The sequence below is a fragment of the Mesorhizobium sp. P2_F5 genome (genome assembly GCF_056403715.1).
In genome coordinates this window covers 1-44,145 of record NZ_JBFUEY010000033.1, presented here as the reverse complement: position 1 = coordinate 44,145, position 44,145 = coordinate 1, and the positions used below count along the sequence as shown (strand labels likewise).

38 protein-coding genes are annotated in these 44,145 nt (G+C 63.3%); 27 read left to right on the top strand and 11 right to left on the bottom strand.

Features of this window, described 5'->3' with window-relative positions:
• Positions 1-166 precede the first annotated feature (166 nt).
• The 3 genes from AC1DYO_RS29610 to AC1DYO_RS29600 all read left to right on the top strand — a co-directional run bounded on the left by AC1DYO_RS29610 (position 167) and on the right by AC1DYO_RS29600 (position 3,725).
• Positions 167-3,046: a type ISP restriction/modification enzyme gene (locus AC1DYO_RS29610; RefSeq protein WP_477267920.1), complete on the top strand. Its 2,880-nt coding sequence runs from the start codon at positions 167-169 to the stop codon at positions 3,044-3,046.
• Positions 3,047-3,134: 88 nt separating this feature from the next.
• Positions 3,135-3,434 carry a hypothetical protein gene (locus AC1DYO_RS29605; protein ID WP_477267919.1) on the top strand — a complete coding sequence of 100 codons (300 nt, stop codon included), beginning with the start codon at positions 3,135-3,137 and terminating at the stop codon, positions 3,432-3,434.
• A 102-nt stretch (positions 3,435-3,536) separates the two neighbouring features.
• Positions 3,537-3,725: a hypothetical protein gene (locus tag AC1DYO_RS29600; protein ID WP_477267918.1), complete on the top strand. Its 189-nt coding sequence runs from the start codon at positions 3,537-3,539 to the stop codon at positions 3,723-3,725.
• 245 nt (positions 3,726-3,970) lie between these two features.
• Here AC1DYO_RS29600 and AC1DYO_RS29595 read toward each other — a convergent pair whose 3' ends face one another.
• Together AC1DYO_RS29595 and AC1DYO_RS29590 are read right to left on the bottom strand one after the other, a co-directional pair.
• Positions 3,971-4,474: a hypothetical protein gene (locus AC1DYO_RS29595; RefSeq protein WP_477267917.1), complete on the bottom strand. Its 504-nt coding sequence runs from the start codon at positions 4,472-4,474 to the stop codon at positions 3,971-3,973.
• Between the two features lie 456 nt (positions 4,475-4,930).
• Positions 4,931-5,203, bottom strand: a complete 273-nt coding sequence (locus AC1DYO_RS29590) for a DUF4242 domain-containing protein (RefSeq protein WP_142866399.1) — start codon at positions 5,201-5,203, stop codon at positions 4,931-4,933.
• Between the two features lie 240 nt (positions 5,204-5,443).
• Here AC1DYO_RS29590 and AC1DYO_RS29585 point away from each other — a divergent pair, with 240 nt between their 5' ends.
• Positions 5,444-8,032, top strand: a complete 2,589-nt coding sequence (locus tag AC1DYO_RS29585; RefSeq protein WP_477267916.1) for a helix-turn-helix transcriptional regulator — start codon at positions 5,444-5,446, stop codon at positions 8,030-8,032.
• A gap of 226 nt (positions 8,033-8,258) precedes the next feature.
• On the opposite strand, the gene secA is transcribed toward AC1DYO_RS29585, so the two are convergent.
• Entirely contained in the window at positions 8,259-10,991 is a 2,733-nt protein-coding gene (secA, locus tag AC1DYO_RS29580) for a preprotein translocase subunit SecA (protein ID WP_477267915.1), read from the bottom strand.
• 243 nt (positions 10,992-11,234) lie between these two features.
• On the opposite strand from secA, the gene AC1DYO_RS29575 reads away from it, so the two are divergent.
• Positions 11,235-12,152 carry a peptidylprolyl isomerase gene (locus AC1DYO_RS29575; RefSeq protein ID WP_477267914.1) on the top strand — a complete coding sequence of 306 codons (918 nt, stop codon included), beginning with the start codon at positions 11,235-11,237 and terminating at the stop codon, positions 12,150-12,152.
• 45 nt (positions 12,153-12,197) lie between these two features.
• Here the strand turns inward: AC1DYO_RS29575 and AC1DYO_RS29570 are convergent, their stop codons facing one another.
• Together AC1DYO_RS29570 and AC1DYO_RS29565 are read right to left on the bottom strand one after the other, a co-directional pair.
• Positions 12,198-12,785, bottom strand: coding sequence for a TetR/AcrR family transcriptional regulator (locus tag AC1DYO_RS29570; RefSeq protein ID WP_477267923.1), 588 nt, complete (start codon positions 12,783-12,785; stop codon positions 12,198-12,200).
• A 158-nt stretch (positions 12,786-12,943) separates the two neighbouring features.
• The gene (locus tag AC1DYO_RS29565) at positions 12,944-14,170 is read right to left on the bottom strand and encodes a caspase family protein (RefSeq protein WP_477267913.1); all 1,227 of its coding nucleotides are present in this window, start codon (positions 14,168-14,170) and stop codon (positions 12,944-12,946) included.
• 166 nt (positions 14,171-14,336) lie between these two features.
• Between AC1DYO_RS29565 and argJ the strand changes: the two genes are divergently transcribed.
• From argJ to AC1DYO_RS29540, 5 genes are all read left to right on the top strand, one after another.
• Complete coding sequence (gene argJ / locus AC1DYO_RS29560; RefSeq protein ID WP_477267912.1) at positions 14,337-15,578, top strand: bifunctional glutamate N-acetyltransferase/amino-acid acetyltransferase ArgJ; 1,242 nt, start codon at positions 14,337-14,339, stop codon at positions 15,576-15,578.
• Positions 15,579-15,607: 29 nt separating this feature from the next.
• Entirely contained in the window at positions 15,608-16,357 is a 750-nt protein-coding gene (locus tag AC1DYO_RS29555) for a GNAT family N-acetyltransferase (protein ID WP_181061974.1), read from the top strand.
• Positions 16,354-16,773 carry an 8-oxo-dGTP diphosphatase MutT gene (gene mutT, locus AC1DYO_RS29550; RefSeq protein WP_181061950.1) on the top strand — a complete coding sequence of 140 codons (420 nt, stop codon included), beginning with the start codon at positions 16,354-16,356 and terminating at the stop codon, positions 16,771-16,773. Before AC1DYO_RS29555 ends, mutT begins: the two co-directional genes overlap by 4 nt.
• Positions 16,774-16,870: 97 nt before the next feature.
• Positions 16,871-17,185, top strand: a complete 315-nt coding sequence (locus AC1DYO_RS29545; protein WP_477267911.1) for a hypothetical protein — start codon at positions 16,871-16,873, stop codon at positions 17,183-17,185.
• Positions 17,186-17,312: 127 nt separating this feature from the next.
• Positions 17,313-17,495 carry a Flp family type IVb pilin gene (locus tag AC1DYO_RS29540; RefSeq protein ID WP_477267910.1) on the top strand — a complete coding sequence of 61 codons (183 nt, stop codon included), beginning with the start codon at positions 17,313-17,315 and terminating at the stop codon, positions 17,493-17,495.
• A 12-nt stretch (positions 17,496-17,507) separates the two neighbouring features.
• Here AC1DYO_RS29540 and AC1DYO_RS29535 read toward each other — a convergent pair whose 3' ends face one another.
• Positions 17,508-18,377 carry a methyltransferase domain-containing protein gene (locus AC1DYO_RS29535; protein ID WP_477267909.1) on the bottom strand — a complete coding sequence of 290 codons (870 nt, stop codon included), beginning with the start codon at positions 18,375-18,377 and terminating at the stop codon, positions 17,508-17,510.
• 69 nt (positions 18,378-18,446) lie between these two features.
• Here AC1DYO_RS29535 and AC1DYO_RS29530 point away from each other — a divergent pair, with 69 nt between their 5' ends.
• From AC1DYO_RS29530 to AC1DYO_RS29515, 4 genes are read left to right on the top strand one after another with little or no spacing between them, the layout of a single operon-like run.
• Positions 18,447-19,232, top strand: a complete 786-nt coding sequence (locus AC1DYO_RS29530) for a ComF family protein (protein ID WP_477267922.1) — start codon at positions 18,447-18,449, stop codon at positions 19,230-19,232.
• Between the two features lie 28 nt (positions 19,233-19,260).
• On the top strand, positions 19,261-19,539 hold the full coding sequence (gene grxC / locus AC1DYO_RS29525) for a glutaredoxin 3 (protein ID WP_477267908.1): 279 nt from the start codon (positions 19,261-19,263) through the stop codon (positions 19,537-19,539).
• A gap of 2 nt (positions 19,540-19,541) precedes the next feature.
• Positions 19,542-20,408, top strand: a complete 867-nt coding sequence (locus tag AC1DYO_RS29520) for a carbon-nitrogen hydrolase family protein (RefSeq protein WP_477267921.1) — start codon at positions 19,542-19,544, stop codon at positions 20,406-20,408.
• Complete coding sequence (locus AC1DYO_RS29515) at positions 20,405-20,830, top strand: DUF1178 family protein (protein WP_181061955.1); 426 nt, start codon at positions 20,405-20,407, stop codon at positions 20,828-20,830. Before AC1DYO_RS29520 ends, AC1DYO_RS29515 begins: the two co-directional genes overlap by 4 nt.
• Before the next feature lie 4 nt (positions 20,831-20,834).
• Here AC1DYO_RS29515 and AC1DYO_RS29510 read toward each other — a convergent pair whose 3' ends face one another.
• Positions 20,835-21,320 carry a MarR family winged helix-turn-helix transcriptional regulator gene (locus tag AC1DYO_RS29510; protein ID WP_477267907.1) on the bottom strand — a complete coding sequence of 162 codons (486 nt, stop codon included), beginning with the start codon at positions 21,318-21,320 and terminating at the stop codon, positions 20,835-20,837.
• Positions 21,321-21,453: 133 nt separating this feature from the next.
• On the opposite strand from AC1DYO_RS29510, the gene AC1DYO_RS29505 reads away from it, so the two are divergent.
• Positions 21,454-22,377: a DMT family transporter gene (locus tag AC1DYO_RS29505; protein ID WP_477267906.1), complete on the top strand. Its 924-nt coding sequence runs from the start codon at positions 21,454-21,456 to the stop codon at positions 22,375-22,377.
• 4 nt (positions 22,378-22,381) lie between these two features.
• On the opposite strand, the gene ubiG is transcribed toward AC1DYO_RS29505, so the two are convergent.
• The gene (ubiG, locus tag AC1DYO_RS29500; protein ID WP_477267905.1) at positions 22,382-23,131 is read right to left on the bottom strand and encodes a bifunctional 2-polyprenyl-6-hydroxyphenol methylase/3-demethylubiquinol 3-O-methyltransferase UbiG; all 750 of its coding nucleotides are present in this window, start codon (positions 23,129-23,131) and stop codon (positions 22,382-22,384) included.
• Positions 23,132-23,443: 312 nt separating this feature from the next.
• Here ubiG and AC1DYO_RS29495 point away from each other — a divergent pair, with 312 nt between their 5' ends.
• From AC1DYO_RS29495 to AC1DYO_RS29485, 3 genes are read left to right on the top strand one after another with little or no spacing between them, the layout of a single operon-like run.
• The gene (locus tag AC1DYO_RS29495; RefSeq protein WP_477267904.1) at positions 23,444-23,887 is read left to right on the top strand and encodes a YybH family protein; all 444 of its coding nucleotides are present in this window, start codon (positions 23,444-23,446) and stop codon (positions 23,885-23,887) included.
• 3 nt (positions 23,888-23,890) lie between these two features.
• Positions 23,891-24,121: an RNA-binding protein gene (locus AC1DYO_RS29490; RefSeq protein WP_477267903.1), complete on the top strand. Its 231-nt coding sequence runs from the start codon at positions 23,891-23,893 to the stop codon at positions 24,119-24,121.
• 4 nt (positions 24,122-24,125) lie between these two features.
• Entirely contained in the window at positions 24,126-25,235 is a 1,110-nt protein-coding gene (locus tag AC1DYO_RS29485) for a diguanylate cyclase (protein WP_477267902.1), read from the top strand.
• A gap of 25 nt (positions 25,236-25,260) precedes the next feature.
• Here AC1DYO_RS29485 and AC1DYO_RS29480 read toward each other — a convergent pair whose 3' ends face one another.
• Complete coding sequence (locus AC1DYO_RS29480) at positions 25,261-27,099, bottom strand: CHASE3 domain-containing protein (protein ID WP_477267901.1); 1,839 nt, start codon at positions 27,097-27,099, stop codon at positions 25,261-25,263.
• A 247-nt stretch (positions 27,100-27,346) separates the two neighbouring features.
• Between AC1DYO_RS29480 and AC1DYO_RS29475 the strand changes: the two genes are divergently transcribed.
• From AC1DYO_RS29475 to AC1DYO_RS29440, 8 genes are all read left to right on the top strand, one after another.
• Entirely contained in the window at positions 27,347-28,600 is a 1,254-nt protein-coding gene (locus tag AC1DYO_RS29475; protein WP_477267900.1) for an aspartate kinase, read from the top strand.
• Between the two features lie 83 nt (positions 28,601-28,683).
• Complete coding sequence (ptsP, locus tag AC1DYO_RS29470; RefSeq protein WP_181061960.1) at positions 28,684-30,954, top strand: phosphoenolpyruvate--protein phosphotransferase; 2,271 nt, start codon at positions 28,684-28,686, stop codon at positions 30,952-30,954.
• Positions 30,955-31,093: 139 nt separating this feature from the next.
• A complete protein-coding gene (gene prfA, locus AC1DYO_RS29465) occupies positions 31,094-32,173 on the top strand; it encodes a peptide chain release factor 1 (RefSeq protein ID WP_477267899.1) in 1,080 nt (359 codons plus the stop codon).
• Positions 32,166-33,044, top strand: a complete 879-nt coding sequence (prmC, locus tag AC1DYO_RS29460; protein ID WP_477267898.1) for a peptide chain release factor N(5)-glutamine methyltransferase — start codon at positions 32,166-32,168, stop codon at positions 33,042-33,044. Before prfA ends, prmC begins: the two co-directional genes overlap by 8 nt.
• 303 nt (positions 33,045-33,347) lie before the next feature.
• Positions 33,348-34,322 (top strand): DUF4167 domain-containing protein, encoded by a 975-nt coding sequence (locus tag AC1DYO_RS29455; protein WP_477267897.1) that lies wholly within the window; start codon positions 33,348-33,350, stop codon positions 34,320-34,322.
• Positions 34,323-34,534: 212 nt separating this feature from the next.
• Entirely contained in the window at positions 34,535-37,141 is a 2,607-nt protein-coding gene (gene clpB, locus AC1DYO_RS29450) for an ATP-dependent chaperone ClpB (RefSeq protein WP_477267896.1), read from the top strand.
• Between the two features lie 62 nt (positions 37,142-37,203).
• Positions 37,204-37,560, top strand: a complete 357-nt coding sequence (locus tag AC1DYO_RS29445; RefSeq protein ID WP_477267895.1) for an MmcQ/YjbR family DNA-binding protein — start codon at positions 37,204-37,206, stop codon at positions 37,558-37,560.
• Between the two features lie 190 nt (positions 37,561-37,750).
• Positions 37,751-39,259 carry a L,D-transpeptidase family protein gene (locus AC1DYO_RS29440; protein WP_477267894.1) on the top strand — a complete coding sequence of 503 codons (1,509 nt, stop codon included), beginning with the start codon at positions 37,751-37,753 and terminating at the stop codon, positions 39,257-39,259.
• Here AC1DYO_RS29440 and AC1DYO_RS29435 read toward each other — a convergent pair.
• A complete protein-coding gene (locus AC1DYO_RS29435; RefSeq protein WP_477267893.1) occupies positions 39,233-39,865 on the bottom strand; it encodes a TMEM175 family protein in 633 nt (210 codons plus the stop codon). The genes AC1DYO_RS29440 and AC1DYO_RS29435 overlap by 27 nt on opposite strands.
• A gap of 169 nt (positions 39,866-40,034) precedes the next feature.
• Between AC1DYO_RS29435 and AC1DYO_RS29430 the strand changes: the two genes are divergently transcribed.
• Positions 40,035-41,594, top strand: coding sequence for an MFS transporter (locus tag AC1DYO_RS29430; RefSeq protein WP_477267892.1), 1,560 nt, complete (start codon positions 40,035-40,037; stop codon positions 41,592-41,594).
• Between the two features lie 66 nt (positions 41,595-41,660).
• Here the strand turns inward: AC1DYO_RS29430 and AC1DYO_RS29425 are convergent, their stop codons facing one another.
• Positions 41,661-43,631 carry a M23 family metallopeptidase gene (locus AC1DYO_RS29425; protein WP_477267891.1) on the bottom strand — a complete coding sequence of 657 codons (1,971 nt, stop codon included), beginning with the start codon at positions 43,629-43,631 and terminating at the stop codon, positions 41,661-41,663.
• Positions 43,632-44,145: the final 514 nt, after the last annotated feature.

Sequence of the window (44,145 nt, the reverse complement as noted above, 5' to 3'; positions counted from 1 at the left end):
GAGCACAAAGATCGATGACACCGGCCTGATCATTGTGACACAACCGCGGCTCGATCGGACGCACTCTGTCATCCACGCCAGAATCCCTGCCGACCCAGATCGCCTCGGCGGGTCCCATTACAGAGTCAGGCTCCTAGAGGGTGACGTTGTCTCTTCGGGTGCCAAATTGTCGGCGCCCGACAGTCTTCTTCCGCTCATCAATAACTTTCTGACCTGGGCGCCCATAGCGCCGCCGAATGCGCGGCGGCTCGCGGAAGTCTCCGCGCGGCTTTGCCGGCTTTTGCGCGATGAGGTCGTCGAGCAGATGAGCCGTGGTAGCGAGGGATTGACCGCGTTGGCCAAAGACTGGCGCAAGCTTCTGTTTCCTGAAGCCGATGACGCGCAATTCGCTGATGGCTATGCGCAAGCGGTAACCTTCGGACTTCTTGTTGCACGAGCCCTAGACATTCCGCTCGCCGCCGGCATCCACCAAGCGGCTTACGAGTTGAGAAAGACCAATTCTCTGATCGGAACGGCGCTCGGACTGCTGACTGATGACGAAGCCAACCAGGAGGCCTTGAAGACATCGCTGCAAACGCTGGCTCGCGTCCTCAATGAGGTGAACTGGCACACGATCAGCAAAGACAAACCGGAAGCTTGGCTGTATTTCTACGAGGATTTCCTAGAGGTCTACGACAACACGCTGCGCAAGAAGACCGGCTCCTATTATACGCCGCCTGAAGTGGTCGGCGCGATGGTGCGGCTAGTCGATGAGACCTTGCGTGGTCCGCTGTTCGAGCGTCACGCCGGACTGGCGTCCACCGATGTTACGCTGGCTGACCCGGCCGTCGGCACCGGCACATTTCTTCTCGGCGTGTTGCGCCATATCGCTTCGACGGTGGCCAACGATCAGGGTGAAGGCGCTGTGCGTGGCGCCATTGAGGCGGCGGCACAAAGGCTCATCGGCTTTGAACTTCAATTCGGTCCGTTCGCTGTAGCGCAGCTACGGCTGATCGCTGAAATGCAGGCACTGATAAAGCCCAAGGCCGGCGAGCCGTCGCATTTGCCGGAGATGAAGCTGTTTATTACCGACACGCTCGGTAATCCTTTCATCGAGGAAGAGCCACTGATGCAGGTCGGTGCCATCGCGAAATCGCGGCGCGACGCTAACACGATCAAGAAAACTCGAGACATCACTGTTGTTATTGGCAATCCGCCCTACAAGGAAAAGGCTAAGGGGCGCGGCGGTTGGATTGAAGCGGGCTCCGGCGGTAAGCTGTTCGCACCCATGGACTGGTGGACGCCGCCACCGGTATGGGGTGTGGGCGCGCACAGCAAGCATTTGAAGAACCTCTACATCTATTTCTGGCGCTGGGCGACGTGGAAAGTTTTCGGAACCGGGCGCCTTGCTGCAACAGGTTTTCCCGACAAGGACGAGGAAGGCATAGTCTGCTTCATCAGCGTAGCTGGGTTTCTCAACGGTCCCGGTTTCGAGAAGATGCGCGATGATCTCCGGCGCACCTGCTCTGAAATCTGGGTAGTGGATTGCTCGCCGGAAGGGCATCAGCCAAATGTACCGACGCGCATTTTTCAGGGAGTACAGCAGCCAGTATGTATCGTCCTAGCCGCGAAGCAACTCGGCAAGGACAAGAGCAAGCCGGCGCGAGTTCGCTTTCACGCCTTGCCAAATGGCGGCCGCGAAGAAAAGTTCGAGGCGCTCAAAAAGCTCTCGTTCGATGGCACGGATTGGGAGGATTGTCTCTCTGGTTGGCGCGACCCGTTCTCTCCGGCAGCGACGGGGGCATGGTCGACTTTTCCGCATCTCAGTGAATTCTTTACATATAACGGCTCTGGTGTTCAGCCAGGTAGAACGTGGATCATAGCACCGGATTCGCTTTCGCTCGGTAGTAGGTGGGAAAGTTTAACGTCAGAGACTGATCCGGGTCGAAAAGAGCAGAAATTCCACCCTCATCTTCGTGACGGTGTACCGGGCGACAAGCATATTCGCAAAGTTGTGAAGGATGCCATCAGAGGCCATGAACATCGAATAGAACCGATTATCTCCGACCAGGATTCTGTAGTAAATCCAATCCGCTATGGCTATAGGACATTGGATCGTCAGTGGATTATTCCAGACGTTCGAGTGGTAAATCAATTAAACCCGACGCTGTGGAACGCGCATTCGAACAATCAAGTTTATCTTATGGGCTTATACCGGGCATCACCAAAGTCAGGACCGGCAATTACATTCACGGGTTATGTCCCAGACTACGATCACTACAAGGGTTCCTTTGGCGGGCGTGTGCATCCACTCTGGCACGACGCAGCTGCGAAACAGCCGAATATTCCGAAAAAACTACTCGGACTCCTCGCGGACACCTTCGGTCATCCGGTGTCAGCGGAAGATGTACTAGCCTATCTGGCAGCGGTGATGGCACATCCGGCCTTCACAAAACATTTCCTGTCCGATCTCGCCCAGCCAGGTCTTCGTGTTCCGCTGACGGCGGACCCTGCGTTGTTCACAGAAGCTGTGGCGGTGGGCCGTGAGGTGATTTGGTTGTACACGTATGGCGAGCGGTTTTCCGATTCTTCAGTCGGCCGACCGAAGGCGCCACCCAGATTGGCCAAGAACTCCGCCCCTACAGTTCCTGCTGGCGGCGCGATCCCCGGAGCACCGGAGCCGCTACCCGATATAATGGAGTACGATCCAGTGAAGCGCCGACTTCATATCGGCAAAGGCTTCATCGACAATGTCTCGCCGGAGATGTGGAATTATGAAGTCTCCGGTAAGCGGGTGGTGTGGCACTGGTTCAGCTACCGCAAGCGCGACCGCTCGCGACCACAGATCGGCGATAAGCGACCGCCATCTCCACTCGATTTTGTCCAGCCGGAACACTGGCTCGCAGAATATACGTCGGACCTAATTGATCTGCTCAATGTGCTCGGCCGGTTGGTCGCATTGGAGCCAAAACAGGCTGATCTCATGGAGTGCATCCTGAGTGCGGAACTCATCAAAGTTACCCATCTGCAGTCAGCACTCGCCAGCGGCTCTGAGACTGTCAACTGACAGGCTGCGTCAGGAATACGGGGATAAGCCCATATCGAATGGTCGCTTCAGAAAACGGGATGAGGCATAGTCCGAGTCAGGCAGAACCTTGCGTCTCGTGGATATGGCAAGAAATCAACTCGACCTTTTTGGCGCCGAAGAACAGTCCGAGCTGTTCGACGAAGATGCGCCGACCGTTTATTATCACGGCGACCCGGACCGGGTACGCGCGCGATTGCACAAGCTTATCGCCGAGGCGCGCAGTGCCGAGACGCTTCCTTGGGATCAGGACAGTACCCGACTCTACCGAAAGATCGTGCCCCAGATGGTGCTCTGGCTGCCGGAGGAGGAAGCCGCACAGCTGAAGTTTGAGTTCGAAGCCGAAATGGTGCGGCTGAAGGCGGCGTAGTCATTCAATCCAAACAGCACGCTTGCTCTGGAACGAAGCCGGAACATTTGCTAGCGTTACGGTAAGGTCTGCGATTCGCAGGCCAACACGTTGGAGATGGCAATGGGAAAGAATACGGGTGATGGATTTCGCCGCGGCGCTGTAAGGGAGCGTACGCAATTCGAGCGGCCGGATGGACTTTGGCAAAAACGCGACGAAACGACAGGCCAGTTGATGGAAGTGAAGCAAACCGAGGGTCCGTTCAAAGGCATTGCTAAAGAACCTGACGGCCGAGATACGGAAAATTCCTAAGGCCCCTTCACTTCCCCCCCGCTTACTGGCCATGCCCCCGAAGGTGAGAGATCGGTACTCGCCAACGCTGGCGCTGCCCCTCATCCGCCCTTCGGGCACCTTCTCCCCGTGAAACGGGGAGAAGGCACAAAAAAGGCGAGCGAACGCCGGGGAAGACTGGGGAGCCGGTCGACGTTGCGCTCGCCCCTCCCCCCGCCAAGGGGGAAGGCCAGGCACCGGGTGCCAGAGGTGTCACATGGGGAAGGTCACATCCCCTTCATCGCGTCGCACGACACGTGCGGGTTCATGTCGGCGAAGGCGCCGGTCGGGTTCTGTTTCCAGGCCCAGACATGCAGTTCGTAGAACGGGCCGAGGCCATAACGGTTGGGGGCGCTGTTGAAGTTGAACAGCTGGCCTTCGAGCGAGGCCGGTCCCTTCGAGGTGATGTATTCGACCGCTATCAGCTTCAGGCTGCCGTCGGCCATCGGCTCGTACATCACCGCCTCGGGCTTGGCGAGATCGACGGCATCGTCCTTGAGATAGGCGCCGTTGACATAGTGGATGCCCATGGCGCCGCCGGTGATGCCGCTGGCGCAAGGGATCGGCGCATAGCCTTCGGCTGTGGCGGCTGCCACATTTTCGAAGCGGCTGTTGGCGGCGCGCACCTTTTCGGCCAGCGGATTGGCGTCGTGTGCCTGGGCGGCTGCGCCGGCCGCGATCGAGATGGCGGCGAGGGCCGCGAAGCGTGTCGTCCAAAGAGTTATGGTCATGGTCTTCCGTCCGTTTGTTGACGCTCGGGGCGACGGCGACCGATCGGGCCTGCCGAAACGCCAGCGGCGTTGGTTTAGGGATTGGGGGAACGAGCTTGTCCGTTCCGGTTCCATGCGATGGTCATGCGGCTCCGGTTGTCGAGCTTCCGGTTGCCGCTAAAAGTCGAGCAAAATCAACGATCCCAAAAGTAATACTGCCAATATTCCTGCGGGACCTCGCACTCCGAGAGCCCGATATCGCGCCTCAGATAGTCGCCTTCCGGGGGCAGGCGCCGCCTTTCAGACAGATATGAAGGCAGCTTCGCCGCGAACCGCCGTAGACGGCCGAGCACGGAGGTTGGCCGTCCGGCCTCTCCCACGACAGTTGCGGCTTCACCGTCCGGCAGCCCGTCAGACAGTTTACCATTGCCGAGAGAGGCAGCTTGATGCTCATCGCCGTTCCAGCCGTTTGCGTGATCAGAGGTAAAAGTAAGGGTCAAGAACCCGCACCTCCGTGATCTTGTCGACCGGCAGCGAGTTTTTCTGGGCCGTGCTGCGGATCGCTTCGGGCGAGGGTGCTTCGTAAATGCAGAAGCTGCGCTTCTTGTCGGGTGTGACGAAGGACTGGATCCAGGTGACGCCCTTTTCGGCATTGCGCATGACGACGCCGCCCACCGCGGTGGCACCGATGTCGGTCATCGGTATGTTGAGGCCGTCCGGAAATGTGCGTTCAATCAGATAGCGAGGCATGGAAGGCTTCCTTTTCCATTGGTTCACGCTCGATCGGAGCGCTGCTGGACGTTGACCACGCCGGCCCGGGCCGCGCATCGGAACGATTCCCCATATTGGGCGGGACGATTCCCTATGTTGGCATCGTTCGTTGTGGAAAGAGGCACGGCAATGTGTGCAAAGTCACATTGCGGCGCTTTCTTCACGGGCTATCGTGAGCGGCCCGCCATGGTGGGAAAACTCCGATCATACGAGACGATGATGATGCTTCTGGAACGGCAGACGCAGCTGCAGCAGCTGGAGACCTTGCTTGGCGATGCAATCGGCGGCCATGGCCGCGTCGCGGTGCTGGCGGGGGAGGCAGGCGCCGGCAAAACGGCGCTCGTCGAGGCGTTCGCGGCCCGTGTCGGGCAGAGCGCGGCGACGTTGCGCAGCGCTTGCGAGGACCTGTCGATCCCCGACCCGTTGGGCCCGCTCTACGATCTGGCCCGTGAGGCGCAATGGGCGCTGCCGCGCGCGATCGACGCTCGGCATGGGCAGAGGTTGCCGCTGTTCTCCGATGCGCTCGACGCCTTCGCGGCGAAAGGACCGAGCCTGCTCGTGATCGAAGACCTGCATTGGGCCGACGATGCGACGCTCGATTTCGTGCGCTTCCTCGGCCGGCGTATCGTCAACACCCAGATTCTGCTGTTGCTCACGGCGCGCACCGACCGCAGCGAAGGACAGATGCGCGTGCGCCGCGCACTGGGCGAAATCCCGGCAGGCAGCGTGGCGCGTATCGAGGTGCCGCTGCTCAGCGAGGCGGCCGTGCTGTCGCTTGCCGATGCGGCCGGCCGTGACGGCGATGCCATCTACCGGGCGACCGCCGGCAATGCCTTCTTCGTCACCGAATTGCTGTCGGCCGAAAACGAAATGGCGCTGCCGGCAAGCGTGCGTGACGCGGTGCTGGCGCGGGCCGAGCGGTTGTCATCCGGCGCGCGGGCAATGCTCGACGCGGTGTCGGTGTTTCCGCGCCGCGCCGACGCCTGGGCCCTGCAAGGCCTGTGCGGCGTCGCCAGCGCCGGCCAGCTGGCCGAATGCGTCGCCAATGGCCTGCTCGACGACCTCGGCGACGGCTATGCCTTTCGCCATGACATAGCGCGGCGCGCCATCGAAATGATGCTGACGACCTCACACAGGCGGCAATTCAACCAGCGCGCCTTGGCTGCGCTGCTCGAAAATGGCGACGTCTCCACCGGCCGCCTGGTGCATCATGCGGTTGAGGCCCACAATCTGGCGGCGGTGCGTGAACTTGCGCCGATCGCCGCGCGCGAGGCGTCGCGCGTCGGCGCCCATCGCGATGCCGCCGGCTACTATGAAATCGCCTTGCGGCAGGCTGACAGCCTGCCGGTCTTGGAGCGCGCCGCGCTCTACGAAAGCTATGCCTTCGAGTGCCATCTCATCGGCAAGATCGACGATGCGCTGGCAGCGCAGGGAGAGGCACGCAGGTTGCATCGGGCTGACGGCAACAGGCTGAAGGAGGGTGACAGCCTGAGATGGCTTTCCCGCCTGAGCGAAATGGGCGATGACCGCGCGGCCGCCGCCGCCTTCGGCGCCGAGGCGGTGGCGATGCTGGAAGCGGCTCCTGCCGGGCCGGAACTCGCCATGGCTTATTCGAACCTGTCGCACCTGGCGATGCTGTCGGAGAGGGTGGAGGACACGCTGTTCTATGGCGAGAAGGCGGCGGCGCTGGCCGAGCGGATGAACCGGCCCGACATCGCCTCGCATGCGCTCAACAATGTCGGTTGCGTCGAGCAATGGCTGAATCCGGCCGCCGGGCGCCAGCGCCTCGACCAAAGCCTTGAGATCGCGCTGCAGGGCAATTTCCAGGAACATGCCGCGCGTGCCTTCACCAATCGCGCCTGTTTCGAGATCACCCAGATGAGCTACGACGCGGCACGTCCGGTTCTCGAGAGCGGCATCCACTATTGCACCGAAAACGACCTCGGCACCTGGCGCGACTATCTCAGGGGCATGCTGGCCGACGTGCAACTCCGCCAGGGCCAATGGGACGAGGCCGCCGCGTCGGCGACCGAGGTCATCGACAATGAGCGGACAACGACCGTGGGCCGCTTCCCGGCGCTGCTGGCTTTGGCGAAACTGCGCCTGAGGCGCGGCGATCCCTCGGCCGAGCCGCTGTTTGCCGAAATGGCGCGGTTCGTCGGCAGTGGTGCAGACCTGCAGATGCTGAGTTCATACGCGGCCCTGATGGCGGAGCAGGCATGGCTGGGGTTGGCCGACAGGCAAGAGGCGCTGGCGCTGATCGCCCGCGCCGAGACGCCGGTGCGCTCACGCGCCCATGTCGGTGAGCTGGCGCTGTGGCGAACATTGCTCGCTCCCGACATGGCGGCCGTCGATACTGCCGACATGGCCACACCATACCGGCTGCTTTTGACCGGCGACTGGCGTTCGGCTTCGGCATTGTGGGCCGACTTGAATGCGCCATACGAACGGGGGCTGGCGCTGATCCTTGGGGATGAAGAGGGGCAGCGGCTGGCACTGGATATCTTTGACGGCCTGGGGGCAAGGCCGGCTGCCCAGCGCCTGCGCGATATCATGCGCAAGAACGGCATTGGCGGCATCGCCCGCGGGCCGCGCCGTTCGACGCGCGCCAATTTGGCCGGCCTCACCTTGCGCCAGATGCAGGTGCTGCAACTGATCGAACGCGGCCTGTCCAACAAGCGGATCGCCGAGCAATTGACGATTTCGCCGAAGACGGTCGATCACCACGTCTCGGCAGTATTGGGCAAGCTGGACGCTGTGTCGCGCGGCGAAGCCACGGCGGCGGCGCGCGATTCTGGGTTGTTGTGAGAAGCTTGTTCGGAAGGGTGAACTGAGAGGTCGGCGATCCTTCGCGCCCCCCTCTGTCCTGCCGGACATCTGGGGAGATTGGACATCATTTCGGCTTTCGCCAATCACCAACGTTGAAAAAAAGCGCTGTCAGTGAAGCTGCCGATCTCCCCCCATGTGGGGGAGATGTCCGGCAGGACAGAGGGGGGCGCTGTCCCTCCGACCTATCAATCGAAAGTCACGCCCTTCAGGCAAACGCGCCGTGGCAGTGCTTGTATTTCTTGCCGGAGCCGCAGGGGCAGGCTTCGTTGCGGCCGACCTTGCCCCAGGTCGCCTGGTTGTTCGGATCGCGGTCTTCGGGAGCGACGATGGCGTTGCTCTCCTGGCGGACCAGAAGTGCGGTTTCGCCGCCCTGGAAGTCGTCCTCGCCAGTGGTGCCGTCAATGTGGCTGCCGAACATGTCCGGCGCTTCCGGAGGCGGCGCTTCGGCGGCCTGGCGGACCAGTTCGACGCGCATCAACTGCGCGGTGACGGCCTGGCGCAGATTGCCGAGCAGCGCCTGGAACAGCTCGAACGCCTCGCCCTTGTACTCCTGCAGCGGATCGCGCTGGGCGTAGCCGCGGAAGCCGACGACCGAACGCAGATGGTCGAGGTTGACGATGTGCTCGCGCCACAGATGGTCGAGCGTCTGCAGCACCACCGAACGTTCGACATAGCTCATCACGTCCGGACCGAAACGCTCGGCGCGCTCCTTGGCGGCGGCGTCGGCGGCCTCGGTCAGGCGCTCGCGGATATCGTCCTCGGCAATGCCTTCTTCCTTGACCCAGTCTTCGACCGGCAGATCGAGATTGAGGAATTCGGCGACCTCGGCCTTGAGGCCGGCGACGTTCCACTGCTCGGCATAAGCGTTTTCGGGGATGTTCTTGGTGACGATCTCCTCGATGACGCCTTCGCGCATTTCGGCGATCGTCTCGGACAGGCCTTCGCCGTCCATCAATTCGATGCGCTGCTCGAACACCACCTTGCGCTGGTCATTCGAGACGTCGTCGTATTTCAACAGGTTCTTGCGGATGTCGAAGTTGCGCGCCTCGACCTTCTTCTGCGCCTTTTCCAGCGCCTTGTTGATCCACGGATGGATGATCGCCTCGTCTTCCTTGAGGCCGAGCTTCTGCAGCATGCCGTCCATGCGCTCGGAACCGAAAATGCGCATCAGATCGTCCTGCAGCGACAGGAAGAATTTCGAACGGCCGGGGTCGCCCTGGCGGCCGGAGCGGCCGCGGAGCTGGTTGTCGATGCGGCGCGATTCATGGCGCTCGGTGGCAAGCACGTAGAGGCCGCCGGCGGCCAGCGCTTTGTCCTTCAGGCGCTCGACATCGGCATTGATTTCCTTTTCGCGCGCCTCGCGCTCGGGGCCTGCAGGCATGTCGCCCAGTTCGTCCTCGATGCGCATCTCGGCGTTGCCGCCGAGCTTGATGTCGGTGCCGCGGCCAGCCATGTTGGTGGCGATGGTGATGGCGCCGGGCTTGCCGGCCTGGGCGACGATGGCCGCCTCACGCTCGTGATGGCGGGCGTTCAGCACCTCGAAATCCTTGAAACCTTCCTTGCGCAGGCGCTCGGCCAACTGCTCGGATTTTTCAATGGAGGTGGTGCCGACCAGGGTCGGCTGGCCCTTGGCGCGCGCTTCCTTGATCTCCTTGACGATCGCCTTGTACTTCTCCTCGACCGTCCGGTAGACCTCGTCGTCCTCATCCTTGCGGATAACCGGCAGATTGGTCGGGATTTCGGTGACTTCGAGGCCGTAAATGTTGCCGAATTCCTCGGCCTCGGTCAGCGCCGTGCCGGTCATGCCGGACAGCTTCTTGTATAGGCGGAAATAGTTCTGGAAGGTGACGGACGCCAGCGTCTGGTTTTCCGGCTGGATCGCCACATGCTCCTTGGCTTCGAGCGCCTGGTGCAGGCCTTCCGAATAGCGGCGTCCCGGCATCATGCGGCCGGTGAACTCGTCGATGATGACGATCTCGTCGTTGCGGACGATGTAGTCCTTGTCCTTCTGGAACAGTCGGTGCGCCTTGAGCGCGTTGTTGACGTGGTGGACGATGGCGACGTTCTCGACGTCATAGAGCGACTCGCCCTTGAGCAGGCCGGCCGCGCGCAGCAGGTTTTCCAGCTTCTCGGTGCCTTCCTCGGTGAAGATCGAGGTCTTCTGCTTCTCGTCGATCTCGTAGTCGGCCGGGCTGAGCTGCAGCATGAAGGCGTCGATGGTGTTGTACATTTCCGAACGGTCCTCGAGCGGACCGGAAATGATCAGCGGCGTGCGCGCCTCGTCGACCAGGATGGAATCGACTTCGTCGACGATCGCGTAATTGTGGCCGCGCTGCACCATCTGGGCGCGTTCGTATTTCATGTTGTCGCGCAGATAGTCGAAGCCGAGCTCGTTGTTGGTGGCATAGGTAACGTCGGACGCGTAGGCGACGCGGCGTTCCTCGTCGGACAGGCCATGGACGATGACGCCGACCGAGAGGCCGAGGAATTTGTAGACGCGGCCCATCCATTCGGAGTCGCGCGTGGCGAGGTAGTCGTTGACGGTGACGACATGGACACCCTTGCCGGCGAGCGCGTTGAGATAGACGGGCAGGGTGGCGACCAGGGTCTTGCCCTCGCCGGTGCGCATTTCGGCGATGCCGCCATTGTGCAGCACCATGCCGCCGATCAGCTGGACGTCGAACGGGCGCATGCCGAGCACGCGACGGGCCGCCTCGCGGGCGGTGGCGAAGGCCGGCACCAGCAGGTCATCGAGCGTGGCGCCGTTGGCGATGTCCTGGCGGAATTTCTCCGTGCGAGCCTGCAGCTCGGCATCGGACAGCGCCCGCATCTCGTTTTCCATGGCGTTGATCGCCTCGACACGCGGCCGGGTCGATTTGACACGGCGATCGTTTGAGGAGCCGAAAACCTTACGGGCGAGACCGCCGAGACTGACCATCCAATGGTCCTTTCGATAGAATTCTCAATCTTGAGATGAGCGCCGGCCGGCCCCATCAATTCCGCGTGAAACGCGGACAAACGCAAAAAGCGCCCGGAAAACGGTTCTGGACGCAAAGTCGTTGGACAGATAAGAGGGGGCTCAACTGATGTCAACGCCGCGTTAGCCCTATGGGCAGCGCCAAATTCCGCCACAATCCGGCTGATCTGCAAGCCCGACCAATCCCCCTTGGAGTTAATCTTGATGTCCTTACTGTTTCGCCGTGCGTCGCTCGCCAGCCTTGGCCTGGCCTTCGGCCTGTCGGCCCTGTCGCTGTCTCCGCTGATGGCCCAGGAAGCCGCTCCCGCCCCGGCCGATGCCGCAGCGCCGGCGGCCGCTCCCGTCGATCCCAACGCGGTCGTCGCCACCGTCAATGGCGAGAAGCTGACCGAGGCGGACCTTGGGCTTGCCGAGGGTGAGCTGTCGCAGCAGTTCGCACAGTTGCCGCCTGAGCAGCGGCGCGCCGCCGCCCTTTCGGCGGCCATCGAGATCCGCGTCATGGCCGCCCAGGCGGTCGCCACCGGGCTCGACAAGGATCCCGATTTCCAGCGCCGCATGGCGTTCCTGCAGCAACGCGCGCTGCATGGCGAGATGGTCGAGAAGGGCGTCGTCAACAAGGTCACCGATGCCGAGGTGCGTGCCCGCTACGACCAGGAAATCGCCAGCACGCCGCCGGTCAATGAGGTTCATGCCCGTCACATCCTCGTGAAGACGAAGGAAGAAGCAGAGGCGATCATCAAGCAGCTCGACGGCGGCGCCGATTTCCAGAAGCTCGCCAACGAGCACACCAGCGATCCCTCGGGCAAGACCAATGGCGGCGATCTCGGCTGGTTCGGACCCGGCCAGATGGTGCCGGAATTCGACAAGGCGGCATTCGCGCTCGACATCGGCAAATACACCAAGGAGCCGGTGCAGTCGCAGTTCGGCTGGCACGTCATCAAGCTCGAGGACAAGCGCGTCAAGCAGCCGCCGGCGTTCGACGACGTCAAGGACCAGGCCAAGCAGGCGGTCATCCGCGACAAGTATTTCGCGCTGGTCAAGCAGCTGCGCGGCGCCGCCAAGGTGGAAATCCCCGACGCCAATCTGAAGAAGGCCGTCGACACGATGGAAGCCGGCAAGTAAGGCCGGCATCGAAAGCATGCAAAAGGGCGCCGTTTGGCGCCCTTTTCAATTGCGGGAGATGCCTGATATCAGATAGCGGACGGTGACACGGATTACCGCCTCATCTTCGTCGAGACGGTTGGTCAAGAGGTGTTTCCAGGCATAGGAAGCCACGAGGTCGGCGACCAGCGCCGCATCGACATCGGCCGCAACCTCGCCTCGCGCCTTGGCGCGCTCGATGATCCGGGCGGTGTGGGACCGACGTCCATCGGCATAGCCAGTCAGGGCCACGGCCGCTGCTTCATCCGACTGCGCTTCGGCCACCAACGACCGGAACACGCTGCCCGAGGACGTGTCGCGCCAGTGCGAGAAGAGGTTTTGAAGGAAACCGACGAGATCGTCTTCGAGATTGCCGGTATCGGGGACGGCGACGCGCTTTTGCCGCTTGTAGACCTCCAGCAGCAAGGCCGCCTTGCTCGGCCACCAGCGATAGATCGTGGGTTTGCCGGCGCGCGCCCGTCGCGCTACGGCTTCGATGGAGAAACCGGCATAGCCGGCCTCGACCAGCACCGCCTCCGCGGCCTCGAGAATGGCCTCGGCGCTGTCGGGATTGCGTCGCGCCCCGATCGATCTGCGCGCCGGATCCTCGCCCATGTCTGTCCTCGCCAACTACTTCGCCGGCAATATAGGTGGCCTGGCGGTCAAACGAAACGGGCCGTTTTGTCGAAGTGCCCTGGTTTGTCGAACTTAATCGTCGCTGATCGCGGCACGGCGCATGCCGGGTGCGGCGCGCGCTTACCGCCCAATGATGCTCATTGCATCGCTGCCAGCGTCTCCGAGGCGACGCGCCAGCCGCCGTCTGCTTTGAAGAGTTCGAGCGTGACGCGTGTCTTGCCAGTATAATGCGCCGTCGACTTGTCCTTCGGCTCATAGTCGTAGCTCATTTTGAAGACCACTTCCGCTCCACCCTCGCCATGCGGGTTCACCTGAAGGCTGCCGGGTTCAAGGCCGAGCGACCATGAGGCCCATTGCGCGAACCAGTCGACCTTCGCCTTCACCAGCGCCTCGGTGTCGTAGGGTTTGCCGAAGATGGTGACGGATGGCCCGTAAACCCGATTGACCGCTTCGCGAATGTCCCGGGTGTCCGGCGCCAGATAGTCGTCGCGCAGGAATTTCTCGATCGAGGTTTTGTCGTCGCCGACGGAACGTTCGAGCGCTGCCACCTGGCTGGAGGGCGCCGGCGCAACGGCCGGCGGCGGCGCGGCAGCCACGCCGTCAGGCACAAACTCAAACCGTTCGAGCAGCGAACCCTGTTCCCAGGGGCGCTGGCCCTCGCGGGTTTCGGAAACCACGTCGCGGCGCACCGCGATCATCATGTCGTTGATGCTCTGGCCAGGTTCGGCCATGTGCCGCAGCAGGGCGGCGGCAAACGGCGAATTGCGCCCCGTGCCGTCCATGGCGACAGCACCCGGCGCCGTCGAGAAGGCGATGAAGGAGCCGCGCGTCGAATCGAACTGCGCCAGGCCGGCGAGCGCCGTCGCCGAGCGTGTCGTGGCGGTGCGGCTCAGGCTGCGGGCAAACGGATTGTTGCGGCAGGCATCGAGAAACACCAGGCTGACGTTGGTCTGTTGCTCCATGATGTCGAGGACTTCGTCGATCGGCACGGCTTCGAGCTGCAGCTTGACCGGCATGTCGAGCCGGGCGTCGACCGGCACGATGTAGTTGCGCCCTTCGACCTGCAGGCCGTGGCCGGCGTAGTAGAACAGCCCAACGCCCGCACCTTCCAGCGCATCGGAAAATTCGCCGATCTTGCGTTCGAGCTCACGCTTGCCGAGGTCGTTGCCCTCGATGACATCAAAGCCGATCGAGCGCAGCTTGCCGGCAATGTCGAGCGCATCGTTGACCGGATTGGCGAGCGTGCCGGCTTCGGCATAGGTGCCGTTGCCGATGACCAGCGCCACGCGCCGTTCCGGCTGCGCATCGGCGCTCAGGAGCAAAAGCCCCATAAACGCCACCGCCAAGATCACCAGCCTGCCCATGCACCGATCATAACGCCAGAGGTTGCGCCGACGCCAACGGATTTGAAATGCAAGCTTAATCACGGGTTGGTACCGGCGCCCGAAGCGACGAAAACGCCCTTGCGCCGGGCCGTGGTATCGGGCAAACCGGCCTTCCCCAGCGTTTTTCCGTCGCCCGAGGTCTCCAATGTTCGCAACGATTTCGCCGCTCGCGCCGAAGAAATACCCCAAAATGCCTGCCATTGAGGGCGTACGCATCGCCACCGCCGAGGCCGGGATCAAATACAAGAACCGCACCGACCTCCTGGCCATGGTCTTCGATGCCGGCACCGCTGTCGCCGGCGTGTTCACGAAATCGAAATGCCCCTCGGCGCCTGTCGATTTCTGCCGGCAGAACCTTGGCGCCGGCAAGGCGCGGGTGCTGGTCGTCAATTCCGGCAACGCCAACGCCTTCACCGGCAAGAAGGGCCGCGCCTCCACCCAATTGACCGGCGAGGCTGCAGCCAAGGCCGCCGGCTGCACGCCAGACGAAGTGTTCCTCGCCTCCACCGGCGTCATTGGCGAGCCGCTCGACACGACCAAATTCAGCCATTTGCTGGCCGGGCTGGTCAAGGACGGCAAGCCGGATTTGTGGACGGAGGCGGCCAAGGCCATCATGACCACGGACACCTATCCGAAAGTGGCAACCGCGACGGTCAAGCTCGGCGACGCCGATGTCATCATCAACGGCATTTCCAAGGGCGCCGGCATGATCGCGCCCGACATGGCGACGATGCTTTCCTTCATCGCCACCGACGCGCCGATCGCCGCCCCAGTGCTGCAGGATTTGTTGTCGCGCGGCACGGCCAAGACCTTCAACGCGGTCACCGTCGACAGCGACACCTCGACCAGCGACACACTGCTGTTGTTCGCCACCGGTGCCGCCGCCAAGCGCGGCGCGCCTGTCATCAGCGATCCCAAGGACGCGCGTCTCGGCGCCTTCCGCCGCGCGCTTGGCAAGGTGCTGAAATCGCTGGCGCTGCAAGTGGTGCGCGACGGCGAGGGCGCCCGCAAGCAGGTCGAAGTCACCGTCACTGGCGCGAAATCGGCGCGCTCGGCCAAGCGCATCGCGCTGTCCATTGCCAATTCGCCGCTGGTCAAGACAGCGGTGGCCGGCGAGGACGCCAATTGGGGCCGCGTCGTCATGGCTGTCGGCAAGGCCGGCGAGCCGGCCGACCGCGACCTTCTGTCGATCTGGTTCGGCGACAACCGGCTGGCACATGAGGGCGAACGCGACCCCGGCTACTCCGAGGAAGCGACCTCGGCCTATATGAAGCGCGACGACATCCGCATCCGCGCCGATATCGGCATCGGCCGCGGCAAGGCGACGGTGTGGACCTGCGACCTCACCAAGGAATATGTCGCCATCAATGGCGACTACCGGAGCTGATGGAGTTGGCTTCCAGGCATCCGGCAAGCATGCTCGCCATCGTGCGCCGCTACGAGGCGGCGGGTTTTCGCGCCTGGCCGGCGGCGGCCGTCCACTATGACGGCACCTGGGTGGTGCGGCTTACGGCCGGTCATCCGGCCAAGCGGCTGAACTCGGTCAACCCGCTCGATCCCGGCGACACCCAGCACATTGCCGAGCGCATCGGCCGCGCCAGCCGGCGCTTCGACGCCTATGGCAGGCCGCTGACTTTCCGCATCTCGCCGCTGTCGGGGCCGGACCTGGCCAGGCATCTCGACAATGAGGGCTGGAGCACATTCGACGAATCGCTGGTGATGCGGCTGCCGCTGGCGGACGCGCAGCTGGCACCGGCCATGGACCAGATACCGCTGAAGGACATCAGCCGCTTTCTTGGTGCGTCGCTCAAGGTCAGCGGCTCGGATGCATCGCTGCGGCCGGGTCTTTCGGAAATCATCGGCGCCATTCAGCCGGAGGTCGGGCTGTTTGCGCTCGAGGACGAGGCCGATCCGCTGGCGGTGCTGATCTGCGTTCATGACGGCGATCTTGCTGGCTTGTTCGAGATCGCCACCGACAAGTCGGTGCGTAACCAGGGCCATGGCCGCAATCTCATCCTGTCGGCGCTGAAATGGGCCAGGCTGCGCGGGGCGCGGGAGGCCTGGCTGCAGGTCGAGGCCGGCAACGCGCCGGCGCTGGCGCTCTATCGCTCGCTGGGCTTCGAGGAAGTCTATCGCTACCACTATCGCCGGCCGCCGGGCGCATGAGCCAGATACTCACCGGCAAACGCCTGCTCCTGGTCGCCGCCTGCGCGTTGGTCGATACCGATGGCCGCGTGCTTCTGGCGCAGCGGCCCGAAGGCAAACAGCTTGCCGGCCTGTGGGAGTTTCCCGGCGGCAAGGTCGAGCCCGGCGAGACGCCGGAACAATGCCTGATCCGCGAGCTGCAGGAAGAGATCGGCATCGAGACCGACATACCCTGCCTGGCGCCGCTGACCTTCGCCAGCCATTCCTACGATGACTTCCATCTCTTGATGCCGCTCTTCGTCTGCCGCCGCTTTCGCGGTATCGCGCAGCCGAAAGAGGGGCAGGCGTTGAAATGGGTGCGGCCAAAGCAGATGCGCGACTACCCGATGCCGCCGGCCGACGCGCCGCTGATCCAGTTCCTCATCGACCTGTTGTGAGGAGAGCCATTTCGCCGGCCTGATTTAGCCAGCGTTAATGGAAGATTTATCTCGTCATGAAAAATTGCGGCAAAGCGGATTCGCCGGGAGCGATTGCATGAGCCTCGACAGGGAATGGGACTCGATCCGGCCGGATCGCAGCTTTCGTGCCGCCAATGCCGGCATGGGCATATTGCGCATCACGCTGCTGTTCGGCTCGGCCGCGGTGGCGCTGGCCCTGATCGCGGTCCCCCTCCTCGACAAACAGACGCGATCGTCCAGCCGCGATGCTCTTGCAAGCGGCCTGGACACGATGAGCACCGGCTCCGTCGGCTCGCGCGCCACCTATACGCTGCGCAGAAGCGTGCTGCAGCCCTCACCCAGTTCGGTCTGCATCATCCGCGCCGACGGCCGGCGCAGCGGCGACTGCTGACGAAGAAGGTCAACAAAAGCTTATTGATTTCCTTAACGCAGGCCCCGTTTCATCGCCTGTTAAGCTTGTGCCGTTAACCTTTCTTAACAGGTCGGCGGTATGGTCGTGACAAGAGGGATCGACGATCATGAAAACATTGTTGCAGCGATTTTTGGAAGACGAAACGGGCGCCACGGCCATTGAGTATGGCCTGATCGTCGCCGTGCTGTCGCTTGCCATCGTCGGCGGCATCGGCAAGGTCAGCAATGCGATCCAGTTTCTGTTCAGCGACACCAACAGCAAGCTCGCCAACGCCTTCGCCGAGCAATGATCCGGAGCGGCGTCACCCGCCGGGATTTTCCAGGATCGTCTTCAGCGAGACCTTCGCCGAGCCTGGCTTCAAGGGCTTTTGTTGCGAGGCATCGGGAGCCCAGCCCGACATCCAGACAACAGAGAAACTTGCCCTGATCCGGCCATCGGCGTCCGAAAAGCGTTCGGCATAGATTTCGGCGGCACGGGCAAACAGCTTTCGCGTACCCGGCCGCCGGTTGCGATCGGTCAGCGCGCTGGTTTCGCCCATGGCCCTGAGATCGGCAGTGAGGTCGAAGAGAGTGTCGTAGCGCACGGTCACCGTTTCGACGTCGGCCACCGGCAGCGCCAGGCCGGCGCGCTGCAGAAGTGCGCCGGCGTCGCGGACATCGGTGAAGGGGATGACACGCGGGCTGGCGCCGCCATAAAGCTCGGTCTCGGCGGCGAGCAGGCTTTCGCGCAGTTCGGAAAGTGTGCCGGCGCCGGCGAAGGCGCCAAGGAAAAGCCCGTCGGGCCGCAGAGCGCGGCGGATCTGCACCAGCATGCCGGGAATGTCGTTCATCGCCTGCAACGACAGAAGCGATACGGCGAGGTCCAGGCTTTCCGGTGGAAACGGCACGGTCTCCGGCGGTGCTACCAGCCCTGGCCGGCCGTCCAGAAATGCTGCGTCGGCCTCGACGCGCACGATCTCCGCAGCCTTGCCGCTTGCAGCAACCGCGTCCGTTGCGTCCGGCGTCTGGCAAAACAGCACGGCGGCCTTGCCGAATTTGCGCTCGACCGCGCCCAGCCGGTCAGCGAGATCTTCCGCTGCCCGCCGCATCAGAAAATCGGCGCCGGCCACGGGATGGCCCAATGCCCGGCGCTTGTGTACCAGCCAGAGCTCTGTATCGATAATGGGCTGCAAGGCAACATCCCTGTTTGTCCGCCTTGTGATATCGTGGCGCGGACGACAAAGCACGTGGCCGATCCGGTGATGGAGATCAAGAGCCTCGCTCAAACCATGTTGAAACTGGCGATGTTGGACTGGCCGGCGCGGGTGCTGTTCCCGCCGGTCTGTGCCGGCTGCCGCAGGCATGTCTCTCAGCCCGGCGTTTTATGCGGCGCCTGCTGGCCCAAGCTCAGGCTCTTGGAGCGGCCATGGTGCGCGGTGATGGGCACGCCATTCACCCACGACATGGGCGAGGGGTTTCTGTCGGCCGAAGCGATTGCCGATCCGCCGCCTTTCGAGCGGGCGCGAGCGGCCGTTGCCTATTCGGGCGTCGCCCGCCAGATGGTGCAAGGGCTGAAATACCAGGACCGCACCGATCTCGCGCCATGGATGGCGCGCTGGATGCTGCGCGCCGGCGCCGAACTGATCGCGGACGCCGATGTCGTCGTGCCGGTGCCGCTGCACTGGCGGCGCTTTTTCAGGCGGCAGTTCAACCAGTCGGCGGAACTGGCAAGGGCGGTAGCGCAACTCGGTGGGCTGCCTTTCTCGCCCTCGGCGGTCCGGCGCGTCAAGCTTACGCGCCAGCAGGTCGGGCTGGAGCGGCAGGAGCGCGAGGACAATGTGCGTGCCGCCTTCCGTGTGCCGACGGAAGCGGAAATCGAGATCGCGGGCCGCCGCGTGCTTCTGGTCGACGATGTCTACACCACGGGCGCCACCGTGCGCTCGGTCGCCAAGGCATTGAAAAAGGGCGGCGCCGGAGCGGTCGACGTGCTGACCTTCGCGCGCGTCCTGCCGGGGGACTTTCGGGCCGACGAGTCCGCGACTATATAAGGTCAGGGAAAGGCAGGATTGCTAACAGATGCTCGATGTGACGATCTATACCCGCATGATGTGCGGCTATTGCGCGGCAGCCAAGCGGCTGCTCGACCGCAAGGGTGTCGCCTACACCGAGCATGACGCTTCCTTTTCGCCGGAACTGCGCCATGAAATGATTTCACGGGCGCACGGGCGAACCACCTTTCCGCAGATTTTCATCGGCGACACGCATGTCGGCGGTTCCGACGAACTCCACGAACTGGAGGCGCGGGGGCAGCTGGACAGGCTGCTCGCCAACGGCTCGACGACACAGAGGGCATGACGATGGGTGTTTTCAAGGCGGCGGCGATCCAGATGCGTTCAGGCGAGAGCCCCGAGCGCAACGCGGTCGATCTGGAACGGTTGGTGCGCGAAGCGGCAGGCCTGGGTGCTAGCTATATCCAGACCCCGGAAATGACCGGCGCGCTGATCCGCGACAAGGAAGCCCGGGCTGCCTCCTTCACCTCGGAAGACAAGGACATCATCGTTGCGACCGCGCGTAAACTGGCGAAGGAGCTCGGCGTTTTCCTGCATATCGGCTCGACCGCCATCCTGCGCGCCGACGGCAAGCTCGCCAATCGGGCGCTGCTGTTTGGCCCCGACGGCGCCACGCTCGCCACCTACGACAAGATCCACATGTTCGACGTCGATCTCGACAATGGCGAGAGCTGGCGCGAATCCGCTGCCTATGAGCCAGGCACCGAGGCCGTCGTCACCGACATCGATGGCGCGAGACTCGGCTTTGCCGTCTGCTACGATCTGCGCTTTCCGCAGTTGTTCCGCGCCGAGGCGTTGGCCGGCGCCGACCTTTTGTCGGTACCTGCCGCCTTCACCCGCCAGACCGGCGAGGCGCACTGGCACGTGCTGCTGCGGGCCCGCGCCATCGAGAACGGCGCCTATGTGGTTGCCGCGGCCCAGGGCGGCCTGCATGAGGACGGCCGCGAGACTTATGGCCATTCGCTGATCGTCGATCCGTGGGGTCGCATCATCGCCGAGGCGGCGCATGCCGAGCCTGGCGTAATCGTCGCCGAGATCGACACGGCGCAGTCTTCGGCCGCGCGCAAAAAAATCCCCAATCTCAAGAACGCGCGCGATTTTGCCGTCAATGCGGGCACGGCCGAGGCGCCCCGGCTCAGGGGCGCGGCCTCGTGATCCGCTTTGCCCTGATCTGCGAGCATGAGCACGAGTTCGAGGGCTGGTTTCGCAGCAATGACGATTTCGACACGCAGAAGAAGCGTGGCTTCGTCGATTGCCCGACCTGCGGTTCGCACAAGGTGCAAAAGGCGCTGATGGCGCCGGCTGTCTCCACCGCGCGCAAGCAGGAAACAATCGCGCTGGCCATGGGCGAAGCCCAGAAGCAGGCGTTGGCGCAGCTGAAGGCGATGGCCGAGAAGGTGCGCGAGAATGCCGACTATGTCGGCGACAAGTTCGCCGAGGAAGCGCGCAAGATCCATTTCGGCGAAACCGATGCGCGCGGCATCTATGGCGAGGCGACGCTGGACGAAGCCAAGAGCCTGGCCGAGGACGGCGTCGAGTTCATGCCGATCCCGAGTTTTCCGGACGAGCGAAACTGAGCGATCAGCTCGCGCTGTCGATCAATTTGCCAAGCAACTGAGCCAGCGTCTCCCGCTCGTTGCCGGTCAGGCTAGCGAGGATTTCGTGCTCGTTGGCGACGTGGGCGGTGAGGGCCTCATCGATCAAGGCGAGCCCCTTTTCGGTCAATTGCACGACAATGCCGCGGCGGTCGTTGGGGTGGGGGCCGCGCAGGATAAGCTCGGCCTTTTCCAGCCGGTCGAGCCGGTTGGTCATGGCGCCCGATGTCACCATCGTCGCCTCGTAGAGAGCGGTCGGCGTCAGCGCATAAGGCTGGCCGGATCGGCGCAACGTCGCCAGCACGTCGAACTCGCCGGCCTGGAGTCCGAAGCGGGCGAACAGCGGCGCGAGGCGTTCGCGGGCGACCAGCGACGAGGCTTCGTTCAATCGCCCGAGCACCAGCATCGGTGAAACGTCCAAGTCCGGCCGTTCCCGTTTCCACTGCTCGACCGCCTTCGCCGCGCGATCCATTTGTCTCACCGTTAAATATCTTGACGTTAAGAATCTTTGCGCTATGTTACCTCAAGATACAGGACCGGCCGAGTGCCGCAAGCGCCAAATTTTGCAAGTGCCACATGCCGCAAATGAGTGACGGGACCATCCGATGAAATTTCTCTGGGAATCGGCGCTCGGTCTTCTGGTGGTCACCGGCGGCCTGCTCGGCCTGACGCTGCCGTTCGGCAAGCTGGCGACGGCGGCCGGCGTTCCGGCCATGGTCTGGGCCTTCGTCATCTCGTTCGGCGCGGGCGGCGTTCTGTTGTGCGCGCTGCTCGCCAGCGGCCAGCGCATGCGGCTCACCCCGCACAGGCTGCGCTATTTCTTCATCACCGCGGCCGTGTCCTATGCCGCGCCCAACCTGCTGATGTTTTCGGCCATCCCGCATCTCGGGGCCGGCTACACCGGCATCATGTTCACGCTGTCGCCGGTCATTACGCTGGTGTTCTCGATCCTGCTTGGCGTCCGGCGGCCCAATATGCTCGGCGTCGCAGGCATCGCCGTCGGCTTCATCGGCGCGGTCATGGTGGCGGTGACGCGCGGCGAGGCCGGCCAGCCGGCTGATTTCTTCTGGGTGGTGATCGGGCTGCTGATTCCGGTCAGCCTTGCTGCCGGCAATATTTACCGCACCGTCGACTGGCCTGAAGGCACCGGTCCGATCGAACTTGCGGTCGGCAGCCATCTGGCTTCGGCAACGCTGTTGCTGATCGGGATTCTCGTGCTGTTCGGCGTCAGCGCCTTCGCCCCGCTCGGCGGCGTGCCGCCGGTCGTCGTCGCGCAGGTGGCGTCGGCCGCGGCGATGTTTGCCTTCTTCTTCCGGCTGCAGGCCGTGGGCGGCCCGGTCTATCTCAGCCAGATCGGCTATGTGGCGGCGGCGGTCGGCCTGTTTGCCGGCACGATCTTTCTCGGCGAGAACTACCAGTTGCTGACCTGGTCCGGCGCGGTCATCGTCACCATCGGCGTGATCATCACCACCAAGGCACAAGCCAGCAAGCGTTCGGGGCCAGCAAGCATGAGGGGCCAGAAGGCGTAAGGGTTCAGACCGACCCTTTCTCGGCCAGAACCATGTAGTTGACGTCCATGTCCTTGGAGCGCTGCCAGCGGTCGGCGAGTGGGTGGTAGATTACACCGGTACGGTCGATAGTGGTCATGCCGGCACTGCCCAGTGCCTTTTCGAGCTCTTCAGGCCGCACCAGCTTGCCGAACTGATGGGTGCCGCGCGGCAGCCAGCGCAGCACATATTCAGCGCCGATGATGGCGAGGCCGAGCGCCTTCAGTGTGCGGTTGATGGTGGCCACGAACATGATGCCGCCGGGCTTCACCATCTCGCCACACTTGCCGATGAACAGGTCGATGTCGGCGACATGCTCGACCACTTCCATGTTGAGGATGACGTCGAATTTCTCGCCGGCATCGGCAAGGTCCTCTGCGGTCGTTGCGCGGTAATCCACTGTCACGCCGCCTTCGGCCGCGTGCAGCTTGGCCACCTCGATGTTGGTCGCCGATGCGTCGGCGCCGACCACTTCGGCGCCAAGCCTGGCCATCGGCTCGCACAACAGCCCGCCGCCGCAGCCTATGTCGAGGAAGCGCAGGCCTTCGAACGGCCGCGCCGCCCGCGGATCACGGCCGAAGCGCGCCGCCACCTGGTCCCTGATATAGGCCAGCCGCACCGGGTTGAACTTGTGCAGTGGGCGGAATTTGCCGTTCGGGTTCCACCATTCGGCGGCAAGTGCCGAGAAGCGTTCGACTTCTCCGGCATCGATCGTCGATCGACGGGGCTCTGACATGGGCTTTGGGATCTCCGGCAGGCTCAAAAATTCAGAGCGATCGGCGTGTGCGCTGTCGCCCTGTTGCGCTAGGAAGTCGGGCGCGAGGGCGGGAAAGTCAAGGCGGGAATTTTTCGGCGTTCGCAACGGAGCGCGTGGTATCGGGAGTATTCACGGATCTCTCACCTTAATATCAAATTTACGAGGTTGACGGTTTCCTGACGCGCCGTGCGGATTTGGGTAGTGTCTCAGTTTGAAATCGGGCGGCCTTTACGCGCCACTCGCTCTCGCCCTTCCGATGCGGTATGATTTGGTTTGGGAAAACCAAATTTGATGGGCATTGGAATGTTGGCGTCCGACCTAACGAAAGTCATCGAACAGGATCATCTGGCTGTGGGTGCTTTTGTTAAGGGCGATCCTGAGCCCCTGAAAAGCCTCTATTCGCGACGCGCTGACGTGATAATCGCGAACCCGTTCGGTCCACCGGCCAAGGGATGGACAAAAGCTGCTGAGACCATGGATCGAGCTGCCACCAACTACCGAGATGGCGAGGTCATCGGGTTTGAGCGAATTGCCGAGTACGCGACGGCAGACTTGGGCTATATCATGGAGATCGAGCGGGTCCAATCCAAGGTTGGCGGCGCCGATAAACTGGTGCCGATTGCGCTTCGGACCACCACTATCTTCCGGCGGGAGGATGGCGTGTGGAGGATCGTTCTACGTCACGCCGATCCTATCACGTCGGCGCGGCCAGCGGCGTCCGTAGTTGGGCAGTAGAAGATGCCGACCGGACCTAAAGGCCAGAAGCGCCCCGCCGATGTGATCGGCAATGCTGTCCGCGTCATGCGCATCGCCACCGGCGAGGAAGCCGACGACGTGATTGACGATGGCAAAGACCCTGCCGCCAACGCGCTTGGTGCGAAGGGCGGCAAGAAGCGCGCCGAAAACATGACGCCAGAGCGGCGCGCCGAGATTGCCAAGAAGGCAGCTGCAAAGCGGTGGTCGAAATAAACGCTTGCGTCGCGCCGAACGCGCGGTCAACGATCGCGCCGAGGAACTGGCGGTGCTCAACCGCGAACTGAAGGTAACATCGGAGGCCACGACACGCCTGGTCAAGCTCGGCGAATTGCTGCAGGCATGCGTTACCTTTCCGGAGGCGTTTTCCGTCGTCGGTTCAGCTATGCCCGACGTCTTCGACGGGTTGAGCGGAACCGTTCATCTGACCGGCGCCTCGCGCAATCTAGTCGAGGAAATGGCGCATTGGGGCGCCATCCGTTCAAGCGTTGGCCAATTTGCGCCGGAAGATTGCTGGGCGCTGCGGCGCGGCCAGGAGCATGTCGCCGGCCCCGGCATGCTGACGCCACGCTGCAACCACATCACCGAAAATGGCGGCCGCGGTTATGTCTGTATGCCTCTGGCGGCGCAGGGGGAAACGCTTGGCATTGTGCATCTGTGCGAGCCTGATGCCGCGGACAATCCGGACTGGCTGGTCGAGCGGCAACAGATTCTGCGCGGCGTCGTCGATACGCTGGCGTTGGCGCTCGCCAATCTGCGCCTGCGAGAAACGTTGCGGCAACAATCGATCCGCGATCCGAACACAGGGCTCTACAACCGTCGCTACCTCGAGGAGACAAGCAGTCGTGAGCTGAGGCGCATGGAGCGTTCCCAACAGCCGCTGGCGATGATCATGCTCGATGTCGATCATTTCAAGCAGTTCAACGACACGTTCGGCCATGAGGCCGGCGATCTCGTGCTCAAGCAGGTCGCCGGTACGCTGCTCGACCATGCCAAGGAAAGTGACGTGGTTTCACGCTATGGTGGCGAGGAATTCGCCCTGATGATGCCGGCGGTTTCCCTGGCAGACGGCGTCGAGCGGGCCGAGGGGCTGCGGAAAGCAATCAAGCAGCTTCATCTCGCGCATCGCGGCCGCACGCTTGGCACCATCACCGCGTCATTCGGGGTGGCTGCCTTTCCGGAGCTTGGGGCGTCATGGGCGGAGATCGTCAACGCCGCGGATCGCGCGCTCTACCAGGCAAAGGCAGACGGGCGCGACCGTGTTGTCGCCGGGCATGGCAAGGATCCTGCCAACCGGCAACAGGCCAAGAGCAGCAAAAGCGAAGCTTGAAGCCCAGCGGCCCGGCAGCACCCGCCTATTTTGCGTCCAGCACGTCGCGCAGTTTTGCCGCCAGTTGCTCGATGGTGAAGGGCTTGGCCAGGAAATGCACGTCGTGGTCGAGCACGCCGTTGTGGACCACGGCGTTCCTGGTGAAGCCGGTGGTGAAGATCACCTTCAGCTGTGGCAGGCGCGCAAGCGCTTCCTCGGCGAGCTTGCGACCATTCATCACCGGCATGACAATGTCGGTGAACAGAAGTGCGACACCCGGATTGTCTGCCAGTTTCTGCAGCGCTTCATGGCCGCTGCCGGCATGGATGACGGTGTAACCGAGTTCGCGCAGCGCATCCGTGGTCGAAGCGCGCACGCGAGCATCGTCTTCGACGACGAGGATCGTCTCGGTGACCGCAGCAGGATTGTCGCCCCGGCCGGCGGGCAGGACGGCCTCTTCCGCGCCGAAGAAACGCGGCAGATAGATCTTGATCGTCGTGCCTTCGCCGGGTTCGGAATAGATCTTGACGTGACCGCCCGACTGTTTGACGAAGCCGAACACCTGGCTCAGCCCCAGGCCAGTGCCCTTGCTGACCGGCTTGGTGGTGAAGAATGGTTCGAATGCCTTGGCCATGATTTCAGCCGGCATGCCTTCGCCAGTATCGCTGACCGCGATCATCACATACTGGCCGGCTTTGACCTCGGCATGGGTGGCGGCATAGCTGTCGTCGAGATGGCAGTTGGCGGTCTCGATGGTCAGCTTGCCATTGTCGCCCATGGCGTCGCGGGCATTGACCGCCAGATTGAGGATGGCGTTCTCGATCTGGCTTGGATCGGCATGGGTCTTCCACAGGCCGCCGGCCAGCACCGTTTCGATGCGGATGGTTTCGCCGAGCGCCCGCCGCAACAAGTCCGACATCCCGGTGACCAGACGATTGGTGTCAACCACCTGCGGCGCCAGCGGCTGTTGGCGCGAGAAGGCGAGCAGCCGTGCTGTCAGATTGGCGGCCCGGGTCGCCGCGTCGGTCGCGGCTTCGATAAATTTTATGATGTCTTGCTCACCCCGCGCCAGCTTGCGCTGGGCAAGGTTCATGGCGCTGATGATGACCGCCAGCATGTTGTTGAAATCGTGGGCGATACCGCCGGTCAGCTGGCCGACCGCCTCCATCTTCTGCATCTGGCGCATCTGCGATTCGGCCGTTTCGCGCGTCCGGATCTCGTTGCCGAGCTCGATGTTCTTGCGCATCAGCTCTTCCTGGGCGACAGCGACCTCGCGGAAACGGCGCCGCGACAGTCGGATCGTGTAGGCGCCAAGCAGGAAGATCGCCAGCAGCGCCGCCAGCGAGCCGATGCGCAGCCAGCTTTCGACCCGGTCGGTATGTTCGTCGCGGGCAGCAATGGCCGCACCGCCGATGCGCCGGATCGTGTCCATGCTGGCCCGGATCTGGTCCATGGCGGCCTTGCCCTGGCCGCCGCGAACCAGTTCCAGTGCTTTCGCCGCATCGCCGCGATCGTAAAGAGCAATCGTCTGCGCCATATCAGCCTGCTTCAGCGAAAGCGCGTCCTTGATGCGATTGATCTGCTGGACGAGTTCGTCGTCCGGCGTGGTCATGCTGTCGATGCGGGCAAGCTGGCCCGGAATGGCCTTGACCGCCTGCCGATAGGACTGGAGGTAAGATTTCTCACCGGTCAGGAGATAACCGCGCTGGCTGGTTTCGGCGTCCTGCGCCAGCGAAAGCAGGCCTGACAGCGATTCCTGATACTCGATCGCCTCGCGCGCGGCTTCGCGATTGGCCCTCTGGCCCTCGACCAGCACGGCGCGCGTGCCGACGATCAGCGCCAGCACGGCGAAGCCGACGAAAAGCGGCAGCGATTGCCAGCGCATGGCACGTCGAAGACGAGCAATCATTTGATATGCCGGACCAAAAGGAATTCCCCGCGGGCAGCATTTGGTAAGCGGCGGCGAGGCGGAACGCAATATGCCGTCGTCCTGAAGCCGGCAATCCGTGGCCAGCCTTGCGAAACCGTGATCATTTGGCTAAGGAGGCCGCGCATTCAGCGGCTGGCTTCTGTCGGACGCTTTCTTCCCCTTTCGGCTCCGGGCCGGCTTCAGTCAAAGGCATTTCGCTTCCATGGCGCGCATCGTGATGAAATTCGGCGGAACCTCCGTCGCCGACATCGCCCGCATCCGCAACGTGGCGCGTCACGTCAAACGCGAGGTCGATGCCGGCCATGAGGTCGCGGTCGTGGTCTCGGCGATGTCCGGCAAGACCAATGAGCTGGTAGCCTGGACGCGCGAAGCCTCGCCGATGCACGACGCGCGCGAATATGACGCCGTCGTCGCCTCGGGCGAGCAGGTCACCGCCGGCCTTCTGGCGATCACGCTGCAGAATATGGGTGTCCACGCCCGCTCCTGGCAGGGCTGGCAGATCCCGATCAAGACCGACAATGCGCATGGCGCGGCGCGCATTTTGGACATCGATGGCGCGTTTCTGGTCAAGCGCTTCGGCGAGGGACAGGTGGCTGTCGTCGCCGGTTTCCAGGGCATCGGCCCCGACAATCGCATCGCTACGCTCGGCCGTGGGGGATCAGACACCAGCGCCGTGGCCATTGCCGCGGCGGTCAAGGCCGACCGCTGCGACATCTACACCGACGTCGACGGTGTCTATACCACCGATCCGCGCATCGAGCCGAAGGCGCGGCGGCTCAACAAGATTTCGTTCGAGGAAATGCTCGAAATGGCCTCGCTCGGCGCCAAGGTGCTGCAGGTGCGGTCGGTCGAGCTTGCCATGGTGCACAGGGTGCGTACCTTCGTGCGGTCGTCCTTCGACGATCCCGATGCGCCCGGAATGGGGGATTTGCTCAATCCCCCGGGAACGCTCATTTGCGACGAGGAAGAGATCGTGGAACAGCAGGTCGTCACCGGAATTGCCTACGCCAAGGACGAAGCGCAGATTTCGCTGCGCCGCGTCGGCGACCGCCCGGGCGTTGCCGCCGGCATTTTCGGCCCGCTGGCCGAAGCCAATATCAATGTCGACATGATCGTCCAGAACATTTCCGAGGACGGCAAGTTCACCGACATGACCTTTACCGTGCCGTCCGGCGATGTCGACAAGGCGTTGGCCGTGCTCGAGCGCCTAAAGGCTTCGATCGGCTATGACGTCGTGCAGTCCGAAGCCGGCATGTCGAAGGTTTCGGTCATCGGCATCGGCATGCGCAGCCATGCCGGCGTCGCCGCCACCGCCTTCAAGGCGCTGGCCGACAAGTCGATCAATATCCGCGCCATCACCACCTCCGAGATCAAGATTTCGATACTGATCGACGGTCCCTACACCGAACTGGCGGTTCGCACTTTGCATTCCGTCTACGGTCTGGATAAGCAGTAGCGAGAACGATTTGAGTTGTTGCGTGTGCGCCGGTCGCAGTGGAAACTGCGGCGGGCAAAATGCCCATTGGAGAAGAAGCCGCGATGCGTGATACGGCCAGTGGCCCGCGCGTTCTGCTGAAACGGCTCCGCGAGCTCATGCAGGAGCCGCTGGAGCCGCAGGAGCGGCTCGACCGGATCGTGCGCGACATCGCCTCCAACATGGTCGCCGAAGTCTGCTCGCTCTATGTGCTGCGCGCCGATTCGGTGCTCGAACTCTACGCCACCGAGGGTCTGAACCCGAACGCCGTCCACTTGGCGCAGTTGCGGCTGGGGCAGGGCCTGGTCGGCACGATTGCCGCCAGCGCCCGGCCGCTCAACCTCTCCAATGCGCAGGAACACCCGGCCTTCGCCTACCTGCCGGAGACGGGCGAAGAGATCTACAACTCCTTCCTCGGCGTGCCGGTGCTGAGGGCAGGGCGCACGCTCGGCGTGCTGGTGGTGCAGAACAAGACCATGCGCCACTATCGCGACGACGAGGTCGAGGCGCTGGAAACCACCGCCATGGTGATCGCCGAGATGATCGCCACCGGCGATCTGGCGCGCTTGACCCGGCCCGGCCTCGAACTCGATCTGCGCCGTCCCGTAAGCTTTACCGGCCTGTCCTTCAATGACGGCGTCGGGCTTGGCCATGTCGTTCTGCACGAGCCGCGCATCGTCGTCACCAATCTGTTCAACGAGGACAGCGAAGAGGAGGTGCGCCGGCTGGAAACCTCGCTCGGATCGCTCAGGCTTTCCATCGACGACATGCTGGAGCGTCGCGACGTCGCCTTCGAGGGCGAGCATCGCGAGGTGCTCGAAGCCTATCGCATGTTCGCCAACGACCGCGGCTGGGTGCGCCGGCTGGAAGAGGCGATCCGCAACGGCCTGACGGCGGAAGCGGCGGTGGAAAAGGTGCAGAGCGACATGCGCGCCCGCATGCTGCACATGACCGATCCCTATCTGCGCGAGCGGATGAGCGATTTCGACGATCTCGCCAACCGGCTGCTGCGCCAGCTGATGGGCCGCGGGCCGGAGGATGTCGCGGCGTCCTTGCCGAAGGACGCCATCCTGGTCGCCCGTTCGATGGGCGCGGCCGAGCTGCTCGACTATCCCCGCGACAAACTGCGCGGCGTGGTGCTGGAAGACGGCGCCGCCACCAGCCATGTCGTTATCGTCGCGCGCGCCATGGGCATTCCGGTCGCCGGCCAGATGAAGGGCGCCGTTTCCATGGCGGAAAACGGCGATGCCATCATCGTCGACGGTGAGGAAGGCACGATCCATCTGCGGCCTCAGCCGGACCTCGAAGCCGCCTATGCCGAAAAAGTCCGCTTCCGGGCGCGCCGGCAGGAAGTCTATCGGGAACTGCGCAAGAAGCCATCAATGACCAAGGACGGCGTCCAGGTCGATTTGTTGATGAATGCGGGCCTGGCCGTCGATCTGCCGCAGCTGGCCGAGGCGGGCGCGGCTGGCATCGGCCTGTTCCGCACTGAATTGCAGTTCATGGTCGCCTCGACCTTCCCGCGCGCCGAGGCGCAGGAGAAACTCTACCGCGACGTGCTCGACGCGGCGCGCGGCAAGCCGGTCACCTTCCGCACCATCGACATTGGCGGCGACAAGGTGCTGCCCTACTTCAAGGGTGCGATCCAGGAAGAAAACCCGGCGCTGGGCTGGCGGGCGATCCGCCTGACGCTCGACCGGCCGGGCCTGCTCAGGACGCAGATTCGCGCTCTGCTGAAGGCCTGCGGCGGACGCGAACTGAAGCTGATGCTGCCGATGGTGACCGAACTCGGCGAAATCGCCCAGGCGCGCGAGATCATCGACCGTGAGGTCCGGCATCTCTCGCGCTTTGCCCATCATCTGCCGACAAGCCTCAAGCTTGGCGCCATGCTGGAAGTGCCGTCGCTGCTGTTCCAGCTCGACGATCTGATGAAGGCGGTGGATTTCGTCTCGGTCGGCTCCAACGATTTGTTCCAGTTCGTCATGGCGGTCGATCGCGGCAACACGCAGCTATCCAACCGCTTCGACACGCTGTCGGCGCCGTTCCTCAGAGTGCTGAAGCAGATTGCCGATGCCGGCGCACGCAACCACACGCCAGTGACGCTGTGCGGCGAACTGGCGGGAAAACCCATCTCCGCCATGGCGCTGATCGGCCTTGGCTACCGCTCGATCTCGATGTCGCCGGCCTCGATCGGCCCGGTCAAGGCGATGCTGACCGAACTGCCGCTGGAGGAATTGCAGGCGTTCTTCGATGATAATTTGATGGCGCCGGCGCATGGGCTGCCGATGCGGGCGCTGCTGCAGGCCTTTGCCGACGACCGCTCCATCCCTCTCTAGATTCACGTGAGGGCGGTCTGCAAATGGCAACTTTCTGCGCTTCCGGTGCTCATGTACCCAAATGTACATTCCGCTCCGGTTCTCAAAACTCGCCATTTTCGACTCGCCCTGACGTGAATTCCACCGAAGTTTCAAGATCATGATCAATCTTCCCCGCGAGCGTATGGATCAGGTCGTCAAGCGTTTCGAGATGCTCGAAGCGCAGATGTCGGCCGGGCCGGCGGCCGATGCCTATGTAAAGATGGCGTCGGAATATGCCGAGCTGCAGGAGATGGTGGCCAAGGTCCGGGAATTGCGCTCAGCCGAGCATGAGCAGGCCGACCTTGAGGCGATGCTTGCCGACAAGGGGACCGATGCCGAGATGAGGGCATTGGCCGAGGCCGATCTGCCCGGGGTCGAGGAGCGCATCGAGGAACTGCAGAAGGACATCCAGATCCTGTTGCTGCCCAGGGATGCCGCCGACGACAAGAACGCCATCCTCGAAATCCGTGCCGGCACCGGCGGCGATGAGGCAGCGCTTTTCGCCGGCGACCTGTTTCGCATGTATGAGCGCTATGCCGCCGAACGCGGCTGGCGCTTTGAGACGGTGTCGGCCAGTGACGGCGATGCCGGCGGCTTCAAGGAAATCATCGCCACCATTTCCGGCCGGGGCGTCTTTGCCCATCTGAAATTCGAATCCGGCGTGCATCGCGTGCAGCGCGTGCCGGCGACCGAGGCCAGCGGGCGCATCCATACCTCTGCGGCGACGGTCGCCGTGCTGCCGGAAGCCGAAGAGGTCGATATCGACATCCGCGCCGAGGACATTCGCATCGACACCATGCGCGCCTCGGGTTCCGGCGGCCAGCACGTCAACACCACCGATTCGGCGGTGCGTATCACCCATCTGCCGACCGGCATCATGGTCGTGCAGGCGGAGAAGTCGCAGCACCAGAACCGGGCCAAAGCCATGCAGATCCTGCGTGCGCGGCTCTATGACATGGAGCGCAGCAAGGCGGACGACGAGCGCTCCGAAGCGCGAAAATCGCAGGTGGGTTCCGGCGACCGTTCGGAGCGCATCCGCACCTACAATTTTCCGCAAGGGCGCCTTACCGATCACCGCATCAACCTGACGCTCTACAAGCTCGACCGGGTGATGATGGGCGAGCTCGACGAGGTCATCAACGCGCTCATCGCCGACCACCAGTCGAAGCTGCTCGCCGATATTGGCCTCGATGGCTGACATCCTGCCCGGCACGCTCGGGCCGCTGCTGCGGGCAGCGCGGGAGCGGCTTGCCGCGGCTGGTCTCGCCGACCCGGCGCTGGATGCCAGGCTGATCGTCGAACATTTCTCCGGCACAGACCGCACGCAAGCCATCGCCGATCCGCAAAGGGCGCTCGATGCCGGTGCGGTCACGGCAATCGATGCCGCCTTGCAGCGACGCCTTGCCGGAGAGCCGGTGCACCGCATCCTTGGCTATCGCGAATTCTACGGCTTGCGCCTCGCGCTGTCGCCGGAAACACTGGAGCCGCGGCCGGACACCGAAACGCTGGTCGAGGCGATCCTGCCCTTCGCCAGCGAAACGGCCGAAAGGCTGGGGGAATGCCGCATACTCGATCTTGGCACTGGCACCGGCGCCATTGCGCTGGCGCTGCTCAGCGCCGTTCCGGCCGCGACCGCCACCGGCGTGGATATTTCGCAAGATGCGCTCACGACCGCGACCCGCAATGCCAGGCAACTCGGGCTGGCCGGCCGGTTTGAGGCCCTGCACTCCGATTGGTTCGCAAAAGTTTCAGGCCGGTACCATGTAATTGCCGCAAACCCTCCCTATATACCCTCTGGAGACATTGGAAATCTGCAGGACGAGGTCCGCGATTTCGATCCATGCAGAGCCCTTGATGGCGGTGTGGACGGTCTTGGCCCCTACAGGATAATCGCCGCCGAGGCGGCAAGGTTTCTGGAAGCACAAGGCAAGATTGCGGTCGAGATCGGCCACACGCAGCGCAATGAGGTCAAAGACATATTCGCGGCAGCTGGCTACAGGCTGGCCGGAGCATTTGTCGACCTTGGCGGAAATGACAGGGTTCTTGTGTTTGAACAGGGAAAGCCTTGACGCAGTGCAAAAAAGCGCTTGGCAATGCCGGGGAATGCGGCTAGGGTCCCCTTAACCGGATGAGACGAAGCAGGCAGTGCTCTTAGCGATTCGGTTTTCCTTGGAAATAGCTGCCTTCTTGCGCAAACGACGCCCAAGCTTCGTGCGGGAATCGTCCGGCAAGTGATGTAACCGGAACAGGATGACACGTGGCGCCAACGCAATTGATGCGGGCGAACGCCGGTGAAGAAACGAAACGGCTGGCTGCATGAGCGCCTCCGTTCGTGAAAAGTTTTTCGAAAATTTCAAAATGAAGAGAGTCTAATGAGGCCACAACAGCAGAACAGGCGCATGCGCGGTCGCAACAACAATGGCGGCGGCGGTGGCAACAACAATAACAACAACAACCGCAAGGGCCCCAACCCCCTGACGCGCAACTACGAGAGCAATGGCCCGGACGTGAAGATCCGCGGATCGGCTCAGCAGATCGCCGAAAAATACGCCACTCTGGCCCGTGACGCGCAAAGCTCCGGCGACCGGGTGATGGCGGAGAACTACCTCCAGCATGCCGAGCACTACAATCGCATCATTGCCGCCGCTCAGGCGCAGATGCCGATCCAGAATGCCCAGCAGAACCGCGACGATTTCGACGACGACGAAGATCGCGACGATTTCGACAGTGCCGGCAACAACAATGGTGGCGAGACGCAAGCTCCGCTGGCCAACCCCGGCAACGGCCCGCAGCCGACGATCGAAGGCACGCCGGCCGAACTGGCATATGGCCAGGAAAACGGCCGCGACAACAACAATGGCCGTGACAACAACGGCCGCAACAATAATGGCCGCGACAACAATGGCCGCAACCGTGACCGTCGCCCCAGTGGCGGTTATGGCCAGAACGAGCAGCGTGGCGACTTTGCCCAGCGCGGCGAGCAGAGCGGCCAGCGCGGCGACCAGCAGCGCTTCACCGAGACGCCGGCACAGGCGGAGACCGTCGCTGCGGCTGAGCCCGCGGCCGAGACCGGTTTTTCCGAGCCGGCACCGGTGTACGAAAACCTTTCGCCGGCAGCTCTTGCTGCCCGGGCCGAGCTCAATGAGGCGGCCGCCGAGAGCGGCGCTGCCCGTCGCCCGCGGCGTCCGCGCCGCCCGCGCACCAATGCCGATCAGGTCGGTGACGAGCAGGCTGGTGGTGACCAGATGGATCGCGTCAGCGAGACCGCTGCCGCTGTTGACGTGGCGGATGCGGCACCGGCTGAAAACCCTGCCGGCGACCCGTTCGTCGTCGACGCCAACAACTGACCGGACAAAGACGGCAATCCTTGCAAAACGGCGGAGAGAAATCTCCGCCGTTTTCGTTTGCGCGGGCATGCAATATCATCAGCCCGACGTCTTGAGCCGCAATGGCTTGCGCCCCATATCTGGCGTGAACTGGACCCGGCTCGGATGAGCGGGTCCGTCACCGCAATCTGATCCGGTGCCGCAAAGCGGGCCGGTGATGGAAGGAGACAGATATGAACCTCGAGAAATACTCCGAGCGCGTCCGCGGATTCATCCAGTCCGCCCAGACAATGGCGCTCTCGCGCAACCACCAGCAATTCACTCCCGAACATATGCTCAAAGTCCTCGTCGATGACGATGAGGGGCTGGCCGCTTCGCTGATCGAGCGCGCCGGCGGTAATGTCCGTGACGTCAAGCTCGGCGTCGAAACCGCACTTGAGGCCATGCCCAAGGTCGAAGGCGGCAACGGCCAGCTCTATCTGGCGCAGCCGCTGGCCAAGGTGTTTTCGACGGCGGAAGAACTGGCCAAGAAGGCCGGCGACTCGTTTGTCACAGTCGAGCGGCTGTTGCAGGCGCTGGCCATGGAAAAGTCCGCCAAGACGGCTGATATCCTGGGCAAGGCCGGCGTGACCGCACAGGCGCTGAACCAGGTGATTAACGATGTCCGCAAGGGCCGCACCGCCGATTCGGCGAGCGCCGAGCAGGCTTATGACGCACTGAAGAAGTACGCGCGCGACCTGACCGCCGACGCCCGCGCCGGCAAGCTGGACCCGGTGATCGGCCGCGACGACGAGATCCGCCGCACCATCCAGGTGCTGTCGCGGCGCACCAAGAACAATCCGGTACTGATCGGCGAACCCGGCGTCGGCAAGACGGCGATCGCCGAAGGCTTGGCGCTGCGCATCGTCAATGGCGACGTGCCGGAATCGCTGAAGGACAAGCAGCTGATGGCGCTCGACATGGGCGCGCTGATTGCCGGCGCCAAATATCGCGGCGAGTTCGAGGAGCGGCTGAAGGCCGTGCTCAATGAAGTCACCGCTGCCGCCGGCGGCATCATCCTGTTCATCGACGAGATGCACACGCTGGTCGGCGCCGGCAAGGCCGATGGCGCCATGGATGCTTCGAACCTGTTGAAGCCGGCGCTGGCGCGAGGCGAACTGCACTGCGTCGGCGCGACCACGCTCGATGAATACAGAAAACATGTCGAGAAGGACGCGGCGCTCGCGCGCCGCTTCCAGCCGGTGTTCGTCGACGAGCCGTCGGTTGAAGACACGGTTTCGATCCTGCGCGGCCTGAAGGAGAAATACGAGCAGCACCACAAGGTGCGCATTTCGGATTCGGCACTGGTCGCGGCGGCAACCTTGTCCAACCGCTACATCGCCGACCGGTTCCTGCCGGACAAGGCGATCGACCTTGTCGACGAAGCCGCGTCGCGGCTCAGGATGCAGGTCGATTCCAAGCCCGAAGCGCTGGACGAGATCGACCGCCGCATCATGCAGCTCAAGATCGAGCGTGAGGCGCTGAAGGTCGAGACCGATGACGCCTCGAAGGATCGGCTCGCCCGTCTGGAAAAGGAACTCGTCGGCCTCGAGGAGGAATCAACCGAGATCACGACCAGATGGCAGGCCGAGAAGCAGAAGCTTGGGCTTGCCGCCGACTTGAAGAAGCAGCTTGATGAGGCTCGCAACGAGCTTGCCATTGCCCAGCGCAAGGGTGAATTCCAGCGCGCCGGCGAGCTTGCCTATGGCAAGATCCCGGAACTGGAGAAGAAGCTCAGGGAAGCCGAGGCCCAGGACGGCAAGGCCGGCATGGTCGAAGAGGTGGTCACGCCCGACCACGTCGCCCATATCGTGTCGCGCTGGACCGGCATTCCGGTCGACAAGATGCTGCAGGGCGAACGCGACAAGTTGTTGCGCATGGAAGACGAGATCGGCAAGCGTGTCGTCGGCCAGGGCGAGGCGGTGCAGGCTGTCTCCAAGGCCGTGCGTCGTGCCCGCGCCGGGCTGCAGGATCCGAACCGGCCGATCGGCTCGTTCATGTTCCTCGGCCCGACCGGTGTCGGCAAGACGGAGCTGACCAAGGCGCTGGCCAATTTCCTGTTCGACGACGAGAGCGCCTTGGTGCGTATCGACATGTCGGAATACATGGAAAAGCACTCGGTCGCCCGGCTGATCGGCGCACCTCCCGGCTATGTCGGCTATGAGGAAGGTGGCGCGCTGACCGAAGCGGTGCGGCGCCGGCCATACCAGGTCGTGCTGTTCGACGAGATCGAGAAGGCGCATCCGGATGTCTTCAACGTGCTTTTGCAGGTGCTCGACGACGGCCGGCTGACGGACGGGCAGGGCCGCACGGTCGACTTCCGCAACACGCTGATCATCATGACGTCGAACCTCGGTGCCGAATATCTGGTCAATCTCGGCGAGGACCAGGACGTCGATGTCGTCCGCGACGAGGTGATGAACCTCGTCAAGAAGGAGTTCCGGCCGGAATTCTTCAACCGCATCGACGAGGTGATCCTGTTCCACCGGCTGCGCCGGCAGGATATGGGCCGCATCGTCGAGATCCAGCTCAAGCGGCTGGAAAACCTGCTCGTCGACCGCAAGATCACGCTGTCGCTCGACCAGGAATCGATCGACTGGTTGGCGGCCAAGGGCTACGACCCGGCCTATGGCGCGCGGCCGTTGAAGCGGGTGATRCAGAAGGACCTGCAGGATCCGTTGGCGGAGAAGATCCTGCTCGGCGAGATCCTCGACGGCTCGACCGTCAAGGTCACCGCCGGCTCCGACCGGCTGAATTTCCGCTCGAAGCCCACCGTGGTGGCGACCGAGGCAGCAGCCTGATCAAAACGCCGCGCGCCCGAACGGACGCGCGGCGCTTTCTTGTGAATTGGCGGGGGGCGCACATGACGCTGGACGACTACAACAGCTTCTGCGCCTCGCTGCCGCAGACCACGCATGTCGTGCAGTGGGGTGGCGCCCATGTCTGGAAGGTCGGCGGCAAGGTCTTTGCCATAGGCGGCTGGAATGATGGCGACCAGCTTTTCGTCACCTTCAAATGTTCCGAAATGGCCTTTGACATTCTGAAGGATCAGCCTGGCTGCCGGCCGGCGCCCTATCTCGCCTCGCGCGGCATGAAATGGATCCAGCGTCAGACAAGCCAAAGCATGGATGATGGTGCGCTGAAGGACTATCTCGGCGAAAGCCATCGCCTCGTCGTCCTCAAGCTGACGAAGCAGACACGCAAGGAACTGGGCCTGTAGCGACCTGAAATCCGCCATCTTCATGCCCGGTTCATGTTGGAAAGCTTATGTTCTGGTTTGCTGGCGAAGGGGTTTGCCCGCAGGCTTTTGACGGTCAGGGCGTTCCTTGCGCATCCAAACGGAGGCGAGTGCGTTCTGAAGGGAACACTGCCGGAGCGGCGGCAATTACGGACCGGAGAGTTTGACCACCATGTTCCGCACGATCTTTGCCTTTTCGGTGCTCGCCGCCGGGCTGCTTGCGTCCAGCGCCATGGCATCGCCGACGGTGGATAGTGCGCTGCCGGTTGTTCGCGCTGCCGATAGCGGCGGCATCGTGCTTGCCCAGGATGGCAATCTCGACATCTACTACGACGCCAGGGGCAACCGTGTCATTGTCGATGCCGACACCGGCAAGGTCATCGCCATCCAGCCGCCGCAGACCAGGCTCGACCGCCGTGCGCTGCGCCGCCAGATGCGGGCGCGCGAACTTGGACGCGCGCCGGTCGGGGATGACGACCGCTATTATCTCGACGATCCCGAAGACATGGCGCGTTTCCGCCGCAAGCAATTGGAAGAGGAAGGCAGGGTCATTCCGCCGGACAACGAGTACGATCCTGACAGCGGCAATTCGGTGGATGCCTATCCGTCGGCGCCGCAGGATGACGGCAACTACAGCGACACCTATCCGGAAGCGCCGAACTCGGCCGAGCCGGGACCCGTCAAGCGCCAGCCGCTGAACGAAGCTTCGATCGATCCCGCCGAGCCGGCGGCGCCCGGCGACGAGGCCGCTCTGCCGCCCAAGACCGAGGGCGGCAAGACCGTCGTCGATCCCTCGCTTTCACTCGGCGCACGCCAGGATGTGGCTGCCTTGCAGGTGCTGCTCGACCGCGCCGGCGCCTCGCCCGGCGTCATCGATGGACGCTTCGGCTCCAATGTCGACAAGGCGCTTGCCGCCTACAACCAGATCACCGGCAGCAATCTGCGCTCGACCGATTCGGTCGGCATCCAGGCAGCGCTGGCGCAAACCGGCGGCGATGCTTTCGCCAATTATACCATTACCTCTGAGGACGCGGCCGGCCCCTATGTCGCCTCGATACCGGAAGACTACAGCCAGAAGGCGCAGCTCGACCGCATGGCTTACACCTCCGTTACCGAAGCCTTGGCCGAGCGCTTCCACATGGATGAGAACTACCTGAAGGGGCTCAATCCCGAGGCCGACTTTAATGGTCCCGGCACCATCATCAAGGTCGCCAATTTCGGCAGGCTGGTGGCAACGCCGGTTGCCCGCATCGTCGCCGACAAGGATAAGAAGCAGGTGTTCGCCTATGACGCCGATGGCAAGTTGGTCGCAGCCTATCCGGCCACTATCGGCTCAGCCGACACGCCGTCGCCAACCGGCACCCATACGGTGTCGCGCGTCGCGCTCGATCCGAACTACACCTACAACCCCAGCATCAATTTCAAGCAGGGCCAGAACGACAAGATCCTGACCATTCCGCCGGGTCCGAACGGCCCGGTCGGCTCGGTGTGGATCGCGCTGGACAAGCCGACCTATGGCATTCACGGCACGCCCGATCCCTCCAAGATCGGCAAGACCGAAAGCCATGGCTGCGTGCGCCTGACCAACTGGGATGCGCGTGAACTGGCCAAACTTGTGTCGCCGGGCGTGACCGTCGAGTTCGTCGGCGGACCCTCAGCCGATGATGTTGCGCAGCAGTGAGTTGCGCAACGCGAGTGCATAGATCAGCTGCACGACCAGGATAAAGCCGACGCTGAGCAGCGGGCTGATGAGGCAGAGTGCTGCGCCCACGGCCCACAGGATCTGTGCCTTGACGATGCGCACATAGACGGTGCGCTTCGTCTCCGCATCGACATCCTCTGCCAGAAAGCCGTTCTTGTCCGCATACCGCCAGCTGGCGAACAGCGTCACGCCCAGCATCAGCAGGTTGAGCCAGTAGACAATCACCGCGGTTCGGAACTCGAGGAAATCGGCCAGCAGGTCGGTCGAGAACGGCAGCAAGGCGATGAAGGCGAGAAAACACAGGTTCAACGTGGCCAGCCGCCGATCGGACCTGGCGATCAGCCCGTGCTGCGCCTGCTGGCCGAACCAGAAGATGGTCAGCGTGAGGAAACTCAGCGCATAGGTCAGGAAGCGTGGCGCGAGCCCGGCGATTGCCGAAAGCAACTCGCCCTCGGAGTGGACCATTTCGTGCGCCGGCACGCGAATCTCAAGCACGATCAGGGTAAGCGCAATGGCAAAGACGCCATCGGTGATGCCGACAACGCGCCCGCGTGCCTCTACCGATGGTTCGAGCGGGCGTTTCATGCGGCTTCCCCTTCGCTTGCGATCGTCGTGAAAATCTAGCACGACCCCGGCGGTTTACATCCAGGTTGATGTGACCCTGCCATGCGGGCAGGCCATTGATGGGACTGGATTCATGACAGCGGGGCGCTGGCTGGTTGTTGGCCGCCCGCAACAAGTCTAAGCAGCGCTCATGAAGTCTCCGAGCGAAGCCGCAGCCGTTCCCCTGACCAGCTCACTTGCCAACGGTTCGTTTTGTCCGCCGTCGCAGCGCAAATTCGTGCTGGTCGCGGCGATCCTGGCGTCGGCGCTCGGCTTCATCGACGGTTCGATCCTGGCCATCGCAATGCCGGCGATCCGCGTCGACCTCGGCGCCAGCCTGGCCGAGGCGCAATGGATTTCCAATGCCTATGCACTGACGCTGTCGGCGCTGATCCTGGCCGGCGGTGCGGCCGGCGACCGATTCGGCCTCAGGCGCGCCTTCGGCGCCGGCATTGCACTGTTCATTGTCGCTTCGCTTGCCTGCGCGGTGGCGCCGAATGCGCTGGTGCTCATCGCCTTTCGTGCCATTCAGGGCATTGGTGCGGCGATCATGGTGCCGGGCAGCCTCGCCATCATCGCCAAGTCCTATCCGAAGAACGAGCGCGGCCGGGCGATCGGCATCTGGGCGGCCGCTTCGGCGCTGACGACGGCGCTCGGTCCGGTGCTGGGCGGCTTCGTCCTGTCGGCTTTTGGCGGCGGCATCTGGCGGGCGATCTTCGCCGTCAACCTGCCGCTCGGGCTGATCTCGATCTATCTGCTGCTGGCCAAGATTCCCGCCGACGCGCCGACGGAGAAGCGAAGCCTCGATCTCGGCGGCGCCGCTCTCGCCACGCTTGCCTTCGGGGCGCTTGCCTACGGACTGACCGCGATGAGCGCCGAAGACGGTGGACTGATGTCGGGGCCGAGCATCGCCGCGGGCGCGGTGCTGCTCGTGATCTTCATTGTCTTCGAGCTTCGGCAGAGCGAGCCGATGATTGATCTCAAGCTGTTTCGGATCGGCGCCTTTGCCGGCGCCAACGTCGCCACCTTCTTCCTCTACTTCGCGCTGTCGGCCAATTTGTTCTATCTGCCGATGCTCTTGATCGCCGGCTGGGGGCTGAGCACCAAGGAGGTAGGCTTCATCTTCCTGCCGCTCTCGGCGTCGATCGCGCTGCTGTCGGGTCCGGTCGGCCAATGGTCGGATCGCATCGGTCCGCGCTTTCCGATTGCCTGCGGCTGCCTGGTCGTCGCCGTCGCCTTTGCCGGTCTCGCACTGCTCTCCCATGCCGGCATGCACAATTTCTGGACCGGCACGTTTCCGCTGATGGCGGTGATGGGGCTCGGCATGGCGCTGGTGGTCTCGCCCCTGTCGACGGCGATCATGACGGCGGTCGAAGACAAGGATACGGGTGCCGCCTCCGGCATCAACAACGCGGTTTCGCGCATTGGCGGGCTGATCGCTGTGGCGGCGATGGGTTCGCTCGCGGCCTGGGTCTATTCGACGATGCTCGACACCAGCGTCAGGCCGGGCATTCCGGGGTTCGGCGAACCGGCATTGGCCAGCCTGGCGCCCGAACTTGATGCAACACGGCTTGCCGCCAGCGATGCGGCGTTCGCGGCCGTGTCGACAGTGACGGCGGTGCTTTGCCTGCTGGCTGCTATTATCGCCTGGGCGACCGTTTCGGGGCAAAGGCTGCCCTGGTCACGAGCCGAAGAGAATCAGCCGACCTGATTCGAGCGGGCTGATTCGAAATGCTTTGATTCGGCGCAAATGTGATTCAGCGTTCGTTGTGAAGGCTCAGCCTTCGATCTTGGCGCTCGCGACCTTCAGCGAATTGCTGTCTTCCTGCTTGAGCAGGTCGTCGATGCGCTCGCGTTCGCGCTTGAAGGCGACGAGGTCGTCACCCTTCAGAACCTTGCCGACCGGCAGGCGCACGCGCATCGGGTCGACCTTGGTGCCGTTGACGATCAGCTCATAGTGAAGATGCGGACCGGTGGAGAGGCCGGTCTGGCCGAGGAAGCCGATGGTCTGGCCCTGGCGGACATGAACGCCCGGCTCGATGCCTTTGGCAAAAGCGCTCTGGTGATTGTAGGACGTCTCATAGCCATTGGCATGGCGGATGATGATCTGCTTGCCGTAGCCGCCGGCCCAGCCAGCCTTTTCGACGGTGCCGTTGCCGGCGGCGATGATCGGCGTTCCGATCGGCGCTGCCCAGTCGACGCCGGTATGCATGCGGACATAGCCGAGGATCGGATGCCGGCGGGCGCCGAAGCCGGAGCGGAATTTCCCGGCGGGTAGGGGATTGCGCAGCAGGAACTGCTCGGCGCTCGACCCATCCTCGTCGAAATAGTCGGTCGAGCCGTCCTGCATCTGGAAGCGGTAGAAGTTGCGTGTCTGGCCGCCGAAGGTCGACGAGACATAGAGTAGTTCCGATTCGTCGGACGCCTGGTCGTCGCCGTCCGGCTGCGAGAACAGCACGTCGATGCGGTCCGACGGATTGAGCCTGGACTGAAAATCGACGCCGGAGGCCAGGAGCTTGACCAGTTGCTGGGTCAGCTTCTTCGACATGCCATAGGAATACGCGGCGCGGTAAATGCCGTCATAGACGTTCGGCAGATTGCCGCGAACAACCACCGGCGCCGACGAATCATCGAACGCGGTCAGCAATTCGGGATTTGGCTCCGGTTCCTGCGCTGGCACATACTGGCCGCGGTCGTCGAGCGCGATGGTCACGATATGCGTGGTCTTGTCATAGACGCTGGTGCGAACGACCTTGGCGGCGTCACCATGCACTTCGAGGCCGACGCGCAACACGGTTCCGGCCTTCAGCGCCGGTGCGTTGAGCAGCTTGCCGATCGCCTCGGCCATGCCGGTCGCGTCATCGCCCGTATAGCCCGAATCGGCAAAGGCCTCGGCAATGTCGCGGTCCCTGGTAAAGGGGATGATTTCCTCGGCGAAAGCCGGGGTCTGGTCGTCGAGGGCGACGCGCGGCGCCACCGAAACGTTTTCCGGCACGATCTTGACGTCATAGGAGCCGGCCATCGATTCGGCGAAGGCGTCGCCGAATCGCTGCGGGTCGACATAATGCAGCGAGGCAACCTGGATAGCGCCGTCGCTGAGATCCGTACCGGCCTCGCGCACCACCCTTTCCACCTCATCGGCGGACAGGTCGCTCTTTTCGTCGAAAGAGGCCGTCTCCATCGGGAAATCGACCGTCTTCAGGCTCATCTCGCTTTCGACCTTGGCGCCGTAGATCTGGCCGCCAACCGCGGAAGCCGTCGCCGGCTGCGCGGGCGTTGAGTCGCCGTCGTCGCCGAACACCTGCATCGGGTCGAATGGCGGATAGGCCCGGTTGGTGGTGTGGCCGGCGGCCAGCGCCATCTTGATCTGCACGAACGGCACGGTGTGGATAACGTCGCGGTCGCCGACCTTGGTCACCATCGACACTTCCATGCGCCGGCGGTCCTTGGCCTTGGCGATCTGGCGCGGCGCCACCAGTCTGGTGGTCTTGGCGACCTCGCCGGAATCGCCGCCGCTTTCGAGCTGGGCCAGTTCGGCGATTTCGGGCGGGGTTGCCAGTTGCTGGCGGCCGTCGAGGGCGGCAAACAGCGCCACGCCCATCAGCACGCTCGAGGTCACGCCGGTAAGGAAGGTGCCCGACAGCCAGCGCGCCGAAACCTCGCGCCGGTCGGGCGGTCCGCTGCGGCCATCCGCGATCAGCGGCGGCTCATTGCCGAGTTCGGCTATGACATCTTCCGTGTCTGGCATCCAGAAAGGCTGCTTCTTCCCCGGGCGGAACGGCTTGTCGGCTCTTGTTGGGCCATGACATTTGCCTGTCACGGCGGGTGAAGTCAACGAAGCGGCGAAATCCCCACTCACACGCTCTGTTTTACGGCCCCTTATAAAGAGGCGTCTTTACGCTCTTATAAGAGGCACCGGACCGGTGATGCGCAGGCCCCGATTTGGTCTCTTATAGGAAGGCGCCGCGCGGGTCGCGCAGGGCCTTCTTTGTTGGCCTTGGTGTCGAACGGCAATGCGGCGGCAATAGGGCTCCTTCTGGGCAACCCCAATGTTCCCCTGGGGCAGTCAGCCGGCTCCAAAACTTCTGTCGCAAAAAGTTCAAAAACATCGTGGAATGGAGTTGACAGTTTGAGTGGGTGGCGACTATATACGCCTCACGAACGAGGGCGGTGCGCCGCTGGCGGCGAAGCAGTTTGCTTCTGAATAAGCCCTTGTGAGAATTCAAGAGAGCCGCGTAAGCGACACTCGGAGCGACACTCGG

Bases quoted from the DNA above. Each gene is read 5' to 3' on its own strand.
- AC1DYO_RS29565 (WP_477267913.1), bottom strand. From the start codon at position 14,170: ATGGGCAGGCTGGTGATCTTGGCGGTGGCGTTTATGGGGCTTTTGCTC.
- AC1DYO_RS29595 (WP_477267917.1), bottom strand. From the start codon at position 4,474: ATGACCATAACTCTTTGGACGACACGCTTCGCGGCCCTCGCCGCCATC.
- AC1DYO_RS29455 (WP_477267897.1), top strand. From the start codon at position 33,348: ATGAGGCCACAACAGCAGAACAGGCGCATGCGCGGTCGCAACAACAAT.
- AC1DYO_RS29575 (WP_477267914.1), top strand. From the start codon at position 11,235: ATGTCCTTACTGTTTCGCCGTGCGTCGCTCGCCAGCCTTGGCCTGGCC.
- AC1DYO_RS29520 (WP_477267921.1), top strand. From the start codon at position 19,542: ATGGGTGTTTTCAAGGCGGCGGCGATCCAGATGCGTTCAGGCGAGAGC.
- AC1DYO_RS29435 (WP_477267893.1), bottom strand. From the start codon at position 39,865: ATGAAACGCCCGCTCGAACCATCGGTAGAGGCACGCGGGCGCGTTGTC.
- AC1DYO_RS29425 (WP_477267891.1), bottom strand. From the start codon at position 43,631: ATGCCAGACACGGAAGATGTCATAGCCGAACTCGGCAATGAGCCGCCG.
- AC1DYO_RS29495 (WP_477267904.1), top strand. From the start codon at position 23,444: ATGGGCATTGGAATGTTGGCGTCCGACCTAACGAAAGTCATCGAACAG.
- AC1DYO_RS29540 (WP_477267910.1), top strand. From the start codon at position 17,313: ATGAAAACATTGTTGCAGCGATTTTTGGAAGACGAAACGGGCGCCACG.
- prmC (WP_477267898.1), top strand. From the start codon at position 32,166: ATGGCTGACATCCTGCCCGGCACGCTCGGGCCGCTGCTGCGGGCAGCG.
- AC1DYO_RS29600 (WP_477267918.1), top strand. From the start codon at position 3,537: ATGGGAAAGAATACGGGTGATGGATTTCGCCGCGGCGCTGTAAGGGAG.
- AC1DYO_RS29475 (WP_477267900.1), top strand. From the start codon at position 27,347: ATGGCGCGCATCGTGATGAAATTCGGCGGAACCTCCGTCGCCGACATC.
- AC1DYO_RS29545 (WP_477267911.1), top strand. From the start codon at position 16,871: ATGAGCCTCGACAGGGAATGGGACTCGATCCGGCCGGATCGCAGCTTT.
- ptsP (WP_181061960.1), top strand. From the start codon at position 28,684: ATGCGTGATACGGCCAGTGGCCCGCGCGTTCTGCTGAAACGGCTCCGC.
- prfA (WP_477267899.1), top strand. From the start codon at position 31,094: ATGATCAATCTTCCCCGCGAGCGTATGGATCAGGTCGTCAAGCGTTTC.
- AC1DYO_RS29530 (WP_477267922.1), top strand. From the start codon at position 18,447: ATGGAGATCAAGAGCCTCGCTCAAACCATGTTGAAACTGGCGATGTTG.
- AC1DYO_RS29510 (WP_477267907.1), bottom strand. From the start codon at position 21,320: ATGGATCGCGCGGCGAAGGCGGTCGAGCAGTGGAAACGGGAACGGCCG.
- mutT (WP_181061950.1), top strand. From the start codon at position 16,354: ATGAGCCAGATACTCACCGGCAAACGCCTGCTCCTGGTCGCCGCCTGC.
- AC1DYO_RS29480 (WP_477267901.1), bottom strand. From the start codon at position 27,099: ATGCGCTGGCAATCGCTGCCGCTTTTCGTCGGCTTCGCCGTGCTGGCG.
- AC1DYO_RS29445 (WP_477267895.1), top strand. From the start codon at position 37,204: ATGACGCTGGACGACTACAACAGCTTCTGCGCCTCGCTGCCGCAGACC.
- AC1DYO_RS29585 (WP_477267916.1), top strand. From the start codon at position 5,444: ATGATGCTTCTGGAACGGCAGACGCAGCTGCAGCAGCTGGAGACCTTG.
- AC1DYO_RS29570 (WP_477267923.1), bottom strand. From the start codon at position 12,785: ATGGGCGAGGATCCGGCGCGCAGATCGATCGGGGCGCGACGCAATCCC.
- grxC (WP_477267908.1), top strand. From the start codon at position 19,261: ATGCTCGATGTGACGATCTATACCCGCATGATGTGCGGCTATTGCGCG.
- AC1DYO_RS29490 (WP_477267903.1), top strand. From the start codon at position 23,891: ATGCCGACCGGACCTAAAGGCCAGAAGCGCCCCGCCGATGTGATCGGC.
- AC1DYO_RS29430 (WP_477267892.1), top strand. From the start codon at position 40,035: ATGAAGTCTCCGAGCGAAGCCGCAGCCGTTCCCCTGACCAGCTCACTT.
- AC1DYO_RS29555 (WP_181061974.1), top strand. From the start codon at position 15,608: ATGCTCGCCATCGTGCGCCGCTACGAGGCGGCGGGTTTTCGCGCCTGG.
- AC1DYO_RS29505 (WP_477267906.1), top strand. From the start codon at position 21,454: ATGAAATTTCTCTGGGAATCGGCGCTCGGTCTTCTGGTGGTCACCGGC.
- AC1DYO_RS29440 (WP_477267894.1), top strand. From the start codon at position 37,751: ATGTTCCGCACGATCTTTGCCTTTTCGGTGCTCGCCGCCGGGCTGCTT.
- argJ (WP_477267912.1), top strand. From the start codon at position 14,337: ATGTTCGCAACGATTTCGCCGCTCGCGCCGAAGAAATACCCCAAAATG.
- AC1DYO_RS29590 (WP_142866399.1), bottom strand. From the start codon at position 5,203: ATGCCTCGCTATCTGATTGAACGCACATTTCCGGACGGCCTCAACATA.
- secA (WP_477267915.1), bottom strand. From the start codon at position 10,991: ATGGTCAGTCTCGGCGGTCTCGCCCGTAAGGTTTTCGGCTCCTCAAAC.
- ubiG (WP_477267905.1), bottom strand. From the start codon at position 23,131: ATGTCAGAGCCCCGTCGATCGACGATCGATGCCGGAGAAGTCGAACGC.